This window comes from Flavivirga amylovorans, assembly GCF_030540875.1.
GTDB lineage: Bacteria > Bacteroidota > Bacteroidia > Flavobacteriales > Flavobacteriaceae > Flavivirga > Flavivirga amylovorans.
Map to the genome: position 1 here is coordinate 216926 of NZ_JAUOEM010000002.1, position 57671 is coordinate 274596.

Annotated in this window: 48 protein-coding genes (1 of these 48 cut by a window edge); 32 read left to right on the forward strand and 16 right to left on the reverse strand. The window is 32.6% G+C overall.

What is annotated here, in order from left to right; translation table 11 throughout:
- Together Q4Q39_RS06135 and Q4Q39_RS06140 are read left to right on the forward strand one after the other, a co-directional pair.
- On the forward strand, nt 1-1090 hold a 1090-nt coding region (locus tag Q4Q39_RS06135), incomplete at its 5' end, for a T9SS type B sorting domain-containing protein (RefSeq protein WP_303281529.1).
- 4 nt (nt 1091-1094) lie between these two features.
- The gene (locus tag Q4Q39_RS06140; RefSeq protein WP_303281530.1) at nt 1095-2027 is read left to right on the forward strand and encodes a PorP/SprF family type IX secretion system membrane protein; all 933 of its coding nucleotides are present in this window, start codon (nt 1095-1097) and stop codon (nt 2025-2027) included.
- Nucleotides 2028-2465: 438 nt separating this feature from the next.
- On the opposite strand, the gene Q4Q39_RS06145 is transcribed toward Q4Q39_RS06140, so the two are convergent.
- From Q4Q39_RS06145 to purN, 4 genes are all read right to left on the reverse strand, one after another.
- Nucleotides 2466-4364, reverse strand: coding sequence for an amidophosphoribosyltransferase (locus Q4Q39_RS06145; protein WP_303281531.1), 1899 nt, complete (start codon nt 4362-4364; stop codon nt 2466-2468).
- Between the two features lie 154 nt (nt 4365-4518).
- Nucleotides 4519-5454, reverse strand: coding sequence for a PfkB family carbohydrate kinase (locus Q4Q39_RS06150; RefSeq protein ID WP_303281532.1), 936 nt, complete (start codon nt 5452-5454; stop codon nt 4519-4521).
- A 114-nt stretch (nt 5455-5568) separates the two neighbouring features.
- Nucleotides 5569-6210 carry a ribonuclease H1 domain-containing protein gene (locus Q4Q39_RS06155; protein WP_303281533.1) on the reverse strand — a complete coding sequence of 214 codons (642 nt, stop codon included), beginning with the start codon at nt 6208-6210 and terminating at the stop codon, nt 5569-5571.
- 42 nt (nt 6211-6252) lie between these two features.
- The gene (gene purN / locus Q4Q39_RS06160; RefSeq protein ID WP_303281534.1) at nt 6253-6825 is read right to left on the reverse strand and encodes a phosphoribosylglycinamide formyltransferase; all 573 of its coding nucleotides are present in this window, start codon (nt 6823-6825) and stop codon (nt 6253-6255) included.
- Between the two features lie 185 nt (nt 6826-7010).
- Between purN and Q4Q39_RS06165 the strand changes: the two genes are divergently transcribed.
- The 5 genes from Q4Q39_RS06165 to pyk all read left to right on the forward strand — a co-directional run bounded on the left by Q4Q39_RS06165 (nt 7011) and on the right by pyk (nt 11394).
- Nucleotides 7011-7244 (forward strand): acyl carrier protein, encoded by a 234-nt coding sequence (locus Q4Q39_RS06165; protein WP_008269813.1) that lies wholly within the window; start codon nt 7011-7013, stop codon nt 7242-7244.
- A 12-nt stretch (nt 7245-7256) separates the two neighbouring features.
- Nucleotides 7257-8507, forward strand: a complete 1251-nt coding sequence (fabF, locus tag Q4Q39_RS06170; protein WP_303281535.1) for a beta-ketoacyl-ACP synthase II — start codon at nt 7257-7259, stop codon at nt 8505-8507.
- Nucleotides 8508-8605: 98 nt separating this feature from the next.
- Nucleotides 8606-9346 carry a ribonuclease III gene (gene rnc / locus Q4Q39_RS06175; RefSeq protein WP_303281536.1) on the forward strand — a complete coding sequence of 247 codons (741 nt, stop codon included), beginning with the start codon at nt 8606-8608 and terminating at the stop codon, nt 9344-9346.
- A gap of 120 nt (nt 9347-9466) precedes the next feature.
- Nucleotides 9467-9952 (forward strand): IPExxxVDY family protein, encoded by a 486-nt coding sequence (locus Q4Q39_RS06180; protein ID WP_303281537.1) that lies wholly within the window; start codon nt 9467-9469, stop codon nt 9950-9952.
- A complete protein-coding gene (gene pyk / locus Q4Q39_RS06185; RefSeq protein ID WP_303281538.1) occupies nt 9952-11394 on the forward strand; it encodes a pyruvate kinase in 1443 nt (480 codons plus the stop codon). The genes Q4Q39_RS06180 and pyk overlap by 1 nt, the downstream gene beginning before the upstream one ends.
- Nucleotides 11395-11503: 109 nt before the next feature.
- Here the strand turns inward: pyk and dinB are convergent, their stop codons facing one another.
- A complete protein-coding gene (gene dinB / locus Q4Q39_RS06190; protein WP_303281539.1) occupies nt 11504-12601 on the reverse strand; it encodes a DNA polymerase IV in 1098 nt (365 codons plus the stop codon).
- Between the two features lie 93 nt (nt 12602-12694).
- On the opposite strand from dinB, the gene Q4Q39_RS06195 reads away from it, so the two are divergent.
- The 3 genes from Q4Q39_RS06195 to Q4Q39_RS06205 all read left to right on the forward strand — a co-directional run bounded on the left by Q4Q39_RS06195 (nt 12695) and on the right by Q4Q39_RS06205 (nt 14598).
- Nucleotides 12695-13165 (forward strand): CYTH domain-containing protein, encoded by a 471-nt coding sequence (locus tag Q4Q39_RS06195; RefSeq protein WP_303281540.1) that lies wholly within the window; start codon nt 12695-12697, stop codon nt 13163-13165.
- Nucleotides 13166-13182: 17 nt separating this feature from the next.
- Nucleotides 13183-13728, forward strand: a complete 546-nt coding sequence (locus Q4Q39_RS06200; RefSeq protein WP_303281541.1) for a YciI family protein — start codon at nt 13183-13185, stop codon at nt 13726-13728.
- 78 nt (nt 13729-13806) lie between these two features.
- Nucleotides 13807-14598 (forward strand): endonuclease/exonuclease/phosphatase family protein, encoded by a 792-nt coding sequence (locus Q4Q39_RS06205; RefSeq protein WP_303281542.1) that lies wholly within the window; start codon nt 13807-13809, stop codon nt 14596-14598.
- Here the strand turns inward: Q4Q39_RS06205 and pbpC are convergent, their stop codons facing one another.
- The 6 genes from pbpC to Q4Q39_RS06235 form a co-directional block, all read right to left on the reverse strand.
- Nucleotides 14599-16950, reverse strand: coding sequence for a penicillin-binding protein 1C (gene pbpC, locus Q4Q39_RS06210; RefSeq protein ID WP_303281543.1), 2352 nt, complete (start codon nt 16948-16950; stop codon nt 14599-14601). It lies immediately after the preceding gene.
- 194 nt (nt 16951-17144) lie between these two features.
- Nucleotides 17145-17507, reverse strand: coding sequence for an endonuclease domain-containing protein (locus tag Q4Q39_RS06215; protein WP_303281544.1), 363 nt, complete (start codon nt 17505-17507; stop codon nt 17145-17147).
- 114 nt (nt 17508-17621) lie between these two features.
- Complete coding sequence (locus Q4Q39_RS06220) at nt 17622-17951, reverse strand: antibiotic biosynthesis monooxygenase family protein (protein WP_303281545.1); 330 nt, start codon at nt 17949-17951, stop codon at nt 17622-17624.
- Nucleotides 17952-17960: 9 nt separating this feature from the next.
- A complete protein-coding gene (locus Q4Q39_RS06225) occupies nt 17961-18692 on the reverse strand; it encodes a YqjF family protein (RefSeq protein ID WP_303281546.1) in 732 nt (243 codons plus the stop codon).
- A gap of 108 nt (nt 18693-18800) precedes the next feature.
- Complete coding sequence (locus Q4Q39_RS06230) at nt 18801-24365, reverse strand: alpha-2-macroglobulin family protein (RefSeq protein ID WP_303281547.1); 5565 nt, start codon at nt 24363-24365, stop codon at nt 18801-18803.
- 130 nt (nt 24366-24495) lie between these two features.
- On the reverse strand, nt 24496-25554 hold the full coding sequence (locus tag Q4Q39_RS06235; protein WP_303281549.1) for an isoaspartyl peptidase/L-asparaginase family protein: 1059 nt from the start codon (nt 25552-25554) through the stop codon (nt 24496-24498).
- Nucleotides 25555-25837: 283 nt separating this feature from the next.
- Here Q4Q39_RS06235 and Q4Q39_RS06240 point away from each other — a divergent pair, with 283 nt between their 5' ends.
- The 4 genes from Q4Q39_RS06240 (at nt 25838) to Q4Q39_RS06255 (ending at nt 30792) form a co-directional block, all read left to right on the forward strand.
- Nucleotides 25838-26323: a CAP domain-containing protein gene (locus tag Q4Q39_RS06240; protein WP_303281550.1), complete on the forward strand. Its 486-nt coding sequence runs from the start codon at nt 25838-25840 to the stop codon at nt 26321-26323.
- A 148-nt stretch (nt 26324-26471) separates the two neighbouring features.
- The gene (gene amaB / locus Q4Q39_RS06245) at nt 26472-28025 is read left to right on the forward strand and encodes an L-piperidine-6-carboxylate dehydrogenase (RefSeq protein WP_303281551.1); all 1554 of its coding nucleotides are present in this window, start codon (nt 26472-26474) and stop codon (nt 28023-28025) included.
- Nucleotides 28026-28219: 194 nt separating this feature from the next.
- On the forward strand, nt 28220-29599 hold the full coding sequence (locus tag Q4Q39_RS06250; protein ID WP_303281552.1) for a DUF1800 domain-containing protein: 1380 nt from the start codon (nt 28220-28222) through the stop codon (nt 29597-29599).
- A 2-nt stretch (nt 29600-29601) separates the two neighbouring features.
- Complete coding sequence (locus tag Q4Q39_RS06255) at nt 29602-30792, forward strand: DUF1501 domain-containing protein (protein ID WP_303281553.1); 1191 nt, start codon at nt 29602-29604, stop codon at nt 30790-30792.
- A gap of 219 nt (nt 30793-31011) precedes the next feature.
- On the opposite strand, the gene Q4Q39_RS06260 is transcribed toward Q4Q39_RS06255, so the two are convergent.
- Genes Q4Q39_RS06260 through Q4Q39_RS06270 form a run of 3 tightly spaced genes read right to left on the reverse strand, consistent with a single transcriptional unit; the run spans nt 31012 to nt 33986 of the window.
- Nucleotides 31012-32145 (reverse strand): ATP-binding protein, encoded by a 1134-nt coding sequence (locus Q4Q39_RS06260; RefSeq protein ID WP_303282031.1) that lies wholly within the window; start codon nt 32143-32145, stop codon nt 31012-31014.
- A gap of 42 nt (nt 32146-32187) precedes the next feature.
- Nucleotides 32188-33231 carry a hypothetical protein gene (locus tag Q4Q39_RS06265; protein WP_303281554.1) on the reverse strand — a complete coding sequence of 348 codons (1044 nt, stop codon included), beginning with the start codon at nt 33229-33231 and terminating at the stop codon, nt 32188-32190.
- A gap of 2 nt (nt 33232-33233) precedes the next feature.
- Entirely contained in the window at nt 33234-33986 is a 753-nt protein-coding gene (locus Q4Q39_RS06270) for an SDR family NAD(P)-dependent oxidoreductase (RefSeq protein ID WP_303281555.1), read from the reverse strand.
- A gap of 224 nt (nt 33987-34210) precedes the next feature.
- Between Q4Q39_RS06270 and Q4Q39_RS06275 the strand changes: the two genes are divergently transcribed.
- The 16 genes from Q4Q39_RS06275 to Q4Q39_RS06350 all read left to right on the forward strand — a co-directional run bounded on the left by Q4Q39_RS06275 (nt 34211) and on the right by Q4Q39_RS06350 (nt 51406).
- A complete protein-coding gene (locus Q4Q39_RS06275; protein ID WP_303281556.1) occupies nt 34211-35302 on the forward strand; it encodes a DUF4382 domain-containing protein in 1092 nt (363 codons plus the stop codon).
- Nucleotides 35303-35490: 188 nt separating this feature from the next.
- The gene (locus Q4Q39_RS06280; protein ID WP_303281557.1) at nt 35491-36492 is read left to right on the forward strand and encodes an AAA family ATPase; all 1002 of its coding nucleotides are present in this window, start codon (nt 35491-35493) and stop codon (nt 36490-36492) included.
- Nucleotides 36493-36607: 115 nt separating this feature from the next.
- On the forward strand, nt 36608-37474 hold the full coding sequence (locus Q4Q39_RS06285) for a DUF58 domain-containing protein (RefSeq protein ID WP_303281558.1): 867 nt from the start codon (nt 36608-36610) through the stop codon (nt 37472-37474).
- A 46-nt stretch (nt 37475-37520) separates the two neighbouring features.
- Complete coding sequence (locus Q4Q39_RS06290) at nt 37521-39200, forward strand: BatD family protein (protein ID WP_303281559.1); 1680 nt, start codon at nt 37521-37523, stop codon at nt 39198-39200.
- Nucleotides 39200-40204, forward strand: a complete 1005-nt coding sequence (locus Q4Q39_RS06295) for a vWA domain-containing protein (protein WP_303281560.1) — start codon at nt 39200-39202, stop codon at nt 40202-40204. Before Q4Q39_RS06290 ends, Q4Q39_RS06295 begins: the two co-directional genes overlap by 1 nt.
- A gap of 49 nt (nt 40205-40253) precedes the next feature.
- Complete coding sequence (locus Q4Q39_RS06300; protein ID WP_303281561.1) at nt 40254-41291, forward strand: vWA domain-containing protein; 1038 nt, start codon at nt 40254-40256, stop codon at nt 41289-41291.
- A gap of 100 nt (nt 41292-41391) precedes the next feature.
- Complete coding sequence (locus Q4Q39_RS06305) at nt 41392-42234, forward strand: tetratricopeptide repeat protein (RefSeq protein WP_303281562.1); 843 nt, start codon at nt 41392-41394, stop codon at nt 42232-42234.
- Nucleotides 42235-42288: 54 nt separating this feature from the next.
- The gene (locus Q4Q39_RS06310) at nt 42289-42666 is read left to right on the forward strand and encodes a four helix bundle protein (protein WP_303281563.1); all 378 of its coding nucleotides are present in this window, start codon (nt 42289-42291) and stop codon (nt 42664-42666) included.
- 19 nt (nt 42667-42685) lie between these two features.
- A complete protein-coding gene (locus Q4Q39_RS06315; protein ID WP_303281564.1) occupies nt 42686-44461 on the forward strand; it encodes a BatD family protein in 1776 nt (591 codons plus the stop codon).
- Nucleotide 44462: 1 nt separating this feature from the next.
- Entirely contained in the window at nt 44463-45221 is a 759-nt protein-coding gene (locus Q4Q39_RS06320) for an SH3 domain-containing protein (protein ID WP_303281565.1), read from the forward strand.
- A gap of 53 nt (nt 45222-45274) precedes the next feature.
- Nucleotides 45275-45577 (forward strand): hypothetical protein, encoded by a 303-nt coding sequence (locus Q4Q39_RS06325; protein WP_303281566.1) that lies wholly within the window; start codon nt 45275-45277, stop codon nt 45575-45577.
- 85 nt (nt 45578-45662) lie between these two features.
- Nucleotides 45663-47243 carry a SulP family inorganic anion transporter gene (locus Q4Q39_RS06330; protein ID WP_303281567.1) on the forward strand — a complete coding sequence of 527 codons (1581 nt, stop codon included), beginning with the start codon at nt 45663-45665 and terminating at the stop codon, nt 47241-47243.
- An 11-nt stretch (nt 47244-47254) separates the two neighbouring features.
- Complete coding sequence (locus Q4Q39_RS06335) at nt 47255-48064, forward strand: universal stress protein (protein WP_303281569.1); 810 nt, start codon at nt 47255-47257, stop codon at nt 48062-48064.
- A gap of 53 nt (nt 48065-48117) precedes the next feature.
- Entirely contained in the window at nt 48118-48747 is a 630-nt protein-coding gene (locus tag Q4Q39_RS06340) for a carbonic anhydrase family protein (RefSeq protein ID WP_303281570.1), read from the forward strand.
- A 16-nt stretch (nt 48748-48763) separates the two neighbouring features.
- On the forward strand, nt 48764-49447 hold the full coding sequence (locus Q4Q39_RS06345; protein WP_303281571.1) for a DUF2490 domain-containing protein: 684 nt from the start codon (nt 48764-48766) through the stop codon (nt 49445-49447).
- 96 nt (nt 49448-49543) lie between these two features.
- Nucleotides 49544-51406 (forward strand): SulP family inorganic anion transporter, encoded by a 1863-nt coding sequence (locus Q4Q39_RS06350; protein WP_303281572.1) that lies wholly within the window; start codon nt 49544-49546, stop codon nt 51404-51406.
- A gap of 177 nt (nt 51407-51583) precedes the next feature.
- Here the strand turns inward: Q4Q39_RS06350 and Q4Q39_RS06355 are convergent, their stop codons facing one another.
- Nucleotides 51584-52672: an HmuY family protein gene (locus Q4Q39_RS06355; protein ID WP_303281573.1), complete on the reverse strand. Its 1089-nt coding sequence runs from the start codon at nt 52670-52672 to the stop codon at nt 51584-51586.
- An 11-nt stretch (nt 52673-52683) separates the two neighbouring features.
- Nucleotides 52684-54816, reverse strand: a complete 2133-nt coding sequence (locus Q4Q39_RS06360; protein ID WP_303281574.1) for a TonB-dependent receptor plug domain-containing protein — start codon at nt 54814-54816, stop codon at nt 52684-52686.
- Nucleotides 54817-54920: 104 nt separating this feature from the next.
- On the opposite strand from Q4Q39_RS06360, the gene Q4Q39_RS06365 reads away from it, so the two are divergent.
- Nucleotides 54921-55826, forward strand: coding sequence for a DUF6607 family protein (locus Q4Q39_RS06365; RefSeq protein WP_303281575.1), 906 nt, complete (start codon nt 54921-54923; stop codon nt 55824-55826).
- Between the two features lie 30 nt (nt 55827-55856).
- Nucleotides 55857-57671, forward strand: the 5' portion of a protein-coding gene (locus Q4Q39_RS06370) for a TonB-dependent receptor (protein ID WP_303281576.1). 612 nt of this gene lie beyond the right edge of the window; 1815 of the gene's 2427 nt are visible here — the first part of the coding sequence; the start codon lies at nt 55857-55859; its stop codon lies beyond the right edge, outside the window.

A 57671-nucleotide genomic window follows, 5' to 3' on the forward strand; every position in this document is an offset into this window, starting at 1 on the left:
TTCAGATGCTACCGGATATAGGATCCATGTTGGAACGACATCAGGAGGCGTGGATATTTTAGATAGTGAAGATGTTAGCGGAACGACCTATAGTTTTACATCTAACTTATCAAATGATACAAGGTATTATGTAACCATCATTCCTTATAATGCTGTAGGTTCTGCAACGGGCTGTACAGAGGAAAGTTTTAGAACAGTTGATCCACCTACAGTTATTCCTAGCTGCACAACCTTATCGAGTCCTTTGCATGGAGCGACAAATGTTGCAGTAACAACAGATCTTAGCTGGAATGCTGTTTCAGATGCTACCGGATATAGGATCCATGTTGGAACGACATCAGGAGGCGTGGATATTTTAGATAGTGAAGATGTTAGCGGAACGACCTATAGTTTTACATCTAACTTATCAAATGATACAAGATATTATGTAACCATTATTCCTTATAATTCAGCTGGAGATGTAACAGGTTGTTCAGAAGAATCGTTCACAACAGAGACAATAGTGGCAGTACCAAATTGTACTGTATTAACAAATCCATTAAATGGTGACAGTAATATTGCATTAAGCACAAGTCTTATTTGGGATGCTGTTACAGGTGCTACAGGATACAGAATAAATGCAGGAACATCATCAGGTGCTACAAATATATTAAATGCTGAAGATGTAGGTAATGTTACGATGTTTGATTTATCGGATTTGCCTGAAGGAGAGACGATTTATGTAACTATAACACCTTATAATGCTGTTGGGGATGCTATAAGTTGTACAGAAGAATCGTTTACTACTGAACCTTTGATAGAATCAAAATATGGTGTTTCACCCAATGGTGACGGAATTAATGATTTTTGGGAGATAAAAGGAATAGAAAATAGCCCACAGAATACTGTAAACATCTATAATAGGTGGGGAGATTTAGTTTTTTCAATTTCAAATTATAACAACACCACTAATGTGTTTAGAGGAGACGCTAATAGCCTCACTAAGTTAGGAGCAAACTCGTTGCCGAATGGAACCTATTTCTTTGATATTAAAATATCTGGAAACCATAATCTGAAAAAGCTAAAAGGATTTTTAGTATTAAAACGTTAATATAATGGATAGAAAAAATAACTTTTCCGCTTATGCGGCTGTCTTATTATTTTATATTTTAAAAACGAGTATTTGTTTTGGTCAGCAAACACCAACGTTTTCTGAATACAATTACAATCCCTTTATTATAAATTCTGCATACGCGGGTTTAACTCCAGATACAGAGCTTTCCATAAGTAATTCGGGTTATTTTAATCAATTTGAAGGAAGTCCAAGAAGCTTTTCATTTAGTGGACATGGCGCATTAAGTAGAGGTAAAATGGGTGTGGGAGCTGGTATTATTAGAGATGAAATAGGAGTAACTACTTCGACTAATTTTTTTGGAGCCTATTCTTATAAAATATTCTTTGATTTAAAAAATGGTCGTCCTTATTGGCAACATTATACAGCAGGAGTACTTTCTTTTGGAATCACAGCTGGTCTACAACAATATCAAGATAATTTATTGGAGTTAGGAATTACAAATGACCCCCTTTTTTCTGAAAACATCAACGCAACTATCCCAACAGTAGGGCTTAGTTTTTTGTTTAATTATGCGACGTTTTATTTAGGAGTTTCAACTCCAAATGTTATAGGGGAATCTCTAGCTTCAAATAATAATTTAAATCTTGTAAATCCTTATTATGGCTATTTTGGATATCGTTTTTTTAATAATCCTTATCAAGAAATAATGATAAAGCCAAATGTACTTTTAAAATATGAAGAAGGAGCTCCATTGCAAGCTGATATAAATGTAGCCCTAAGTTTTAAAAATAAATTTGAAATAGGAACAGGCTATAGAACAAAATCTTCTCTAATTTTTTTAGCAGGGGTTTATTTATTTAAAAATGCACGATTTATTTATAATTATAATGCAGCAAATAATGATTCACCACTAGGGAATGCGCATGGCTTTATTTTAAGTTACCAGTTTGGAAATGGATATAGAATCGATTAGAAAAATATTAGAATATAGTAAAAATGAAAAAGGTGAACGAATGTTCACCTTTTTGCCCCAAATCTACCATGAACTTAACCTACTTATGTTATGGTGAGTCAAATATATGAAGCTTGTTAAGTTTAATAAAATATTTTAGTTAAACTACTCATATATTGGCTTAAACGGTTGTATTAAAGCTATTTTGATATAAAACGGAATAATAAATAATTTTTTGAGATAGATTTATTGAAAAGAAACAAAATTGCATAAAAAAAGGCGAACAGTTGTTCACCTTTTTTTGCCCCAAATCTACCATGAACTTAACCTACTTATGTTATGGTGAGACCAAGTTATATGTATTTTAGGTATTCTGATTATTTTTTAGACGAACGGCACATTTTTTGGATTAAGTGTGTTTTTTTACAGATTAAGTGGAAAATTTTGACAAATCCTAAATTAATAAGCACGCTCATTATTTCCTTCATAAAAGTTTATAAATGCCCTATTTACAACTCTGTTTCCACCTACAGTAGGATAGTTTCCTGTAAAGTACCAATCACCTAAATGATCTGGACATGCTTTATGTAAATTTTCGACAGGTTGAAAGATTATTTTAACTTCAGCATTAATACTTTGATCACTTAATAACTCGGATATTTTATCTGATATTTCTTCATCAGTAAAAGGGTCATAAATCTCTTTTACAAAATTTTGAACATGTTTATCATCTAAGTCTGTTTGATTCATACATTTATTGTATACGTCTTCCACAATATGATATTTATTTGCATCTTTTAATAAGCCTAAAGCAGCTCTAAAAGCGACTAGACTTTCAAGGTTAGCCATATCTATACCATAGCAATCTGGGTATCGAATTTGTGGTGCAGAAGATACTACAATGATTTTTTTAGGATTTAGGCGATCAAGCATTTTTAAAATACTCATTTTTAATGTCGTACCTCTAACAATACTGTCATCAATAATAACCAAATTGTCTTCAGGTTTTATAACCCCATAAGTAACATCGTAAACGTGAGCGACTAAATCATCACGGCTACTATCTTCGGTAATAAATGTTCTTAGTTTAACATCTTTTATAGCAATTTTTTCAATTCGTGCTCGCTCCGATAAGATTTCGGTTACTTTTTCGGCAGATAAAGAACGTTGCCCGTTTAAGATCGTATGGGTCTTTTTTTTATTTATATAAGCTTCAGCAGTTTCTATCATTCCAAAAAATGATGTTTCTGCTGTATTAGGTATATATGAGAAGACCGTATTCTTAGTGTCGTTATCTATGGCTTTAAGAACTTTTGGCATTAATAGTTTACCAAGCATTTTTCGTTCTTGATAGATTTCAGCATCGCTACCTCGAGAAAAATAAATACGTTCAAAAGAACAAGATTTTCTTTCTAAAGGTTCAAGTATTTGCTTAAAGCGTACTTCTCCAGATTTTTTAATAATAATGGCTTTTCCTGGATCTAACTCTTTTACGTCTTCAAAGTTCACGTTAAATACGGTTTGAATAACTGGGCGTTCTGATGCTACAACAACTATTTCATCGTCTTTATAGTAGTATGCTGGACGAATACCTGCAGGATCTCTTAAAACAAAAGAATCACCATGACCAATAAGACCAGCCATAGCATAACCACCGTCCCAATTTTTTGCCGCACGTCTTAATATTTTAGCAACTTTAAGTCGCTCGGCAATAAGAGGAGAAGCGTCTCTTTTATTATATCCTTCTTTTTTTAAATCTTTATAAATTTTACTTACCGCATCGTCTAAAAAATGACCAATTTTCTCCATAATAGTTATGGTATCGGTATATTCTTTTGGGTGCTGACCTAACTGAATAAGATTGGCAAAGAGTTCTTTAACATTAGTCATGTTAAAATTTCCAGCCATTATTAAATTTCTGTGCATCCAATTATTTTGCCTTAAAAATGGATGTACACTTTCTACACTATTTTTTCCAAAAGTACCATAACGAACGTGTCCTAATAATACCTCTCCTATATAAGGAATGTGTTGTTTTTGTAAAGCAACATTATTAGCGTACTCAGGGTGTGCTGTTAACTCGTTATTAATTCTGTCGTTTATTTTTCCAAAAATATCTTGAATAGGTTGTTGCGCCACAGAACGTACTCTGCTTATATAGCGTTCACCCGGTTTTGTATCTAATTTAATACTTGCAAAACCAGCACCGTCCTGACCACGATTATGCTGCTTCTCCATCATAAGATACATTTTGTTTACACCATAAAATGCACTTCCGTATTTTTCTTTATAATATTCTAGTGGTTTTAAAAGTCTAATAACTGCTATTCCACATTCATGTTTTAAGGCATCACTCATATGTAAAATTTTTCGCTTTCGCGGAAATAATAAATTATTAATTAAAAACGCGCTCTATGTCAGAGCGCGTTCGTATTATGTTAATTATTTTATGTGTAATTAATATGTGTTTCTTAAAAATCATATTTAATCGTCTAATTCTCATTAGGGATTGCTACAAATTATCGTTTAAGACGATTTCAAATTGTGTTAACTGTTTAAATTGTAATAAACGTTTATAAACTTCCTCACTTGATAAATCTTGCATACGCTCTGTTCCAAATTTTTCTACACAAAACGATGCTAAAGTAGAGCCGTAAATAACCGCATTCTTCATGTTTTCAAAAGAAGTGTCTCCTGTTTTTGCAAGATATCCTGCAAAGCCTCCGGCAAAAGTATCACCTGCTCCTGTTGGATCAAAAACTTCTTCTAAAGGTAATGCTGGTGCATAAAACACATTGTCATCATGAAATAATAACGCGCCGTGTTCCCCTTTTTTAATAACAACATATTTAGGTCCCATATCATGAATCTTTCTTGCAGCTACAACTAAGGAATATTCCCCTGTTAACTGTCTAGCTTCCTCATCATTTATGGTAATAACATCTACATTTTTAATAACGTTAAGTAAATCTTCCAAAGCACAATCCATCCAGAAATTCATAGTGTCTAAAACTACTAATTTAGGTTTTGTTGCCATTTGGTCAAGAACACTTTGTTGTACTAAAGGATGTAAATTTCCTAGCATAACAATTTCAGCATCTCGGTGACTTTCTGGAACTACAGGGTTAAAATCTGCAAGTGTATTTAATTCTGTAACCAAAGTGTCTCGAGAATTCATATCGTTATGGTAGCGACCGCTCCAAAAAAACGTTTTTCCTTCCTTAACTATTTCAATACCTGAAATATCTATGTTTTTGTTTGATAATAAATCTAAGTAATCTTGTGGGAAGTCATCGCCAGCAATAGATACAATAGATGAGTCTACATTAAATTGTGAAGCCGATAAACCAATGTAAGTTGCGGCACCGCCCAGAATTTTATCGGTTTTACCGAAGGGCGTTTCAATAGCATCAAATGCTACTGTGCCAACTATTACTAATTTACTCATAAAAGAGACCTGATAATTTTCTGCAAAGATAAGTCTTTTAAGTACTAATTCAAGAATATTTTTTTTGAATGTAAATACATCTGTTAGTGATGAAGATACGGATTGATAGACAGCTTATTTTCTTCCAAAATCAGCAGGGATTTCTCCCCATGCTTTTGTTTCCCATTTTACAATAACAGTCTTGTAGGTATTATTTTTTAACCAATCAATAGCCCTGTCGGTTAATTCAAAAAGCGCTTTATTTTTATTATTTCGCTCTAGCTTAGTATTGCATTTTTTCTTTTTCACCCAACTAATAGCTGTTTTGGAATCGGTATATAGTATACGATCACTATTGTTTTTTTTAAGCAGAGCCAAACCATGTACAATAGCCAAAAACTCACCTATATTGTTTGTTCCTTCTTGAAAAGGGCCTTGTATAAAGAGTTGTTTTTTCGTTTTAGTGTCAACACCACGGTACTCCATTTTTCCAGGGTTCCCACTTGAAGCTGCATCAACCGAAATAGAATTATAATTGGGCTGGCCTATTTTTTTTAATTGTTCTTTTGAAAGTTCACTTTTAAATTTTGAAGATTTCCCAATATAATCTTTATAGTTACCTTTTAAAGCTTTTTTAGCAGCTTCAAATGTTGAAAACGATTTATATTGTGCGCCTTGAAAATCTTTTATTTGTGCCTTACAATCGTTCCAAGATTCAAAAACACCAGTGTGATGTCCTTTCCAAACAGTATAATATTTTTTTTTCTTCTTTGACATTTTTTGTCATTCCCGTGAAGGGAATCTTTATAAATAAAAGTTCTAAATTTCTTTAAGAAGTAGTTTTTCAACCACTTTAGGGAAATGTTCCATTTCTAGTTTATGAATTTTTTCAGCGATATTTTCGGCTGTATCAGAAGTGCTAACATCACATTTAGCCTGAAAAATAATAGCCCCTTCATCATAATGTTCGTTTACATAATGTATGGTAATACCTGTTTCTACTTCATTATTAGTAACAACAGCTTCATGCACATTCATACCATACATGCCTTTGCCTCCATATTTTGGTAATAAAGCAGGATGTACATTAATTACTTTATTAGGAAAGACTTTTAAGATAGATTCGGGAAATTTCCATAAGAATCCAGCGAGGATAATTAAATCTGGTTGAGATGCTTGTAATATATTTAATACGTCATCTGTTTTTGTAAACGCGATTCTATTAAAAGACATGGCACTTACTTTTAAATTTTTAGCACGGTCTAAAACTTTGGCATGAGGATTGTTGGTAAGGATCTGAATAACAGATGCATTATCGCTGTTGTGAAAAAACTTAACTAGATTTTCAGCATTAGTACCACTTCCGGACGCAAAAATTACAATACGGTTCATTTTACAGTTTATAATGTTAGAATTATTCAACAAAAAAAAGAATAATTATTAACAATTTGAAGGTGAAATATAAATAGTTAAAACTTATTTTAGTAAATTACAAACACATTTTTATATGAAAGATGTGTTTTAAAAATAAAGTTTTTTATTTTTGCCAACTAATTAAAATTTAAAATTAAAATATTATGTCAGACATTGCATCAAGAGTAAAAGCGATTATCGTAGACAAATTGGGAGTTGATGAGAACGAAGTTGTAACAGAAGCAAGCTTCACAAACGATTTAGGAGCGGACTCATTGGATACTGTTGAATTAATAATGGAATTCGAAAAAGAATTCGATATCCAAATACCAGACGATCAAGCTGAAAACATTGCTACAGTAGGTCAAGCTATTTCTTATATAGAAGAAGCAAAATAAGCATTACACTTTATGGAACTAAAGCGAGTTGTAGTCACAGGATTGGGGGCTTTAACACCTATAGGTAATACCAAAGAAGAATTTTGGGAAGGACTTATTAGTGGTAAAAGTGGTGCTGCGCCTATAACATATTATGATACCGAGAAGTTTAAAACAAAGTTCGCTTGCGAATTAAAAGGTTTTAACGCAACTGATTTTCTAGATAGAAAAGAGGCTCGTAAGATGGATAAGTTTGCGCAGTATGCTATGGTAGCTTCAGATGAAGCTATTGCAGATGCTAAATTAGATCTTGATGAGGTAAATAAGTTGCGAGTAGGTGTTATATGGGGTGCAGGAATTGGAGGCTTAGAAACCTTTCAGCAAGAAGTTTTAAACTTTGCTGAAGGTGATGGAACTCCAAGGTTTAATCCATTCTTTATTCCAAAAATGATCGCAGACATTGCGCCAGCCAATATTTCCATAAAACATGGATTTATGGGACCAAATTATACAACGGTTTCTGCATGTGCCTCTTCTGCAAACGCTATGTTTGATGCTTTAAACTCGATTCGTTTAGGGTATTGTGATGTAGTTGTTACTGGAGGAAGTGAAGCAGCAGTTACTATTGCTGGGATGGGTGGTTTTAATGCCATGCATGCATTATCTACTAGAAATGAAAGTCCGGAAACAGCTTCAAGACCATTTGACGGAACCAGAGATGGTTTTGTTTTAGGGGAAGGAGCAGGCGCTTTGATTTTAGAAGAGTACGAGCATGCAAAAGCAAGAGGAGCAAAGATTTATGCTGAAGTTGCAGGAGGCGGATTGTCTTCTGATGCACATCACATGACAGCTCCACATCCAGAAGGTATCGGTGTTGTTGAGGTGATGAAAAATTGTTTAGAAAATGCCAACCTTAAGCCAGAAGATGTAGATCACATAAATACACATGGAACATCTACACCTTTAGGTGATGTGGCCGAACTTAAAGCTATTTCTAAAGTTTTTGGAAACCATGCTAAGAGTATAAATATTAATTCAACAAAATCAATGACAGGGCATTTATTGGGTGCTGCTGGAGCTATTGAAGCGATTTCGGTTATATTGGCCATGGAACACGGAGTTGTTCCCCCAACAATTAACCATACTACAGTAGATGAAAGAATTGATCCTGAATTAAATCTAACTTTAAATAAGGCTCAAAAACGCGAAGTTAAAGTAGCTATGAGTAATACATTTGGATTTGGTGGACACAACGCTTGTGTAGTATTCAAAAAAATTGATTGAATTCCGAATGAAATAAGCCATAAGATACATTAAATTTTATAGTAAAATGAAACATGGTTTATTACATCTGACATTAAAATAATAGTATTAATTATCAGATGAAAAGCATTCGCAACATATTAAATTCCCGTTTTAAACGCAACGGGAATTTTTTTATGCAATTAACTAAAATTCTTGGCTTTAAACCTAAGCACATTAAATTCTATAAAACGGCTTTTACACACCGATCCATGAATATAAGGGATAGTAAAGGGAATGCTATTAATTATGAGCGGTTAGAGTTTTTGGGAGATGCTACATTAAGTGCCGTAATTGCGTCACACTTATACCTAGAAGTACCAAGTGGAGATGAAGGCTATCTAACTAAGATGCGTTCTAAGATTGTAAGTAGGGAGCATTTAAATGAGCTAGGTAAAGACTTAAATTTAATAGACTTAGTCGAGAGTAAGATTCCTCCAGGGCAATTTGGAGACAATATTCATGGTAATATCTTTGAAGCTTTAATTGGCGCTATTTTTCTTGACAAAGGCTATAAGTTTTGTGAAAAGTTTATATATAAGTGCGTTATTATTCCTTATGTAGATATAGAAACTTTAGAAGGTAAAGTTATTAGTTACAAAAGTTTGCTTATAGAATGGTGCCAAAAAGAAAAGAAAACATTTGGCTATAATGTGTATGAAGATACAGGTAATGACGAGGTTCGACATTTTTCAGTAAAACTATCTATAGACGAAAAAATTGTTGCAAAAGCACGAGCAACATCCAAGAAAAAAGCGGAAGAAAAAGCTTCAAAACGTGCTTTTTTTGCATTTCAAAGTAAGATGTCTAAGATGATTTAAGAGATTTTAGACAAAAGGACTAAACTATAACGTTTTCGTTTACTTTGTTATTAAGATATAAGTTAAACGTATTCCGATTGACTGTTTTTAATACTATATTTACCGTGATTAATATAAGTTATGGCTGTACACAAACTTATTCTTGATGATGTTTTTGAAGAAGATTTATATACTTTAATTGCAATTCATTGTACACTTGAAGATTATCGTTTAGTATATCTTTTAAATAAGTATTTAGGAATAAGTCTTATTAGAAACCCATTAGATTTAGATTATCAAAATGGAAAATCCACGTACTCTTTTTTTGAATGGGAAGATGATAAACAACAGACAATCTGGAATTTAGTGTCTAATGTATGCAAAACAGAAGATTATAGACAAAGGAATGGTGAATCATTATTTGATTCTGAAGAAAAGATAACGAGGATAGCATATTTAATACCAGAATATAAAATGGTTAATTATTTTTTAAAAATAGATAATGAAGTCAATTTTAGCAAACAGAAATATATTCTAAATAATGTATTAAAAGTGCCTCAAATAGCTACAGCTTATAGTATTGATATTAATCAATTGAAATCTAAGGACAATTTAATTTTTAACTAATGTCAACAACAAAGAAAACGAAAATAGTAGCAACATTAGGACCTGCTACAAGTACAAAAGAAGTTTTAAAGGGAATGCTTGAAGAAGGTGTTAACGTATTTAGAATAAACTTTTCTCATGCCGATTACAGCGATGTTACAGAGCGTATCACAATGATACGAGAGTTGAATGAAGAACATGGTTTTACTGCTGCTATTTTAGCAGATTTACAAGGACCTAAACTTCGTGTTGGTGTTATGAAGGAGGAAGTCGTTGTTCATCCTGGTGATGAAATTGTATTTGCAACTGGCGAACGTTTTGAAGGAACAAAGGAACGTGTTTATATGACCTACGAAAGGTTTCCTCAAGATGCAAAACCAGGAGAGCGTATTCTTTTAGATGATGGAAAATTAATTTTTGAAGTTGTTTCAACTAACAAAGAAAACGAAGTTGTTGCTCGTGTGATTCAAGGAGGTCCCCTTAAATCTAAAAAAGGAGTTAATCTTCCTAATACAAATATTTCGCAACCAGCTTTAACCGAAAAAGATGTTGAAGATGCTATTTTTGCTGTTAGTCAAGATGTAGATTGGATTGCTTTATCATTTGTGCGTCATGCAGAAGATTTAATGCAACTGCGCGATTTAATAAATAAACATAGTGAGCATAAAATACCAATTATAGCTAAAATAGAAAAGCCGGAAGCTGTAGAAAATATCGATAAAATTGTAGCACATTGTGACGGTCTTATGGTAGCCCGTGGTGATTTAGGAGTAGAGGTTCCTGCAGAGGAAGTACCTCTTATTCAAAAGCAATTGGTGTTACGTGCTAAAAAGGCGAGAATTCCTGTAATTATAGCAACTCAGATGATGGAGACTATGATTTCCAGTTTAACACCAACAAGAGCAGAGGTGAACGATGTTGCAAATTCAGTTATGGACGGTGCGGATGCTGTGATGTTATCTGGTGAGACATCTGTGGGTAGCTATCCTGTGCAGGTTATTAAACAAATGTCTGATATACTTAAAAGTGTAGAAGACTCAAGTTTGATTAAAGTACCACAATTACCTCCACATATTCGTACAAATCGTTATATAACAAAATCTATTTGTTATCATGCCGCTAATATGGCAAACGAAATTAATGCAAAAGCCATTTCAACATTAACAAATAGTGGGTATACAGCATTTCAAATTTCAGCATGGAGACCATCATGTCATATTTTAGTTTTTACATCTAATAAACGTATATTAACACGTCTTAGTTTACTTTGGGGGGTTCGTGCTTTTTACTACGATAAATTTGTAAGTACAGATGAAACTATTGAAGATGTTAATGCTATTGCATGTAAAAGAGGTTATTTAGAGGAAGGTGATATGCTTATTAGTTTAGCAGCAATGCCAATTAAAGACAAAGGTATGGTGAATACATTACGTGTTACAGAAATAGAGACTTGTAATTTTTAATAATTCATTTAAGCGTTATTCTTATTAGGGGTGACGCTTTTTTTATAGTATCTAAAATAAGGAAAATTGGTCCGGAGAGAAATTGAAGGGTTTCAATACATTTGACCGATTAAAACTTAAATTTTAATTGAACACTTACGCTTTTTTGCTCTGGTTTTTTCTTCGCTTCTGTATTTAAATTAGACATTGATATACCCAATAAGCGTACGGAATTGTTTAATTTTTCTTGATATAACAAATCCTTTGCGGTTTCTAAAATAACACTCTTATCGCTTATAAAATACTGCAATGTTTTACTCCTTGTCTGTAATGTGAAATCACTATATTTTATTTTTAATGTAACTGTTTTTCCAGCTACTTTACTTTTGTCTAAACGTCGTGAAACTTCGTCAGCAATATGCTCAAGTTTTTCAAGCATAAATATTTCACTCGATAAATTTTCGCTAAAAGTCCGTTCGGCAGCCAACGATTTTCGTATCCTATTAGGTTTTACCTCGCTATTATGAATGCCTCTAACTATATGGTAATAATAGCGTCCAGACTTTCCAAAATTTTTATCAAGATACTCAAGTGATTTTCCTTTTAAATCCAATCCCGTAAAAATACCTTTTTGATACATTTTTTCGGCAGTCACTCTACCTACACCATAAAACTTCCTAATATCTAATTGTTCCAAGAATTCAATAACTTCTTCTGGATTTACTGTTTTTTGCCCATTAGGCTTATTGTAATCACTTGCCACTTTAGCTATGAATTTATTAATAGAGATTCCAGCAGAAGCCGTTAAACCAACTTCCTTAAAAATGCGTTCACGAATTTCTTCAGCAATTAAAGAAGCACTTGGATTCCCTTTTTTATTTTCAGTAACATCTAAATAAGCCTCATCAAGTGAAAGTGGTTCTACCAAATCGGTATAATCATAAAAGATAAGCCTAACTTTTTTAGAAATTTCGCTGTATCTATCAAAACGCGGTCTTACAAAAATCAAATCCGTACATAATTTAGAAGCCAGATTACCAGCCATGGCACTTTTTACTCCAAATTTTCTAGCCTCATAACTAGCAGCGCTAACAACACCTCGTTTGCCACCACCGCCAACAGCAAGGGGTTTCCCTTTAAGATCAGGATTGTCCATTTGCTCAACGGATGCATAAAACGCATCCATATCTACATGAATGATTTTTCTTATTGTTAAATCGCCAGACATACTGTAAATTTATGAATTCCTGCGGAGGCAGGAATCTCAATTTATGAGATTTCAATAAAATTAAGTAAGATACCCACTTTCGTAGGCATTATTATGATAGAAATAGAACGTAAATTTTTAGTGACATCAAGAGCTTATAGAGATGAAGCATTTAAGAGTACTAGAATTATTCAAGGGTTTTTAAACACTCATAAAAAACGTACGGTTCGTGTTAGATTGAAAGGAGATATAGGTTATATAACGGTAAAAGGTCAATCAACACAAGATGGTCTATCACGATTTGAATGGGAGAAAGATATATCTAAAAACGAAGCAGAATCACTGTTAAATATTTGTGAATCAGGAGTTATTGATAAAATTCGCTATGAAGTAAAGATTAAAAATCATATTTTTGAAATAGATGAGTTCTTTGGAGATAATGAAGGATTAGTTGTTGCAGAAGTTGAATTAGGAAGTGAAAATGAAATCTATGAAATGCCTCATTGGTTAGGACAAGAAGTTACAGGACATATAAAATATTATAACTCCCAGTTAAGCAAACATCCATATAAAACATGGCAATAATTTAAAAAGACCTAATTATGAAACATTTAATATTACCAGTATTTTTAGTATGTGTTCTTTTTTCGTGTAAAGAAGGAGCAAAGGCATCTATGTCGGACATTAAAGAAGGTACTTCAGAAGTTAAAGAAGAACAAGTAGATTCAATAATAGAAGTTGTAGAAGAACCTATTAAGAAAACAACTAAGCAAATTAAAGAAGAGCTCATAGCAAAAGGTTTTAAGGTTTTTGATTTTGTTGATAATAAAACGCAAGACACCATTATAATGCAGCAATATTTCATGGCGTTTTTAAAAACAGGGCCTATAAGAGGACAAAACGAAGAAGAAACAGCCTTGTTACAGGAAGAGCATTTAGCACATTTAACAAAGATGTACGATCTAGGATATGCAGATATTTCTGGTCCTTTTGGAGACGACGGAGATATTCGCGGGGTAACAGTTTATAATGTCCCCACGTTAAAAATGGCAGATAGTTTAGCAAACTCTGATCCTATGGTAAAAGCAGGGCGCTTAGAAATTGAAATACACCCGTGGTGGGCAGGAAAAGGATTTCCTTTGCGATAGATGTTAAGACTTTTAAAGCTCCTATTTCATATCATTAATGTTGTAATAATTATAGCGTTATTGATCATTCATTTTTTTGTGAAAGAAAGTAGTTACGAGGCATCTTTATATTTTTATACGTTTCCTTTACCAATAATTATTCTTATCATTTTAATACTTTCTATTTTTATCAAAAAAAGGAAGTATAACATAATATTAGTAGGGGTTTTATTAGCTATCTGGTTAGGAAGAAGCTTTAGAATTCATTTTGCAGAAGATATTAAAGAAACAGACTTAGAGGTTGTTTTTTGGAATGCTTCACATGACAGGAATTTTGAAGAAGCTTTTAATGTCAATAAAGGTATTCCAGATGTGCTTGTTTTGGTTGAACACGGTGAATTTATAGTAAAAGAGTTTCAGCAAAAGTATCCTGATTATACTTTTTACAGGTCTATTAGAGGAATCAGTATTTTTTCAAGAACATCGTTAAAAATTATAAATGAAACAACATCAAATTATAAATCCAACTTTATAAATTTTGAAACTCAAGGAATCAATTTCTATGTTTTTGATGTGTCGGCAAGCATGGATGTACCTCGTGAGTGGGAGTTAGGATTTGTAAACGCATTAATTCAAGAAACAAATAATACGGTGATTCTAGGAGACTTTAATGTGCCTTATGAATCTAAATATTTCGATGCTATTAAAACGAATTTTAATCATACTTTCTCAGAAAAGGGAAATGGCTTTAGGGAAACTTGGTTTTGGAATATTCCTTTACTGTCTTTAGATCATATTTGGGTTTCTAAAGATTTAAAAGTCCTTAAAACAGAAAAGATAGCTACTTTTAAAAGTGATCATAGCATGATTAAAACCTTTATAAGAAAGTAATTATTCTGAAATTGTAATTCTTCGTTTCGCCTCGTTCCCAAATTTGTCTACAACAGTAATTATATGGGGGCCTTGTTTAGGCATAATTGCCATATCATGGATGTCCTTAGTACTTCCAATAAAAGTGTCGTTTAGGTACCAAAACAAAGTGCTTTCGGGTTTAGAATGTGCTATTTTTAAAATAAGATCATTGGTGTTTCCATCAAAATCTTTGGGTAAGAAAATAGCATTATTCTCTTTTGGATAAATAAATTCCATTGAGGCGGTATTTTCTCCTAAACAATCACTTCTGAATTTAGGAAGTGGTTTGTAAAATGGGTTTTTGGTTTTGTAATAGTGAGCCATTAAAGGCGGTAAAACAAACCAGGGTTTATGAATGATATTGTTTAAATCTTCACAAGATGCACTCACTTGAAAGGATTCGTTATTATCTACATGAATTAATACGTGATAGGGGCATGGCTTTGTTTTTAAGCCACTTACCTGAATAAATTTTTGCTCAATATTTTTGCAATTTTGAGATGCTCTATGTCCGCTTTGTTTACAAATATCGATCTCTTGCATTTCATCAAAAGGTTTTGAAAACCAATTACTATTTGGTAATAAATCGAACACATCAAATAAAATAGGAGCTGCTGTTTGTACACCAACTAAACCCGGTCGTCCTTCTCCATCCGCATTACCAACCCAAACCCCAACAACATAATCTTTAGTAGTACCAATAGCCCAGGCATCCCGAAACCCAAAACTAGTACCAGTTTTCCATGCAACCTGTTTAGAACCATCAAAAAATTCCCAACTTTCATCACTTTCAGGTCTGTTTACTTCTTTTAAACTTTCATAGGTCAAATAAATAGATGCCGCATCAAAAAGGGTTTTACCACTAGTCTTATCTCCAAAATCAATATTGTTTGAAGCTAAAAAAGTAGGTTCGCAAAACTCATTTGTAAAATACTTACTGGAAGTTTCCGTAAAATGATTTAAGGTTGAAGAGAGCGCCGCATAACTTTTACATAAATCCCAAAGGTTACTTTCTGCACCTCCCAAGATAAGAGATAGACCATAATGATTGGCGTTATACTTTAAGTCTTTTAATTGTAAAGTTTTTAAATAATGGTGGAACCTATCTAAACCGAATTCCTGAAGCATTCTAACAGCTGGAACATTTAACGAACGTGATAAAGCTCTACTAGCAGGAACTGCACCATCGTAGGTTTTGTTATAATTCTCTGGATTGTAACTACCAAATTGAGTAGGAACGTCTGCAACCAAGGTATTAGGCAATAAATCCCCAGCATCTAACATAGCGGCATATAAAAAAGGTTTTAAAATGCTACCTGTACTTCTTGGTTTATTTATAATGTCAACATCTTTTTGATGCCTTTTATCAGTGGGTGTATTGCCCACATAAGCTAAAACCTGTCTAGTCTTTACATCTAAAACCAACACGGCTGCATTATAAATTTCATTCTGGCTTAATTGATTATAATGGTTTTTTATAATATAGTTTACGCGTTGTTGAAGTTTAGAGTCAATAGTTGTTTTTATACGCTTACCATGATTGGTTTGGGATACTCTTTGTAATAGATGAGGTGCTATTTGTGGTAGTGGATATGGTTTTTGAGGTAAGCCTTCTGCAATTGATAGTTTATAGGTTAAAGAATCAATCAAGGCGTTTTCTAAAAGTTTTTTTAAAAGACGATCACGTTTTTTTAATAATTGACCCTGGTTTTTCCCTGGGTAAATTAAACTAGGGGCATTAGGCAATACGGCTAGCGCGGCGCTTTCCGCCCAAGATAATTGATTAGCATTTCTATTAAAATAACGCCATGATGCAGCATCTAATCCAACAACATTCCCTCCAAAAGGAGCATGACTACTATAATAGGATAATATGTTGTTTTTGGATTCTCGTAACTCTAATCGAGTTGCCAAAATAATTTCTTTAAGCTTTTCGAAATAGGTTCTTGATTGCCCTTTTCTCGACAATCGAATGACTTGTTGTGTAATGGTGCTTCCGCCTCGTTTTACAGAACCAGATTTTAGATTGTCTCTTAATGCTTTATAGATGGATATGGGGTTGAAACCGGGATGTTTATAAAAATATTCATCTTCAAATTGAACGATACAGATTTTAAATTTTTCAGGGATACTATCGTTTTGAGGAAATCGCCATTGGCCATCTTTGGCAATTTGGGCACCTAGCAATTCATTATTTGAACTAGTAATAACGGTTGTTGTAGGGTCTTTAAAAAGTTGATTTGGCAGACAGAAATAATAAGCAATTAATAATACAGCTAATATTGCGGATTTAATTTTATGGCGTTTTATATAGTTTTTTATTCTGTTCATTTGGTTTTTGACCCTTCCGTCTTTGATTTCTTTATTGAAATCAAATCCACCTTTCCTTTATAAGGGAAGGAGTTAAGTGTAACTTCATTTTAAATTTCATTTAATTGATCCATATTAATTCCTGTTTGATTCTCCCCCTTTTTAAGGAGGAGTGGATCCTATTTCAAAATATTGAAATAGAAGACGAGGAGGTTTTAACCTTTAAAATGATTACTTATTTCCTCTAATACATTAGCAATATTTTCAAAAACTAATTTGTTTTCGAAACGAAGTACTTCAAAGCCTAATTCGTTTAAATCTTTAGTTCTTTCACAATCATAATTTTGTTGAGCAGAATCAAGATGATAAGCTCCGTCTAATTCTATAATTAGTTTTTCTGATGCGCAATAAAAATCAACAATATAGTTTTTAATACTATGCTGTCTTCTAAATTTTCTTCCTTCTAGTTTCTTTTTTTGTAAAAATGTCCATAATGCTGCTTCTGCTGAAGTTGAATTTTTCCGTAATGCTTTTCTGTATTCTTCAAGATACTTGTGGTTATGGATTTTGTTGCTCATATTTATGATTTTACCCTTTCGTCTTTGATTTCGATTTTAAATTTTAGTTTCATTGTTTATTGTATACTCTTATTTAACCCTCCTCCTTAAAAAGGAGGAGTGGATTCAGATTTCTTAAAAATCTGAAGACGAGGAGGTTTGAAACTCATACTCACGTTCCACTTTGCATATTTTCACATTGTACCAACTATACCATTCAGCTCTTCCTTTTTGCTGTGCTTTCAGATGATCACTTTGCTGTTTCCAATTTTTTATAGCCTCTATATTTTTCCAATAACTTACAGTTATGCCGACGTCGTTTCTAGCACTGTCTATTCCTAAATAGCCGTCTTGTTGTTTTGCTAAGGCTTCCATTTTATTAGCCATTTCGGAATAGCCTTCAATATTCTCATCATGTGTTGATGTAAAAATGACTGCATAATAAGGTTCAAAATCTTTGTTCATATTTTTTAATTAAAAGTCGCTTAGTGATAGTTTTCTTTTGTCCCAGGTTAATACTTGTACACCACAGGAATAATGAGCCTTATCAGGTTTGTTATTTATTAAATGATTAAACTTAGGGTAGCTTAAATCTAGCTTTTTAATTATAATTGATTGCATAGGCCATTCAATATGATGTACGTCGTATTCAATAATATGTTTTTTATGGTTCTGAAAAACAGCATATCGTTCGGTTAGCCATAAATCGATTTCATCTTTTTCAATAGAATCATTTTCTGTACCGTATTCAATATAAAACGAGTCTTTAAATGGTTTGTTTTTTGATGTATAGGTGGTGTCATTTCTACTCATCTTTGAATATTGATAAGGGAATTTTGACATCATTTTTAAAACCTTACAAGAAGATCGTTTGCTACCTTCCATACTTAAAAAATAAACACTTGGTTTGCCTTTACAAGTAATATATACTCTAATATTGATTTCAAAAAAATCTGAAATATATGGTACTTTGGGGAGGTTTCTAATACCTATATTATTCATATTAAAAGCGACTAGGCTTACCCAGGTTTTACCATTAATAATATCTAGTTTTATACCTTTTGGAAGAAAAGGAGTTATTAATTCAGGATTTACTTCCCAATGTAAAAAAACAGCTTTATTCCATTCTTGATAATACCTCCAAGGATGTTCTGGGTGCGCAAACGAGCGATGTTTTTTTTGTTTTAATATACCTTTTGTATTCATAAAACTTATTAATAAAGCCCAATTAAATCTTCCGTTTTTGATTCCTAAAAGAAATCAAATCCACCTTCCCTTATTTCCAAGGGAAGGTGTTTTAAGGGTTTAAAGTAATTACTTCTTAACAGTAATCCATTTTCCTTTAGTTCTTACCAAATACTCATTATCATACATGGCTTCTGCTTGAACACCTGGTAAATAATAAGTGCCTAAATACGATGCGTTTAGCATAACATTAAATATTTTGGTACTCTGTCTTCCTTTTCGTTGTAAATCGAAATAGAAATTAACGCGATCGTCTCTAATATCTGTAAACCTGGCTTGACTGGTTGCCGTGCTTCCAAAATCTGTAAAACGGGTATTTACAATGTCCCAACCTGATGGAAATATTTGTGTTAATGCCACATCATTTATAGCTTCATTTTTAAGATTGCTAACTTTTACAGTTGCTACAAAATCCTGACCTTGTTGTAGTTCTGAGATATTAATTGTATGTCCTCTCAAGTCTTTATATTGTATTGAAACACTTAATCCGCGTTGTTCTGTTAATTCCTGGCCAAGCGGTAATTTTCCGGAGTTTAAAACACGTACATAAACAATATTGTCTTTATTATTAGTAAAGGATAATGTGTTTTCTCCATCAACAATGTTTAATTCGCGTTGTGCAATGGCACTTTTAGTGTTTATGGTTTCTGCTTTTCCGTTTATAGTGTAGTTTACATGAAGTGCTTTACCGCCATTAGCAGTTACCATTTTTGCAATAGCTAATAAACTGTAGGCTGTTGTTTGGGTACTCATCCAACGATTACTCGATAAATCTTTGGCAATATACTGGGACAGTTCTCGTCTTTTTGAGTTTTTAGTAAGCACCATCGTTTCTAAAGCCATGGCACGATTTCTATCAACAGAGCCGTAAGTATAATAGTTGTAACGAACAGGCTTAAAGTTGATATTTGCTGATTTAGAAATAGATTCGCTGGCCTCTTTTTGACCTGCCAATGCATATGCTGCTGCCAGTCGCCATTTGGCTTCGTTTGATATTTCGCTAAACTCACGTAATCTATTCATTGCAGCTAAATCTGCTTGTCCTGCTAACGCTAGAGTATACAACCTATAAGCTTGTGCTAAGTCTGAATTATAAGACCTATAACTCGGTCTCCACTCTCTTGCTATTTGTTGTTGGTATTTAACCCAATTACTTTTAAAGGTAAGCGGTAAAACAAAACCTTTCTTTTCAGCTTCAAGCATAAAATGGCCTGCATAACTGGTTCCCCAATCATTCGTATCGTTTTCTCCCATCCAATAGCTTAAACCGCCGTTTGGTTTTTGAAAATGACCCAAACGTTTGATGCCGTTTTCAATATTACTCTTGATTTTTTGCTTTTTATCATGTGTTAAATCGAAAATATCATTTAAAAATAACTGCGGAAATACGCTCGATGTCGTTTGCTCTACGCATCCATGTGGGTATTGAATTAGGTACTGTAGCCTACGTGAGAAATCCATTGGAGGCATCGTAGAGAATTCCAGGGTTGCTGAATTAGTTCCATAAACTCCAAATGTTGAGAATGCTATAGATTCTGATGCATTTGCTTCTAAAGTTTGATCTATTGGTTTTGATGTAATTGGATTTGGATTTATCACATCTAACTCAACTTTAAAAGTCGATTTTTCACCATTCCCAGAGGCGATCACTTCTACAGTGTTAACCCCTTTTGCTTTGCTAACATCCAGTTCAAAATAGACCATTTTTTCATCTGGATTCGCAAAAGTGAGCGTTTTTGATTTGTGGCCAACAACAGAAATTCCATTACTGAGTCTCAAGCTAATGTTTACGTTTTTTACTTTGGATTCCATTGCGAAAACAGTAACTGGAAGCATAACTTTTTCACCTGGGCTTAATTTTCGCGGAAGCGATGCTAATACCATTAAAGGTTTTTTTACTGTAACCGTTTTGTCTGTACTTCCATAAGCTTCGTTTGTATTGTTTCCGGCTACCACCATAGTTCTTACGGATCCGATGTAATTAGGCATTTTTATTTTATGCGTTTTACGATCACCAGCATTTAAAGTAAAAGGTCCTAAATAAGTAACTACAGGTTTAAAGCGGTTTGCTTTTTTGTTCTTTCCACCAGCAGCACTTCCATCACCACCTATTGCAAATACTTGATCGATACTGCCAGAATAAGCGCCGATAACATCATCAAAAATATCCCATGTTTTTACTCCCAATGCTTCGCGAGCATAAAAAGAGTTCCAAGCGTTTGGTGTTTTAAAACGTGTTAAATCCAATAGACCTTCTTCAACCATGGCAATGGTATAAGTCATGGCTTTATTGTTTTTTTCTGAAACAGTGATCTCAAATTCTTGCTCTGGACGCAATTTGTCGGGCATTTTTAATTCAGGCTCTAATTTAGTTTTTGGGTCTTCAACTAACATAGGGATGACTCCAAATAGTCGAATTGGTAAATCGTTAGCCGAAATAGCATGTGGTTGTAATAATGAAATATTGATAAACACATTAGGAGCCATTTCAGACGTTACAGGGATATTAACTATGGTTTCACCTGGTTTTGTTTTTACCCATTTATGTTCTAGCACTTCTGTACCATTTTCAATGCTTACTAATGCACGTCCTTCGCTACCCGATTGAAATGTTACCTTAGCCGTTTCTCCAACATTGTACTTCTCTTTATCTGCCGAAAAAACAAGCATTTTTGCAGCATCTTTATTACTTGAAGATGAATTTTGCCACCAATTTTTATAAAAATAGGCTGTTCTTCCTGTAGCATGACCACTAACAGGATCTTTAATTCTTATAAGATAACGACCACGTTCGTCATCTGGAATATTGATGTTTAATGTTGCTTTCCCGTTAGCGTTGGTGCTTATTTTAGAGTTTAAATACGGTCTGTGATAGCTACTGGATACATAGCTTGATAAATTGTCGTAAGAGGAGTTCCACCACCAACGCCATTCAATTTTATAAACCTTTACTTCTAGGTTATTTCGTTGTATTGGATTTCCTTTGGCGTCGACTACGACTAAGTCAAAGCTTTGATTTTCGTCTGTAAAATAAGAACCGTAAGCATTGCCTTTTGGAGAACGTAACCCAACAAAAGACTCGTAAGGCGCATATTGTTTTGTAAAAGCATCTAATGAGAAATCACCACCATTTTCGAAAGCACGTACTAAAAATTGAACGTTTAACATGCCTGGGGCATTTTTACCAACAGCTATTTTATTAGTAATTTTAGCTCGTCCTTCTTCATTTACTTTCCCTTCAAAAACATTAATCTCTTCAGTATTAAATTGACGAGTAGGATCATTAAACGTATAGCCTTTATATTTTTTAAAGCCAGCATGCGAGCTACTAAATTTTGCTTTTATTTCAGCCTTTAGGTTTTTTCCGGGAGCACCATGAAGCCACTTTATATCTAGATTTCCTTTTAAAGGTGCTGTACTGGTAAGCACATCATTTTCAAAATCAACTTTAATTTTTAATCGGTTAGGTTTAACAGTTTCAATTTTTAAGCCTTTATGAAACGTAGCGCCTCCAACAGAGACCTTGGCATTGTAATGTCCTGTTTTATCTTCTGAAGACGTAGGCACTGTAAATTTGAAAAAATTATTAATGTTATCTGTGGTGACTTCTTTAAAGACTAATTTTCCATTAGGATCAGTAACTTCAAGTTTTACAGGGTGCTGTTTAGGAAGATTATTCGCTTTGTCATTTAACATGAATGTTAAGTGCAGCGTATCACCAGGTCGCCAAACTCCACGCTCACCGTAAATATAACCTTTAAGTCCTCGTTGTAATCTGTTTCCAGAAACATCAAACTTACTTAGCGATAAAGAATTGCCATCGTGAAGTTTTATGTAACTAACATTATTTCCTTTTGAAACAATCGCAAAAGCTGCATGTTTTTCAGCATCAATAATGGTTAAACCTTCTTTATCTGTAGTTTTTTCTTCTAGTTTTTGTTGCTGGAAGTTATAAAGTGATACGGTTGCGTTTGCTTCTGGATTGGTATTTAAAATATTTGTAACCGCAAAGTAATATGAATTGTTGGTGCCTCGTTTCGCAATCACGCCTAGATTTGAAGCGATAAGATTTTGAGATGTAATACGGTTTTCGTTATAATAGGCACTATGACAAGGGTTTTCTCGCTCCCTCCAGTTGTACGAATAGTTTCGGTATCTGTAATTTAGGTTATTCCAGTAGGCTTCTTCTTTTAATTCCTCATCGTCAATAGTTTCTTCGCCATAATCTTCTTCATAGTATTCATCTTCGTAATAATCATCTCCGTTTTCAACATTATTCACATTAGCAACAGCATCGCAATCATAGAGTGAATAGCTTTTGTTAAAACTAACTTCTACACGGTAAATAGCACCTGGATCTGCTTTGAAAAATTTTGAAAGATCAATACTGTAAGCTTTCCATTTCCCTGTATTTTCTGCTTCCGATACTAACGGAATGGTCTTTTTTGCAATACGACGCCCTACTTTTCTAATTTCATGACTATTATTACTATTCATGTTATTGTCTTGTAAAAATTGAAGAATATTATCTTCAAAAATTTTAATAACTCTAACATCAACAGCACTTAAATTAACGGCTTCAAAATTAAATTTTAGTTGCTCCGAATTTGGTAAAATACTACCATTGCTAATTAAACGTACTTGCGGTTTTAATTCTTCAAAAGCAATAATTTCAGAAAAAGGGTTTTTAAGTTTTACGCCATCTGTGTTTTTAATGCCTTGGAAAATATCTACCTGAATATTGCCCACCAATTTAGTGCCTGGATATACTTTTAGTACATTACCATCAACCACATATTTTGGGTTTTTTGCATTTTGAATTGATACTAAACCATCAAAGTTTTGTTGTTTTTTTAACGGGTCTGAAAAGTTGATCAATAAATGTTGCTCAGGTGATTGAATAACATCCGTTTTAGTAATGGTGAAGTTGTTTACTCCCGGAATAATTATTTTGTTTTCCCCTTTATTACCAGCCTTAATAGATTTTCCATTCCAGGAAACGGTAATATCACTATCATCTGTTAAACGATTTATACTATCTATTTTAAAATCGAAAACCTTACTTTTTTCATTTGTTTCGTTAAATACAATGTTTAAGTTACTTCCGTTTTGGGAAGCTTTTACTAATTGTTTCGCATGGTCTAGACTAATAACATCAGCCGATTTAATAACACCTTCTAAGTACTGCCAATTTTTACTATAAGATTGAAGATTATTAGTAACAATACTAAAGCTTGGTGTAATGGTTTTAAATTGAAACGTGTATGCTTTAAAGTCTTTAGGGATATCCTTATAAATATCGTTAAGTTTAATTGTGACTGCGTATTCGGTATCTGGTTGAAGTGGTTTGTCTGGAGTAAATAATAAAGCATGCTTGTTGGCTACCATCAATTTACCTTGCACATGTGGTTTTATAGAAATAATAGGATCTGTAATCTCTTGGCCCATTTCCCAACCTTCAACATCTTCAGTTAGACTTATTTCAATGGGGCTCATCACTGATGTTAACCCAGAAGAAGTGAAACTTATATAATCTTTGAATTTAAAAAGGTTATCAGTTTCAACAACTTTTTCTTTACAGGATATAGCTAACACAATAAGGAGTATGAGAGCAAATGATTTTTTTAATAGCATAAGTGATGGTTTTAAATGAAAAAATAAAAATAGCTTGAAAAAAGAAAGTGTAGGCTGTTTCTTGTTAAACTAGTTACGTTCAAATTTTGTTCTTTAGATTTTGAGTTGTTGTTAAATTATTCTTAAAAGCTTAATCGTTATAAATACCAATTGATAATTCGCCTTTGTCATTCATTGTTGCTCGATACATGCCAGTTGTATTAAACTCTGTAACCATATTACCGTTTTTATCAACAGCAATAATGCCTCCTGTACCTCCTAAATTTGATAGCTTGTTTTGGATAACCTCTTTGGAGGCTTCTTGCAAAGATAAATTTTTATACGCCATAAGGGCAGAAATATCGTGCGCTACCATAGCACGAATAAAATACTCTCCCCAACCAGTGCCGGATACCGCGCAGGTATTGTTGTTTGCATAAGTACCTGCTCCAATAATAGGCGAATCTCCAATACGTCCCCAGCGTTTATTTGTCATGCCTCCAGTCGATGTGCCTGCAGCCAAGTTTCCATTTTTATCGAGTGCGACACAGCCTACAGTTCCAAATTTAGAGTTTTTAATATCATCATCGTAAAAGCAGGCCGTTTTTTCATCATGATCTAATTCAATTTTTTCCGATTCTTTTATTTTTTCAAGGGACTTGTGTCGTCTTTCAGTATAAAAATAATCAGGAGGAACAAGTTGTAGACCTTGCTCTTTAGCAAAAGTATTGGCACCATTTCCAGATAGCATAACATGAGGTGAATGATCCATGATAGTTCTTGCTAAATCTATAGGGTTTTTAACAATAGTTGTTCCTGTAGACGCTCCGGCATTTAATGTTTTTCCGTCCATGATAGAAGCATCATGTTCGTTGGTGCCTGCATTAGTGAAAACAGCTCCTTTTCCAGCATTAAATAAAGGCGAATTTTCCATAACATTAATTGTTTTTTGTACAGCGTCCAAACTAGACCCACCATTTTTTAAGATGTTGTACCCAATTTTTATGGCTTCCTCTAAGGTTGCTTTATAAGCAACTTCTTTTTCTGGAGACATATTTTTTCTTAAAATAGTGCCGGCACCTCCGTGAATTATTATCGAGAACTCTCGTTTAACTTTATTTTGGTGGTGTGTTTCTGTGTGTGATTTCGATTCATTTTTACAGGAGGTAAATATCAGTAAAACAGCAATTAAAAAAGTAAGTTTTTTCATGGTGAGTAGTAATGATTAAGCGGAATAAAGTTAGTGGTTTTATTGAGAACTTTATCCTAAACCTTTTATATGATTTTCTATAATATCATCATTTAATTCTCATATTTTGGTTTTCACACACACAAAACTAAACACATCGTTTTATTTTTACACCCCTGAATTCCGTGAAATCTACTTTTAATAATTATGTTGTAATATGTTAATACCCATATATGGGTATAGTAGCAAATAAACCATAAAGAGAAAAAGAACGTATATTTGAATATCCCAAATCAAATAATTCATGAAAAACTTTTTATTAAAAACTGGACTTGCAATAGCATTTTTAACCATTTTAACTTGTAATATAGGATGTTCTAAAGACGATTCGGCTGCCGATATTGAAAAGGAAATGAGTATTAATATAGTTAATGAAATACTACAATTAGTTAATAAACATAGACTTAGTATAGGAAAACAAATTTTAGAAACTAATACGTTAGCGGAAGATTTAGCCGAAGAGCATAATACATTCATGATTATTCAAGGAGACATTAGTCATGAAAACTTTGATCATCGAGCAGATAGATTGTTTGACGAGGAAAATGCGAAAGGTGTTGGAGAAAATGTAGCAGCCAAACAAAAATCTGCACATGATGTTATGACTGCCTGGTTAGAAAGTAAAGGGCACAGAGAGAATATAGAAGGTAATTATACACATATTGGTATTAGTGCTATCAAAAATGCGAAAGGGCAGTATTATTACACGCAACTTTTTCTAAAAAAGTGATTTTAAAATTTTGTGATTTCTTCATAGTGCATAGTAATAGATAAATACAATACAGGCAGTGCTTTTACCATTGTTTATTTTGCATTTAAAATACTTTTTATTGCTATATTCGCAAATAATAACACAATAAATAATAATTCAATAATTAATGCAAGCAATAGCAACTGATTTTGGTATAGATAAAGCACTTAAAGTATTAGGTGTAGAAGGTGTTAACGAAGGGACTTCAACGGGTTCAAATAGTTTTTCTAGTGGTAATATTATAGAGTCTTTTTCTCCAGTCGATGGTCAGTTGATTGGGAAAGTAAAAACGACTACTAAAGAAGATTATGAGAAGGTGATGGAAAGTGCAACAAGTGCTTTTAAAACTTGGAGAACGATGCCAGCACCACAACGTGGAGAGATTGTACGTCAGTTTGGTGAAAAACTAAGAGAAAAGAAAGAAGCTTTAGGGAAATTAGTTTCCTATGAAATGGGTAAATCTTATCAGGAAGGATTGGGAGAAGTCCAAGAAATGATTGATATCTGTGATTTTGCAGTTGGATTATCTCGTCAGCTTCATGGTTTAACAATGCATTCGGAACGTCCTGGGCACAGAATGTATGAGCAGTACCATCCATTAGGTGTGGTTGGAATTATTTCTGCATTCAATTTTCCAGTGGCAGTTTGGGCATGGAATACGGCCTTGGCTTGGATTTGTGGAGACGTATGTGTTTGGAAACCTTCTGAGAAAACGCCTATCTGTGGTGTAGCTTGCCAGAATATTGCAGCCGAGGTTTTCAAAGAAAATAATCTGCCAGAAGGAATTTGTAATTTAATTAATGGTGATTATAAAGTAGGAGAGTTCATGACGAAGGATACTCGTGTTCCATTAGTTTCTGCAACGGGCTCTACTAGAATGGGTAAAATTGTAGCGCAAGAAGTGGCTGCACGTTTAGGTAAAAGTTTATTAGAACTTGGTGGTAACAATGCGATTATTGTAACACCAGATGCGGATATTAAAATGACGGTTATAGGAGCTGTTTTTGGAGCAGTAGGAACTGCAGGACAACGTTGTACTTCAACACGTCGTTTAATTATTCATGATAGTATATATGATCAAGTTAAGAATGCGGTTGTAGATGCTTATAAGCAATTACGTATTGGAAACCCATTGGATGAAAACAATCATGTAGGCCCTTTAATTGATACGGATGCTGTTAAAATGTATGAAAGTGCATTAACCAAAGTTATTGAAGAAGGTGGGAATATTGTTGTTGAAGGTGGCGTGCTTTCTGGTGAAGGTTATGAAAGTGGTTGTTATGTAAAACCAGCCATTGCTGAAGCAAAACCTAATTTTGAAATTGTACAACATGAAACTTTTGCTCCTGTTTTATATTTACTTAAATATTCAGGAGGTGTTGAAAATGCTATAGATATTCAAAATGAAGTAGCTCAAGGGTTAAGTTCTGCTATTATGACCAATAATTTAAGAGAAGCAGAGCGATTCTTATCTGTAAATGGCTCAGATTGTGGTATAGCTAATGTAAACATAGGAACTTCTGGCGCCGAAATCGGTGGTGCTTTTGGAGGAGAAAAAGAAACTGGGGGTGGCCGCGAATCTGGTTCTGATGCTTGGAAAATTTATATGAGACGTCAAACCAATACTATAAATTATACAACAGAGTTGCCTTTAGCCCAGGGAATTAAATTTGATTTATAAATCGAAAATAAAATATAAAATGATTAAAAGCCGTTTCAATTTGAAACGGCTTTTTTGTATCTTGGTTTTAAGATCTATTTCTTGTTTGAAATATCCATAATGAAGACAAGTAGATACATCAAGGATTAAACCTTTTTAATTAATTCAAGTCAAAGCAATTGTAAAACACTCATAATCCTTCAAATTCAATTTATATGAAGACTAAACATGTTCAACATTTATATTGGCGTATTGGTTTTGGAATTTTACCAACAGAACTTGAAAAGCTTTCTAAGAAAAATAAAAAGGCTGTAGTTAATGGCCTTATTAATGCTTCAAAAACAATAACACCTTTAAAGCTTGATACTTCCGAACTTGATGATTTACTAAGTGGATCTTATGAAAAAACTAGAGAAAACATCAAAAAAGTTCAAACGATAAGTCGACAAAAAACCAAAGAATTGAATGTGGCTTGGGTAGATAGGCTTGCAGGTACAAAAGAATTGTTACGAGAAAAAATGACCCTGTTTTGGGCGAATCATTTTGTATGCGAAGACAATAATTATGTATATAGTCAACAATTTCATAATACTTTGAGGACTCATGCTTTAGGAAACTTTAAAGATTTTGTTATGGCCATTTCTAAAGAAGCGGCTATGACGAAATACTTAAATACCAAGCAAAATCGTAAACAAAAACCTAATGAGAATTTTGCACGTGAGCTTATGGAACTATTCACGTTAGGTGTTGGACATTATACTGAAGATGATATAAAAGAAAGTGCCAGAGCATTTACAGGTTATAGCCACAATTTACAAGGGGGATTTGTTTTTAGAAAGCGCCAACATGATGAAAGTATCAAAACCTTTTTTGGTAGGTCAGGAAATTTCAATGGTGATGATATTGTTAATATTATTCTAGAAAACAAACAATGTGCAAAGTTTATATGTAGAAAAATGTATCGTTATTTTGTTAATGACATTATAGATGAAAACCACGTTAATGAGATGGCAGATGTGTTTTATGCTGATTATAACATAGAGAATATTATGCGTTATATGATGCTTTCAGATTGGTTTTATGATGAAAAAAATATAGGAACGAAAATAAAATCTCCTATCGAATTTTTAGTAGGTATAAAAAAGATTGTTCCTGTAAACTTTAAAAACCCGAAACAGCTATTATACATTCAAAAATTATTAGGTCAAATATTACTAAACCCACCAAATGTAGCAGGCTGGAAAGGTGGCAGAAATTGGATTGATAGCAATACCATAGTTATGCGTTTAAAATTACCATCACTAATTTTGAATAACGCTTATATTTCTAAGGCTAAAAAAGGAACGTCTGATATCGTTGCGGAAACTAAAAAGCAGATGTTTAAAAAGAAGTTTGAAAAACGTTTTAAAACAGAAAGTAATTGGAGCTATTTTAATGATCAGTTTAAAAATGTAGATATCAGTAATTTAGAAAACTACATGCTTGCATGTACTATGGGTGAAACTGCTAGCGTATATTTAGAATCGCTAAGTAAAGTGTCGAAACAGGAGCATTGTGTGCAACTGATGTCATTACCAGAATATCAAATGTGTTAATTATGGACAGAAGAAAATTTTTAAAAAAATCATCTTTAGCGAGTAGCTTATTTTTTGTTCCAAGTTTTGTAAAGGCTTTTGAGGAAGTAACGAGTAGCTACTTAGGTTATAAAAGATTGGTAATTATACAATTATCTGGAGGAAACGATGGCTTAAATACTGTGATTCCGTTTAGAAATGATTTGTACTATAAAGAACGCCCTACTTTGGCAATTCCAAAAAAAAGTATTATAAAGCTTAACGAAGATATTGGATTGCACCCAAGTCTAACACCTTTAAAGCGTTTATATGATGAAGGTTATCTGTCCATCATTAATAATGTAGGGTATCCAAACCCTGTTAGGTCGCATTTTAGATCTATGGATATTTGGCAAACGGCCACAGATTCAGATAAATATATGCAAAGTGGATGGTTAGGACGATATTTAGATCACTACGGAAAACATCCGCACAGTGCTATTGAAATTGATGAAAGCTTATCATTAGCTATGAAAGGTGAAGTTATAAACGCTATAGCAACGCAAAACCCTAAATCTTTCTATAACTTATCAAAAGATCCATATTTTAAAAATATCCATAACCATCAAAATGATGCGCATTTAAGTGAACATAATTTAGGTTATTTATACAAGTCTATGATTGCTGCAGAGTCTTCTGCTAAATATATTTATGAAACTTCTAAAACAATTTCGACTAGTAAAGAATACCCAAATAACTCTTTTGGAAAACAGTTAAAAACTACAGCTCAATTTATCAATTCAGGCATAAATACTAAAGTGTTTTATGGGTCGCTAAATGGTTTTGATACGCATGTAAACCAATTAAATGCCCAAAAACGATTATTAAAGAATTATGCTGATTGTATGGGGACTTTTGTACAAGATTTAAAAGATAACGGAACATTTAAAGATACCTTGATTTTAACCTTTTCGGAATTTGGACGTCGTGTTAAACAAAATGCAAGTATAGGTACAGATCATGGTACTGCTAATAATGTATTTATTATTGGAGAGCATTTGAAGAAACAAGGTCTTTATAATAATATGGCTAGTTTAAGTGATTTAGATGATAATGGCGATTTAAAATTTGAAATAGACTTTAGAACTATTTATGCAACAGTTTTGAATAAATGGTTAGAAGTAGATGATGAAAAAATCTTAAATAAATCGTTCAAACAACTAGATTTTATTTAATGTTTTGGTAAAAGTGATTCAGCTGTAGGATTGAAAATCATTTTTGATTTGAAACTGCTTTTTATGCTTTAAAAAAATAGCATAAAAGAAAAAACCTTGCTCCAACTCCAAATTTATCGGGTAAAACAAGGTTATTCTAAAAAGATTAATAGCGGTGCAAAAATAACGCTTTTTCTTGCATTTCAAAATTTGCAGGTCAAGATTATTAACAAATGTTAATTAACTGTATTTAACCTTTCTTAAAATTCGTAATGATTCTTTGTGAAGATTATAAAGCTCTATGCTATGAGCTTTTAAATAAGGTTTAGCTTCATTAAGTTTATTTATGGCTTCCTGAAATGAATTAAGAAAACAGATAAGGTAAGTTCCGGGTAGATTTTTTAAATCTATTTCTTCTCTTTTTGTGAGTGTGAGTCCCTTTTTTAGTTTCTCTAAAATGGCATTATTGGCATTGTAAATATGATGCAATGCTTTTTTGTCAAATTGAGGAGGTTCGAATAATAATGTTGTTTCAATATTATAGCTTGCATTATCTTCGAAACGAATGGTAGTTTCTTCTAATTGATAGTACTTGTTTGTGTTTTGTAGTCCCAGATCTACATATTCAATAATTTTAAAGCTTTCATCATCAAATGAAATAGAGACTTCATCCAAAGCAGAAAAGAATAACCGCACTTGTTCGTTAATTAATTCAATATCTACTCTTGAAAAGAAAACTTCATCCTTTACGGTCTTTTTTTGACCAGCCCAACAGACTACAAAGTACTCTTTAAATACTTTATATTGCGCATTATAATCTTTACGGGTGTTCATGAAATCAAAAACACCATTAAGAGTATGTTCTATATTGTTTTGAGCGTTATTCTCAATAGCCTCAACAATTTTAGAATTAACATCTTTTATTTCTATGTCAAATACTTTAGGCATACTCATACTGCCGTCTCTAAAAAAAACAGAGCCTCCGTAGTATTTCCAGATGTTTTTTCGAAGCGATGTCATTTTACCCGTAGGTCTAATAGTTACTAAACCAACTACTTTATCATCGGGGAGGTGTGGAAATGGAATGTTTTCATATTGTACTATGGGAGGATTGCTCAAGTAAGCATTGATGAGGTTTTGTATTTTGCTATCATCAAAAAAATCGACACCTATAATATTATTGTCTTCATCTTCAACGCCAATAACTATGTAGGAATTATTTTTTGGGTTGCTGTTAGAAAGCGCACAAATATGCTTTAAAAACTTAGCTTTTCCTTCTTTATGACTAATATCTATTTTTCGCTTTTTATCATAAAAACTGTTCTCATCGTTATGAGCTAAGAGATGTTTTATGAGAAGGCGTTTGTTGATCATATCTGTCATTCCTGCGAAGGCAGGAATCTTATGAGTTTTAGTTTAAAATTCTATTGGAATGAAAAATTGATCTTTGTATTTGATCGATTCAAATTGTACTCTATGATTTTGATACCACTGAATTAGCCCTTTCATTTTTTCAATGACGTTCTCAGAATTAGAAGGATCTTGAACATATACCTTGGTTAATTTAGGCATTGCATCTAGCATTAACTTATCAACTTTTCTGTTGAAAAACGGAAATGAATAACCAATGACAATTAAAATTTCAGTTTCTCTAATGGATTCTTTTAAACTTTTGTTAAAATAGGAATCAATATTAAAATTTTCCCATGCAAAAGACATGTTTGGATTATAGTCGTTTTTAGAAGAACGTTTGTTTATATCTAAAAACACTTCTACAAGAGAAGATTCGATACTATCAAATTCATTTAAAATCTCGAATAGTTCTTTGTTTTTATCTATAAATCCAGTGGTTCCATTGATTTTAAAAACACTAAATTCAGTTTCGTTTTTTATTATATTACTACCTTTAGAAAACAGGTTTAATATATGTTTAGAGTTATTTATTGTTGTATTGACAAAACGATTAAAAGCTATTTCTAATTGAGAATCATAATTCCAAGAAAGAATTTTTAAATTTTCAGGAAGTTTTGATAAATCATCTAAAATTGAAGCAAAAAAGCTGTCATAACGTTTATCAAATTTTTTGGTTTGTAAATAGAGGAAAAAACAAGACAATATGATTTTAAGCTTTTTTAGGTTTTTATTATCTTTTTGTAAGTAAAGTTTTTTAGCAAAAGTATCTATACTTGTATGGTTTTCAGCTCCAGTTTTCAGCCAAATAATATCATTATAAAATTTTTTGACATTTTGAGAAATATTTTCGTTTGCTTGATGTTTAGAGAGATACCGATTAATAATACTATCTCTAAATACAATAGAATGATTGGGTGAACTAGAAGTCAAAATACTTGGATTGAATTCTTCTGCAAAATCGTTTAGAGCATTAGGGATTTTATCTACAATTGGTAGTGCTCCAATACTTGCTCCCGCACCTAATAAGTAAGTTATGTTTTTACTCATAATTACACGTTCTTTTTCACAATCGTACTACTAGCTTGCGCAGTAGGAAACACCAATAAATCTGCAATATTTACATGAGGAGGTCTAGAAATCGCAAAGTAAATAATCTCTGCAATATCGTTAGCTTGTAATGCTTTAAAACCTTTATAAACCGAGTCGGCAACTTCATCCCCTTTAAAGCGAACTTGAGAAAACTCAGTTTCTACCAATCCAGGACTTATGGCACCTACTTTTATTCCAAATGGATTTAAGTCTATGCGCATACCTTCCGTAATTGCTAAAACAGCATGCTTGCTAGCACAATACACATTTCCTTTAGGATAAACTTCTTTACCTGCCGAAGAACCAATGTTAATAATATGTCCAGATTGGCGGGCAGTCATTTGTGGAATAATAGCTTTGCTTACGTAAAGTAATCCCTTTACGTTAATATCCATCATGGCATCCCAGTCATCAATACTTCCTTCGTTTATAGGGTCTAAACCATGCGCATTACCAGCATTATTTATTAAAATATCAATATTTTGAAAAGCATTAGGAAGTGATTCAATAGCTTGAAGTGTTTTCGTTTTGTCACGAACATCGAAGTTTAAAATATGCACATTGGTTAACCGTTCCAATGCTTTTTGGATGGTGTTTAGACGATTTAAACGCCTCCCACATAAAACTAAATGAATACCGTGTTTTGCAAATTCATAAGCAGTAGCTTCTCCGATACCGCTTGTTGCTCCGGTAATTAGGGCTGTTTTTTTCATTTCCTTAATTATAATTAAAAAACAATTTTTTATGCTTTTTACAGGTTATATACCTTTTTTAGCAATTCACGTATAAAAATACTTAAAACTGGTTTAATATCGTATTATTGAGTTTAAATTATAATTAATCCCTAGACTATAAGTTTGTTGCAAGTGGAAAGATGTTTTTTAATGACATCTAAATTCATTGGAATAACTAGTAGCTTAAAAATTAGAATGATAATATGAGAACTTTAAATAAACTAAAGTTATCACTCTTTTCCTTGATATTAATATTCATTTTTGGATGCCATAGTTCGGAATCAAATAATACAAACTTATTAGCTCCGACTATTTCCATTAAATTGGTAGATAAGTCTGGAGATTTTGAAGAAGTGAATGTTGAAGTTGTAGATGTTTTGATTAAAATGGATAATGATTGGATATCACTTAATTCAAATCAAAAAGTGATAAACTTATTAGATCTTACTGGCGGTGTTCATGAAATTTTAGTGGATAAGTTTCCTATTCCTCCTGGAACTTTAAAGCAAATAAGATTAGTATTAGGAGAAAATAACACGATTGTTATTAAAAATGATTTTAATGAAGGTGTGGCGCATGATTTGAAAACACCAAGTGCACAACAATCTGGTTTAAAATTAAAAGTAGATGCGTTAATAGAAGAAGGCTTTACTTATGATTTTGTTTTAGATTTTGATGTTGATAAATCGGTTATAATTGCCGGAAAATCTGGGAATATTAACTTAAAACCAGTAATGAGGGTAACGACAGAAGTGAGTTCTGGGATTATAGAAGGATCTGTACTTCCTGTTGATGAATCTGCTGTAGCATCTGTTGTAGACACCAAAGGAACATCTGAAACTGAAGATGATGAAGTTATTTCTGCGTACACTAATTATAACGGGGATTTTGCGCTCTGGGGAGTTCCTACTGGAACCTATGAGGTTGTACTAACTCCTGTAGATTCAAATTCTAAATACAAGGTAACAACTGTTTCTGATGTAGAAGTAGTTAATGGTGACATTACTGTTATTAAACCTGCTATAGAATTAGCATTAAAAGAAGGGACTATTACAGGGGAAATACTTAATAAAAATGTTGTGGTGACGGCTTCTATTGTAGTGAACGGTATTGATATTCAGGTTAATACAAATCAAGAAGGTGTGTTTCTTCTTGAAAATATTCCAATCGGAGTTTACAAAATTACATTAACACCTGCAGATGGATCGGGACTTGTGAAAGTCGAGTTAAATAATGAAGAAGTAAAAGAAGATCAAATAAATGATTTAGGAGATATTACTTTACCAGAAGTGTAAATATTTATTCCATTAAGTATAAATATTAAGGGCGGTTTCGAAAGAAATTGCCCTTTTTGTTTTAACCAATTATTAACTGAGATTATTAAATATTTTAACCTATCCTTAACAGGATTAAAAGAAAAATTTTAACAATTTGCATTGCTCAAATAAGCTTATTATATTCGGGCTTTAAAAAAATAAAGAAGATGCAAGAAACAGGTACAATTGATATTAAGACAATTAACGAGAAAATTGAAAAGGAAAGTGCTTTTGTTGATTTACTGATGCTAGAAATGAATAAAGTAATTGTAGGCCAAAAACATATGGTTGAACGATTGCTTATTGGATTGTTAGGACGGGGACATATTTTACTTGAAGGTGTTCCTGGATTAGCAAAAACATTGGCAATAAATACTCTGGCACAAGCGGTAGACGGAAGCTTTAGCAGAATACAGTTTACTCCCGATTTATTGCCCGCCGATGTTACGGGAACATTGATTTATAACATGAAGGTTAATGACTTTTCTATAAAGAAAGGACCTATATTCGCTAATTTTGTATTAGCCGATGAGATTAACAGAGCACCTGCTAAAGTACAATCGGCTTTACTAGAAGCGATGCAGGAAAAGCAAGTAACTATTGGCGATGAAACCTTTGTATTAGATAAGCCATTTTTAGTAATGGCAACACAAAATCCAGTAGAGCAAGAAGGAACTTATCCGTTACCAGAAGCTCAGGTTGACCGTTTTATGCTAAAAACGGTTATTGATTATCCGAAAATTGACGAAGAGCAAATGATTATGAGGGCTAATTTGAAAGGCGCTTGGGATAAGGTAAATCCTGTTGTTACAGTATCCCAAATACTAAAAGCTCAAGAAGTGGTTCGCGAAGTGTACATGGATGAGAAAATTGAAAAGTATATTCTAGATATTATATTTGCAACGCGATACCCAGAAAAATATAAACTTGCAGATTTAAAACCTCTTATTTCTTTTGGAGCATCGCCACGTGGAAGTATTAATTTAGCAACCGCAGCTAAATGTTATGCTTTTATTAAACGTCGAGGCTATGTAATCCCAGAAGATGTTCGTGCAGTTGTTTATGATGTATTAAGACATAGAATAGGTATTACTTATGAAGCTGAAGCCGAAAATGTAACTTCAGTAGACATCATTAACAAAATTGTAAACGAGATAGAAGTACCATAAATAATGAGTCTTCAGTATTCAGTAACAGTTAGCAGTTGTTCACTCATAACTGAATACAAAAAGATACAATCAACGGTTTACTGAAAACTGCGACTGAAAACTGTTTACTTAATAGATGGATACTAAAGAATTACTAAAAAAAGTACGAAAAATAGAGATTAAGACACGTCGTTTGTCTGATCATATATTCGGAGGCGAATATCATTCGACCTTTAAAGGGAGAGGTATGACTTTTAGTGAAGTACGCCAATATCAATTTGGTGACGACGTTCGTAATATAGATTGGAACGTAACGGCACGCTACAGCGAACCTTTCGTAAAAGTTTTTGAAGAAGAACGAGAACTTACCATGATGCTTATGGTAGATGTATCTGGTTCTGAATTGTTCGGAACAGAGCAGCAATTTAAAAACGAAGTCGTTACAGAAATTGCAGCGACCTTGGCTTTTTCAGCAACTCAAAACAATGATAAAATTGGACTTATCTTGTTTTCTGATAACGTCGAACTATATATTCCACCTAAAAAAGGACGATCGCATGTACTTCGTATTATTCGTGAACTTATAGAATTTAAACCAGCTAGTAGACAAACGAATTTGGTAGAAGCATTGAAATTTATGCAAAATGTCATGAAGAAAAAAGCCATTGTATTTGTGTTGTCTGATTTTATTGCGGATGATTATCATCAAACCATGAAGATTGTTTCTGGGAAACATGATGTTACTGGTATACGAGTTTACGATAAACATGAAGAAAGCATACCAAACTTAGGAATGGTTCAAATGCAAGATGAAGAAACTGGAGAATTGATGTTAGTAAATACATCATCAAAAAAAGTAAGGCTAAATTATAGTAAATTCTATAATGAAAAAGTAGCTTACTATAAAGAGAGCTTTACAAAATCTGGAGCAGGAGCAATTGATTGTCGTGTTGATGAAAGCTATGTGAAAAAGCTATTGGGATATTTTAAAAGAAGAGGATAAATGTAAATGTAATGTTTGGTTGAGCTCAGTCGAAACCTACTCGAAAATGAAAAAAAGTTATTTAAATATTAAGGAATCAAGAATCAAGAATCAAGAATCAAAACGGTCTTATCTTTTTGTTAGGTACACCTTGTCTTGCGTCTTTGTTTTCATATCTTTTTTCTCTTTTGCTCAAGTTACTTCAGCAATCGATTCTACATCTATAAAAATAGGTGAGCAAATTACATATCATATTCAAGTAGAAACAGATACTACGAGTTTGGTTGTTTTTCCAGAAGGGCAAACATTTCAGCCTTTAGAAATGATTGAATCTTATGACGTTGATACTTTAAAAAAGAGTGATAAATATAGCTTGATTAAAAAATACGGTTTAACACAATTTGATTCAGGAGCCTATACCATTCCCAGACAAAAAATAATTATTGGGGATAAAACTTTTTTTACTGATTCTTTAAAAGTTGAGGTGAATAATATTGTCGTAGATACTACAAAACAAGGGTTGTATGATATTAAGCCTATTATTGAAGTTAAAAAACCTTCAAGTAATTGGTGGAAATATGTATTAATAACACTTTTAATAATTGGAATTGTAGCCTTTTTATTGTTTTGGTTCATTTGGAGAAAAAAGCCATTAACAGAAGAAGAAGAAATTGCGTTACTTCCACCATATGACAGAGCCAAGTTAGCCCTTAAAAAGTTAGATGAAAGTCACTATTTAGAGCATTCAGAAATAAAAGAATATTACTCAGAATTAACAGGGATCATTAGAAAATATTTAGATGAAAAAGTATATGATCATTCTTTAGAAAGTACGACCGACGAACTTGTTAACAGGCTACGATTACTTAAAGAAGGGAATCAAATTGATTTAAGTCAGGAAACAATTAAAAATATTGAAAGTATTTTAAAACGAGCCGATTTAGTAAAATTTGCAAAGTCAGCACCAGATATCGCATTAGCTGAATTAGATAGAGATACCATTGATAGTGAGATTGATCATGTAAAAGAAGTGTTACCTGAGCCAACAGAAGAGGAGAAGCTTTTAGATGAAAAATATAGAGAAGAATTAGAGCGTAAAAAAACTCGAAAAAAGATCATTATTACGGTGGCTATAAGTGTCTTTTTATTAATAGCCACTTTTGTAGGCTTTTCAATAAAATATGGTTTCAATTATGTAAAGGATACCATTATTGGTCATGAGAGTATTGAGCTTTTAGAAGGAGATTGGGTAACTAGTGAGTATGGATTTCCACCTATAACCATATCCACACCAAAAGTGTTAAAAAGAATGGATCCTAGTATCCCAGATGAAATGGCGCAAATGGTTGAGGTTACTATGTTTGGCTATGGAAGTCTAATGGATAAGTTTAGTCTTGTAGTTGCCACTTCTAAGTACAAAAATTTAGGCGAAAATAAAATAGACCTGAAACAATCTATAGAAGGAAACTTTAAAATTATTGAAGAAACTGGCGCAAAGAATATCATAACAAAGAATGATGAATTTGTGACTCCTAATGGCGCTGAAGGGTTAAAAGTTCATGGTACTTTAGATATGCCAATACCAAATTCGGATACATTTGAAAAAGGTAAGTATGCTATTCTAGCATTTAATTCAGAAAATATTGTACAACAAGTACTTATTTCATGGAAAGAAAATGATGTGTATGCAGATCAAATAGTTGAGCGAATTTTAAATTCAATAGAACTTAAAAAAGCAGAAGAATAATGTTTGAGGGAATCGAATTTTTAAATAAAGAATTTTTCTGGTTGCTATTAGCGCTTCCATTAGTTATTCTATGGTATATATTTAAGAACAAAAAACAAACAGCAGAACTTAAAATATCAAGCTTAAAAGGCTTTAAGATTACCAATTCTTGGCTACCAAAATTAAAGCATATATTATTTGTTTTTCGTTTACTAGCACTGGCTTTATTAATAACGGCATTAGCAAGACCTAGAACAGTTGATGTTTCAACAAAAACAAAAACAACAAGAGGAATAGACATTGTTATGGCCATAGATGTTTCTGCAAGTATGTTGGCTAAAGATTTATCGCCAAATAGATTAGAAGCTTTAAAAAAAGTAGCAGCAGAGTTTATTAAAGGCAGACCAAACGATAGAATTGGTTTGGTAGAATACGCAGGAGAAAGTTACACGAAAACACCAATTACAAGTGATAAAGCTATAGTTATACGCTCTTTAAAAAGTATAAAATATAATAATATTATTGAAGGAGGAACCGCTATAGGGATGGGTTTGGCAACCGCAGTAAACCGATTAAAAGATAGTAAAGCAACAAGTAAAGTCATTATTTTATTGACCGATGGTGTTAATAATTCAGGGTTTATAGACCCTAAAATTGCTAGCGAATTAGCAGTTGAATATGATATAAAAACCTATACAATTGGTCTAGGAACTAATGGAATGGCATTGTCTCCAGTCGGTATTTTACCCAATGGAACATTTCAATACGGTCGTATTCAAGTAGAGATTGATGAAGAATTACTTAAAGAAATAGCCAATGTTACTGGAGGTAAATATTTTAGAGCCACCAATAACAGAAAGTTAGAAGAAATTTATGATGAAATTAATAAGCTGGAAAAAACAGAAATAGAAGAGTTTAAGTTTTATAATTACGAAGAGAAGTATCGCTCATTAGTATTTTTTGCAGGACTATTACTCCTTATAGAAATACTGTTGCGTTTTACAGTTTTTAGAAATTTCAATTAGTATGAGTGAATTTGTTGCAAAATGAATTCACAACGAACAAATAGACACAATGTATCAATTAGAAGAGAAAATATGGTTTTGGGTATTAGGTGTTATTCCTGTAATAATCCTGCTCTTTTTGGTGCTTCAATTTTGGAAATATAAAGCACAAAGTAAATTTGCTGATAAAAAATCACTTAAAAAACTAAGCCCAAATACATCGCTATTTAAATCCATTTTAAAATTAGTTGTTTTAAGTCTGGCCTTTGCGTGTTTAGCAATAGCATTAGTAAATCCCAAAATAGGTACAAAATTAGAAACGGTAAAGCGAGAAGGCGTAGATATTGTTTTTGCGGTCGATGTTTCTAAAAGTATGTTGGCAGAAGATATTGCGCCAAACAGATTAGAAAAATCAAAACAACTCGTTACACAAATCATCAATAATCTGGCAAGCGATCGCATAGGTATCATAGCTTATGCAGGAAAGGCATTCCCGCAATTGCCTATAACAACAGATTATGCATCGGCTAAAATGTTTTTACAAAGCATGAATACGGACATGCTTTCATCACAAGGTACAGCCATAAACGAAGCTATTAAATTGGCAAAAACGTATTTTGATGATGAAGAACAAACCAATCGGGTACTTGTTATTATTTCGGATGGTGAAGATCATAGTGAAGAAGCGGCTGCCATTGCAGAAGAAGCTAATGAAGAAGGCATTCGAATATTTACCATAGGTGTGGGAGATATAAAAGGAGGGCCTATTCCAGAAAAACGAAATGGCATTGTTTTAAATTATAAAAAGGACAGTCAAGGAGAAACAGTTATAACACGTTTAAATGAAGAAACTCTTATAGCCATTGCAGAAGAAGCCAATGGAGCTTATATAAATGGAAAAAATACAAATGATGTTGTAGAGACTATTCGTGAAATTTTAAACAGCATGGATAAAACAGAATTTGAAGCCAAACAATTTGCCGATTTTAAAGATCAATTTCAATGGTTCTTAGGTTTTGGTATTTTCTTTTTGCTTTTAGATGTTTTCTTATTGGAGCGTAAAACAGCATGGTTAAAGAAGTTGAATCTATTTAATGAAAATCTGTAACTTTCGAGTCAAACCGAAAGTTAGGCGATTTGATTTAAAACTTTTATAAAATTTTTAACGAACAAAAGTATTAAGGTTTTATATCTTAGAAATAAAAAAAATGAAACGTATAACATTAATTCTATTAACATGTATAGTCTCAATATCTTTTGCACAAGAAGATAAAGAGCAACTGTTAGCGCTTAAAAAGGCCAATGGCTTTGTTTATGAAGGTAATAGTTTAATAAATGATGACGATTTTGTTTCTGGAGAAATGGCATATAGACAAGCGATTTCCAAACAACCAAATACGGTAGCTGGGATTTATAATCTAGGTAATGCGTATTATAAAAAAGGCAATTTTGAAGAAGCACTTTACCGTCATGAACAAGCGGCAAAAGCCACCTCTTCGAAATCAGAAAAACATAAAGCATATCATAATATTGGCAATATATTAATGCAAAATAAAAAATGTAAGGAAGCTGTTGAAGCTTTTAAAAATGCTTTGAGAAATGATCCTACAGATAATGAAACCCGTTATAATTTAGGTGTGGCCAAGATTTGTGCAGAAGAACAAAAGGATCAAGAAGATCAAAATAAAGACGATAAGAACAAAGACGAGAATAAGGACGATAAGGATAAGAAAGAGAACAAAGACAAAAAAGATAAAGAGGGCGACGATAAAGAAGAGGACAAGAAAGATAAAGGCGACGAGGAGAAAAAAGAGGGTGACGACGAAAAGGATGATAAAGGAAAGCCCAAAGACGAAAAAGAAGATAAAGGAAAAGGAGATGAAGATAAGAAGAAAGAACAGCAAAAGCCTAAGCCTCAACCCGGGCAAATGTCGCCACAGCAAATAAAGAATTTACTGGAAGCGATGAATAATCAAGAACAAAAGGTTCAAGAAAAAATGAATGCAGTAAAAGAAAAAGGTGCAAAAATCAAAACTGAAAAAGATTGGTAAAACTAAAGAAATCTGATTAACGATTGGTGAGTTTTGAATTAAATAGAAGTATTAATGAAAACAAATGACCTTGAAGACAGAATAATTGATTTCACAGTTTTTATAATTAACATAATAGAAAAGGTGAAGAATAATTATGCTGGTAATTATTATGGAAATCAATTAATACGTTCTTCTGGTTCTCCAGCCCTTAATTATGGAGAAGCTAGAAGCGCTGAGTCGCACAAAGATTTTGTTCACAAAATGGGAATATGTTTAAAAGAGCTTAGAGAATCATATAATTGTTTAAGAATAATAAATAAGGCTAACTTATTTGAGGGAAATCAAGATAAAATGGATAAAGCTTTAGATGAAAACAACCAACTAATATCCATTTTTGTTACTAGTATTAAAACGTCGAAAAGCAATAATTCAAACATCAAAAATCGCTAATCGTTGTTCGTTAATCATCATGAAAATTATCAAACACATATCAATAATATTATTACTACTTACAACAAGTATAGCTTCAGCACAAGTTAAATTTGAAGCGAAAGTAAGTAAACAAAAATTAGGTATAAACGAGCGTTTGCGTATTGACTTTGAAATGAATAAAGATGGAGATAACTTTAATCCTCCAAATTTTTCAAATTTCACAGTAGTAGGCGGGCCAAATCAATCTGTAAGTAACTCCTGGATTAATGGTGTGAGAACTTATAAGAAGACCTATAGTTATTTTTTAGCACCAAAAAAGCGAGGTAATTTTACTATTAGACAAGCAACTATTTCCATTGGCGGTGAAACCTATAAGACATTACCATTAAATATTCAGGTTACTGCGGCAGTAGACAAACCAAAAGATCCGAATGATGCAAATTTTATCGCTTCAGAAAACATTCATTTAGTAGCAGAAGTTTCAAAAACAAATCCCTATTTAAATGAAGCCATTACGGTTGTTTATAAGCTATATGTGTCGCCTTCTATAGCAGTCGATAATTGGAATGAGATGGATAGCCCAAGATATAATGATTTTTGGAGCCAGAATATAAATACCCAAGGACAAAAAGTTCAAAACGGTACCTATAATGGTAAAGATTATCGTTTTTTGATTTTACGAAAAGCAGTATTATATCCTCAAAAAACAGGCAAGCTAAATATAGAGCCGTTAACGTTAGATATCTCTTTACGCGTACCTTCTAATAGGCGAGATATTTTCGGAAGCCTTTTAATGACTCGAGTTAATAAAACGGTCTCTGCAGGTAATAAAACAATTCATGTTAAGCCTTTGCCAGATGCTGGTAAGCCTGTAGATTTTGCAGGAGCTGTTGGTGATTTTAAACTTGATGTCTTAGCCTCAAAAAGAGTATTAGACGCCTCGGAATCATTCCAAATAAAAGTGGCTGTTAAAGGAAATGGGAATCTAAAGCTTTTTAAGTTGCCTAAAATATCATTGCCAAGCTCTTTAGAAGTTTATGAGCCAGAGCATAAAGAGCAAATAAAAACAAATCTATCTGGGATGAGAGGAAGTATTTCAGATAGTTATACCGTTGTACCGCAATACAAAGGTAAGTATCCAATACCTAGTATTTCCTTTTCATATTTCGATTTAAAAACAGAAACTTATAAGCGATTATCATCTGACGAAATTATAATTGATGTTTTAAATGGACCATCAAATACTACTAGCGGAGCTTCCAACGGAAACCTTACAAATAATACTAAGCAACGCGTAGTTTTAAATAACGATCAATTTGCATTTATCAAAACAAAGACAGATTTTGTTAGTACCAAATCAACTTATTTCTTTAAAACAAACTTGTTTTGGAGTTTGTTATTATTCCCTTTTTTACTAATTCCTTTAGCTATAATTGTTCGTAAGAAAAAAGCAAGTAGAGATTCTGATGTATATGGCAATAGAATTAGAAAAGCAGATAGATTGGCAAAGAAGTATTTGAGCAATGCTAAAAAATCACTTGGTAAAAAAGAAGCCTTTTATATAGCCTTAGAAAAAGCATTGCACAATTATCTAAAGGCCAGATTGCACATAGAAACTAATGACTTAAGTAAAGATAAAATTAATAGCTCGCTAAAGGAAAAGCAAGTTGATGAAGGGGTAATAAAAGATTTTATTGCTATTGTAGAAAACTGTGAGTTAGCAAGATATACACCAATAGATATTGTTACTATGCAAGATGATTATGAAAAGGCAGCAAAAACAATTTCTTTAATAGATAAACAAGCACGTTAAGATGAAAAAAGTTTTTTGCATAGTATCGTTTTTGTTAGGCCTAGTCGCTTTTTCCCAAAATCAAACACTATTTGAAAAAGCCAATGCCTTGTATAATGAAGGTAAATATGCCGAAGCGATAGATAATTATAATGCTATTTTAGAGACACAGAATCATTCAGCCGATGTGTACTTTAATTTGGCAAACGCACATTATAAACTAAACAATATTGCACCCAGTATTTACTTTTATGAAAAGGCATTACAATTAGCGCCTGATGATGATGATATTAAAAACAACTTGTCATTTGCTCAAAACATGACCATTGATGCTATTGATGTTATTCCAGAAGCTGGACTTTCTAAACTCATAAAAAGTATGACCAATATGATGAGTTTTGATAATTGGGCAAGAACGGCTGTAGGTCTAGTGTTTTGTTTTGTCATTTTAGTGCTCGTTTATTACTTTGCTTATTCAACGTTAAGGAAACGTTTAGCGTTTATGGGAAGTTTAGCCTCATTAGTTTTATTATGTGTGTCGCTTGCATTTGCATTTCATAAATACAACTTAGATAAAAAAGATAACCCTGCCATTGTTTTTGTACAAGAAAGTAAAGTGAAAAGCGATCCAAATCCTAAAAGTGAAGAGTCTTTTAGATTGCATGAAGGCACTAAAATACAGGTGTTAGAGTCGTATAATAATTGGAAAAAAATTAAGCTTTCTGATGGCAAAATGGGTTGGGTAAATTCAGAAGATATTAAGTTGTTGAACGATATTTAACTTTTCCCTAACAAAAAAAAGTATATATTTGTTTTTCATGTTTTTTTAATAAAATGTTTAGAAATATAGTTTCTGTATGCTTGTCAATAATCTTTTTGGTGTTTTTATCAGCACCAACGGTTATTACTATAGTAGACGATTCTATTGATGTCTCTTTCTTTTTTGCTTCATCTGAAGAAGAAGAAAAAGGCGGTAAAAAAGATAAAGATGTAGAGATTTTGGTTTTTGATCTTAATATGAGTGAATTAGATTTTGTTTCAAACGAATCGGAAAATGATTTAGAGTATTATTTCAAAAACTATCCTAAACCTCATTTAAACCTTATCTCCCCCCCTCCACAATTGCACATATTATAATGTAAGTTTTGTTGGCTTTTTAAGCTATTTTATCTAATTAATCACTCTTTGATTTTTCAATGAAGGAGAAAAAATTTATTGTAATATGTTTAAAACTATTAAGAATGACTTACCAGCGAGTATAGTCGTATTTTTTGTTGCACTACCATTATGTTTAGGTATTGCATTAGCAAGTGGAGCTCCCCTTTTTTCAGGATTGATAGCAGGAATTATAGGAGGGGTAGTTGTAGGCGCTTTAAGTGGCTCAAAAATTGGAGTTAGTGGACCGGCTGCGGGTTTAGCAGCAATTGTTTTAACAGCTATAGGAACCTTAGGAGGGTATCAAAACTTTTTAGTAGCTGTTGTGTTAGGAGGCGCTATTCAACTGTTATTCGGCGTTTTAAAAGCAGGGATTATTGGATACTATTTTCCGTCTTCAGTAATTAAGGGCATGTTAACAGGTATTGGTATTATCATTATTTTAAAGCAAATACCTCATTTTTTTGGCTATGATGCCAATCCCGAAGGTGATTTATTTTTCTTTGAAGTAGACAGTAAAGGAACTTTTTCAGAACTAATAGGTACTATAAACCATATAAAGCTAGGCTCTGCTTTAATTGGCATAATAGGATTAGCCATTTTAATACTTTGGGATAAAGTACTATCTAAAAAAGGTAAAATATTTCAATTGATACAAGGACCACTTGTAGCTGTTGTGGTTGGAATTATTTTTTATGTTATTACATTATCAAATGAAGTTTTAGCAATAACACCATCACATTTAGTTAGTGTCCCAGTTCCTGAAGATGCTTCGTCATTTTTTGGTCAATTCAGTTTTCCTAATTTTAGCGTTATTACTAAACCAGAAGTATGGATTGTTGCATTTACAATTGCCTTGGTAGCAAGTTTAGAAACCTTGCTGTGTGTAGAAGCAACTGATAAGTTAGATCCTAACAAAAATGTAACACCTACTAATAGAGAATTGTTAGCTCAAGGTACAGGTAATATTCTTTCTGGGCTAGTTGGAGGGTTACCGATAACACAAGTAATAGTTAGGAGTTCAGCAAATATTCAATCAGGTGGCGTATCAAAAATGTCAGCAATTATTCATGGGTTTTTCTTAATAATCTCAGTTATTTTAATTCCTAAGCTGTTAAACATGATTCCGTTATCTGTATTAGCCGCTGTACTATTAGTAGTTGGATATAAGTTAGCAAAGCCTTCTTTGTTTAAAAAAATGTTTGATTTAGGATGGAAACAATTTATACCGTTTACTGTAACAGTTTTGGGAATTGTCTTTATCGACCTTTTATATGGAATAGGACTTGGATTAGGAGTTGGTATTATCGTTATCCTTATTAAAAGTTATCAAAACTCACATTTTCTACATATTGAAGATAAGAGTAATGGAAAGCATAAAATAAAAATGACATTTGCCGAAGAGGTTACGTTTTTTAATAAAGGAGCTATTCTTAAAGAATTAGATAGTTTACCAAGAGACACCTATTTAGAGTTAGATGTTAGGAAAACAAGATATTTAGATAATGATATTATTGAGATTTTAGAAGATTTTGCATTTAAAGCAAATGAAAGAAACATTGATATTAAATTGATTTCAGAGCGTGGTATGGTTGAAAACCCGTCAAGCTTTATTGAGTTTTTTAAATTGAGACCCAAAGCAACTTAAACCTAAAAATCATGAAAAAAAAATATAAAATATTAGTCCTTTCAGATTTAAAAAAATCGACAAATGCTACATTAAAAAGCACAGTCAGTTTAGCTAAAATGATAAATGGAGACATAGAATTTTTCCATGTTAAAAAGCCCAGCGACATTGTAGAAAAAGAAAGTCAATTATCAGCTATGCGTACTATAAATAAGGAGCATTTTGCAATTGAAAAGGAAATACAAACTTTAATAACATCTATTTCTAAAGATTACGGAGTAAACATAAATTATTCATTTACCTATGGAAATGTAAAGGATGAAATGCGTAAATACATCAAACTTAATAAACCCGACATCATTGTTTTAGGTAAAAGAAAACCTAAACCACTTAATTTTATAAGTTATGGCATTACAAATTTTATTCTTAAAGAACATAATGGTGTAATCATGTTGGCAGATAATGATAATATATTAGAACCAAATAATGACATATCGCTTGGTGTACTAAACGGAGTTGAAGAATCATTTAATCTAGAATTTATTGAGGACTTGATGAATCATAGTCAAAAGCCCTTAAAATCTTTTAAAATTGTTAAAGGCGATTCAAATACAAACTCAAAAGCAGATACAGATATTAGCAAAAAAATGGTTGAATATGTATTTGAAACGAGTGACAATATTATTGATAACCTTTCTAATTATGTATCAAAAAATAATATTAACTTATTATGCGTAAATAGAGAAAAGAAAAATACCGTAAAAAACGAAAACACATCAGCATCTGATATTAAAACTTTTATGGGGAAGCTTAATGTTTCATTTCTAGTTACAAGAGGATAAAGACTATTAGCACAATAATAATTTTATGAAAAATGAATTTTAATTAAAAAATTATGAAAGCACATACAAAAGAAACACAAGCAGCAATGACACCTCAAAAGTCATTGGAATATTTAAAAGCGGGAAACCAAAGGTTTCAGGATAATTTAAAAGTGGATAGAGATTTATTGGATCAGGTTAAAGATACGAGCAATGGGCAATATCCATTTGCGACTGTTTTAAGTTGTATAGACTCTAGAGTATCTTCAGAATTAATTTTTGATCAAGGTATAGGTGATATCTTTAGTGCTAGAGTCGCAGGGAATTTTGTAAATGAAGATATTTTAGGAAGCATGGAATTTGCTTGTAAATTAGCAGGTACCAAGCTCGTAGTTGTATTAGGGCATACCAGTTGCGGCGCTGTAAAAGGTGCTTGTGATAATGCTAAAATGGGCAATTTAACCAAACTTATCGAAAAAATTACACCAGCAGTCAATGCCGTTTCAGAACCTAAGGATGCAAGTTTACGAAATTCAAAAAACATAGAATTTGTAGACAATGTTTCTAAGAAAAATGTCGAGTTAACTATTGAAAGAATTATGAAAGAAAGCGATGTATTAGCAGATATGCAAAATAATGGCGAGATTATGATAGTTGGAGCTATGTACGATATTCATTCAGGTGCCGTGACATTCTATGAGTAAACAGCTTAGCTTATAGATGGGAAAGAATACTATGAAAATAAAAACAAGTCTGGTAGCATTAGTTATGGCATTAATGTCTCCCTTATTTATGCAAAGTCAAGACAGTGATTTTGGAAATTGGCTAATATATATAGGTAATAAAAAACTTAATAAGAAGTGGAACATCCATAACGAGATTCAATACAGAAACTATGATGCTATCGGAGACCTTGAACAATTGCTTTTAAGAACAGGTTTGGGGTATACCTTTAATGAAAGTAAGAATAACGTATTATTAGGTTATGGCTATATCCTTTCGGAGAATTACGTAGGAAATACAGATGATAAAGTCTCTGTTAATGAACACAGAGTTTTTCAGCAGTTTACATCAAAACAAAACATAGGTCGCGTAAAATTAAATCACCGGTATAGATTTGAACAACGTTTTGTTGAAGATGATTTTAAATTACGTTTTCGCTATTTTTTAGCGTTAAATATTCCTTTTTGTAATAAGGAGGATCAAAATAGTAACTATTATTTTTCTGCATACAATGAAATATTTTTAAATACAGAAACAGCAATTTTCGATAGAAATAGGCTATATGCAGGTATTGGTTATAATATCAATAAGAATATAAGACTCGAAGCTGGCTACATGAATCAATTTTTCGAAACCAGTAGCAGAGATCAATTGAATATTATCACTTTCGTTACATTTTAAGTTAACTTTAATTAAAAAAACCAATACTTTTGAGAGTTGGTTTTTTTTTTGAACCAAGATGAATTAACTTGGAACTTCTAAATAGTTACTTAAAATATGAAAAATCTTTTTTCAAATATAAAAGGAGATGCTTTTGGTGGTATTACTGCTGGTATAGTTGCATTACCCTTAGCGCTTGCTTTTGGAGTGTCTTCTGGGTTAGGACCTACAGCAGGATTATATGGGGCTATTTTTATTAGTTTTTTTGCTGCTCTTTTTGGAGGAACTAATACACAGATTTCTGGGCCAACAGCACCAATGACGGCAGTTAGTATGCTTGTTATAGCAGGTATCATTGCAACAAACGATGGCGATGTTAATAAGGCACTACCAGTAATTCTTACTGTATTTTTGTTAACAGGATTAATGCAAGTTGGATTAGGTATTTTAGGTTTAGGAAAGTATATAAGGTACATTCCTTACCCTGTAGTTTCAGGTTTTATGACGGCCATAGGCGTTATTATATTACTAACTCAAATTTTACCTTCTATAGGGTATTACCCAAAGGAAGATATGGAGTTTGTAAACACATTTAAGGCACAAGCAGAAAATGTTATTCTTAGGAATATTATCGAAGAAGAAAAAAGCGAAGGTATTTTAGTACTAGAAAATTTTAAAGAAACAATATCCAGATCTGAAGCTATTTCGCAAGAGGATATTTTACGAGAGTCCCAAACATTAGCTAAAAATGAAAGTAAAAAAGCTTTCGGAATATTAAAAATTCTACCAAGAGCATTACAAAATATTAATTGGTTAGAATTAATGCTAGCTTTAGGAACCATTTTTATTATTTATGGCTTTAAACGTATTACTAAAGCTGTACCAAGTACATTAGTCGCTTTAATAGTGATGTCTGGAATTGCATTTGGTTTTGGATTAAACTACAGACCCATTGAAGAAATTCCGAGCGGATTACCGATTCCAAATTTAGAAATTTTTACAAATTTTAAATTAAGTAGTATAACCCCTTATGTTTTTACTGCATTAACATTGGCTTTATTGGGAGCGATAGATTCATTGTTAACGAGTGTTGTTGCCGATAATATGACAAAAACGAAACACAAACCAAACAAGGAATTAGTAGGCCAAGGTATAGGTAATAGTATTGCCGCAATTTTTGGAGGTATCCCTGGAGCAGGAGCAACCATTAGAACCGTAGTAAATATTACCTCTGGTGGTAAAACAAAATTATCAGGGATGATTGCTGGTGTTTTATTGTTAATAATATTGCTAGCCTTAGGGCCTGTAGCATCAAAAATTCCTGCGGCAGTCCTGGCCGGTATCTTAATAACAGTTGGTATTGGCGTTATGGATTACAAAGGCTTAAAAGCCATTCCAAGTTTACCAAGAGATATAAAACTAGGGCCACTAAAACTAAGTTCAGAAGTATTGATAATGCTTGTTGTTTTGTTACTTTCTACTTTTTGGGACCTAATTTATGCTGTTGGTATCGGACTTGTAATAGCGTCTTTAATGTTTATGAAGAAAATAGGGGATTTAACAGCAGAACGTTCAGATGTAAAACCACTAAAAGAAGAAGCTTGGGCAGATGAAGCTGGGTTTCCTGAAAATTTAAAAGAAGAAGTCTTTATAAAACACTTAAAAGGCCCTTTGTTTTTTGGATCAACAAGCGATTTTCAGCAATTAACAGCACAAATTCCCGATACAGCTAAAACAGTTATTATAAGATTAGGACGTATGCAGTATATGGACCAATCCGGGCTATATGCTATGGAAGATATGTTACAAGAATTAAGTAAAAAAGGAATTGCAGTCTTATTTGTTGGGTTGTTAAGACAGCCGAAATATATGATGGAACGAATTGATATCATTCCTGATTTAATTCCTAGAGAGCATATATTTGATAGTTTTAAGGAATGTATTGGTTGGATTAAAGAGAATGTGCATGAAAATGATTAGAATTACGGGTTTCAAAAGTATTTAAAAGATATTATGGAGACCGATCATGAGTCATCCTAAAATAAATTAACAGTTTTTAAATAACAAAAAACCATTGAAACTAGCTTCAATGGTTTTTTTGTTACGTAAAAATCAGGCATTTTATAACGTTGTTTTTAGTGGCCTGTTTTAATCATTTTATTGCAGCAAACTATAAACAAACTCAGGGTATCCACGTACTCCATCTTCATTTGTTAAAGCTAAAAATTGTAGCTTGTAAAGGTTTCCGTCAGTATCATTTACAACATAAAAAACAGTTGTTTTTAAAGAAGGTAAGCTTCCTGGTCCCCCACCATTTCTCCAACTACTTCCAATACTACGTTGGTCTGAAGTAAAATTACTTTCAACAATATCTGCTAATGTAAAATCAGCATAAGTTAATGTGTTATCAATCTCAGTATCTATCATGTATACTTTTGCATCAGCTTTAGCATTGTTAACTACAAAATCGGAATAACCATAAGAACCAAACCCTTCAATTTCGTTTGTAAAAACGGTAAAGTTTAAATCCCAATTTTCCTTTTCTGGTTCTACATTAATTTTATCTTTAGTATCGAAGCTGAAAAAAGTATAATTATAATCAGAATTTTTAGATATAGTTATTTCTTGGTGCGTTGTAGCATCCAAATCTGCATATTGTAGAACATAATCACTGCCATTTTTTAGAACTCGAATTTTTTTCCATCCTCTTGAAATACCTGAAATAGCTACACTTCCTGTAGATGGGGTTTCTGTTCCTACCTTATAACCTAAATTCAATAAGTAAACGTTGTTATTAGCATCTGTATTAGAAATTTCGTCAATAGCTGTATTGGTAATTGTACCATCTGGAGCATCTACATAAGCTTTGTTTGCATCATCAAAAGTACCAACAGCTACTTGAGGCTGTAAATCTTGTACTTCTGTAGAAGTTGAATTTATGGCATCTATATCTGTTGCAGATAGTTTAGCAGTAGCCATATAGATAGATCCGTTAATTATAACTCTAAAGTTTGTCCCTGAGTAAAACCCCAGATCCCACGAATCTCGTTGTACAGTTGAAGAGGTATTACTACTTAAATCAATATAGACTTGATTTTGTTGGTTAGGGCCTCCAACACTTGGAGATACTGATGCACCTTCAATTATAACTTTGATAGGCTCGGTTGGTCCATCGTCATTAGTACTACAACTAGTAAAAGCTAGAACAGTAGTACATAGAATAAGGGTTAAAAATTTGTTTAACATAATTAGTGATTTTAAAATTTAAGATTATATAATAGTTTTAAGTAATATGAACGGCCATAGCCCAATAAAAGCCCACTATTATTTAAAGAATGAATAGCCCCATTTCCAGAGCTACTAACATTTACATTAGTAACATCTAGTAGGTTTCTAGCTCCAACTGTGGCTTGAATTGCGTTATCGAAAAAAGATTTTTTTATAGAAGTATCTAACCAGTTATAGGCATCAGTAGTCGTTTTAGAAAACAAAGAATTTCCATTAGCATCCGTTCCTACAGCACTATAGTTTTGTTGTTTTCCGTTGTGTTTTAAAAGAACTGTTACTGCTGTTTGCCATTTTTTAATTTGATACGTGCCACTGGTATTAATTTGTACAGCATAAAGAAAGTCATCTTCAGAGTTTAATTCATCATTAGCTATTTGAGAAATACCTTGTAGTGTAGCCCCTAAATTAAACGTCCAATTATCAGTTTTCAAACTGTTTTCTGAAGTAATTCCCCATAATTTGTAAGCGTCAATGTTTATGTATTGAAACTGTAAAGGTGTATTGTTAACAATAGCTAGATCAATTTTATCCTGTAAATCGATATAGCTGATCTTTAGGGTATTTATAAGTGAAGTATTTTTAAACCAATTGCGTTTTTTAAAGTTTACAAAAGCAGTGAAACCATTTTCTGGATTCAGATTTTCATTACCTCTTACATCATGATTACTATCTACGAAATAATAGTAAAGTTCTTCAAAATTTGGTGTTCGGTAGGAGGTACCAATGTTTCCTCGTAGCTCAAAACCATGTTTCATCAAATAGCGTGCGCTTATTGAACCTAAAAATTTTGATTGAAATTGTGAATTATATTCATAACGCAAGCCGGGGCGTAATAGAATTTTATCAGAAAGATTGATTTCTGAAGAACCAAATAAGGCATAATTATTTTGAGACTGTTCTTTGTCTTGTTGTGTAATAGCTCCCGAAGCTTGTGTGTCAAATCCTTTTATTAGGCGAGTTTCATAGCCCAGCTGAAAGTTATAAAAGTTATTTTTAACCAGATTATTGATGTTTCCTTTTGAAAAAAACACCTTGCTAGACTGATACACTTCGTCAGTCTCATTGCTCCTCTCTTCAGTAACGATGAAGTAATTAAATTCGTTTAAATGACGCTTTTGTTGCTGATAAGAAACAGAAGCATTGTAATTCACTCCAGAATTTAACTTACCGTTTACGCTCAAATTATTAACGAATCTATTGGTTGTAAAAATTCTATCAGTTGCAGATGGGTTACTTGTTTGTGATTGTGTATCTATATTAGCTCTAACTGCTGCATCGTGATAATTTATAATTTCATTGAAGTAATCAAACTTATAAAATAGTTTAAAGTTCTCTTTACTATAGTTTAGTAATGCGTTAGTGTTTATTTGTGTTTTAGGCAACCAATCGTAGCCCCTTAAACCATCATTTTGATAATGGTTTTTTCCTTGTCTATCATTATAAAACCCAGCAAATTGATTTCTGTTAACACCAGCCCTAGCAAACCAATTTTTTTTGAAATTATGACCAATGTTTAGGGCTTGTATATGTCTACCTTTGTTAAACCAAGCATACTCATCACTTACCGTTTCTTCTTGTATAACTGTTTGAATTTTCCATTCACTACTAATTGTCTTTTTGGTTATAATATTAATAACGCCAGAAACAGCATTGGCTCCATATTCAACCCCCATAGCACCTTCAACGATCTCGATACGTTCTACATCATCAAGATTTATTTGTGTTAAATCTATATTGTTTCCAAGTCCGCTATCGCTTACTAGCGGAATATTATCGACCAGAATATTGAAGTATTGAGCGTCTAAACCAAAAAAAGAAATAGTTGATTTTCCAGTTTGCGCATTCGGAATGATAGTTAAGTTTAAATTGAAATTTAATAGGTCCGCTAAATTATTAGCTGCCTGATTTTCAATTTGCTCTCTTTTTATTACAATAACGTTATGAACCGATTTCTTTATAGATTGCGGATTATATTGTCCAGTAACAACAACCTCTTCTAAACTATTAACTTTTACTGAATCTTGTTTTACTTCTTGAGAAAATATCAGGCAAGAAAAAAAAATTGAAAAATAAATGCCGAAATAGTTTTTATTTAGAATCATTCTTAATTAAATTTGCTGCAAATATATATCTTATTTTAATTCAGTCTAAATAAGAATAGATTAAATTTTAATTTTTTTCAATTAATAAAATCAAACCATTAAAAATGAGACAATTATCGATTTTTTCACTATTAATTCTAGCTTTTTCAATGCATGGAAATGCTCAAAGCAAGAAAAAACAAGATGCAGAAGCCATTAAAAAAATGTGTGGATGCTATGAAGTGACTTTCAATTTTGCAGAAACCTTTAACTATAGTGAAGACTCACTTTACAAGCCATCTAAAACAAAGAGGGATAAAGGTCTGGAGTGGGCACAATTGGTTGAAGATGATAAAAACAAAATAGCTATTCAGCATATTCTTCAAGTGGGAGATTCTTCTAAACCACATATTGTAAAACATTGGAGACAAGATTGGCTTTATGAGAATACTGATTTTTATATGTTTAATGGGGATAACACTTGGAAATATGTTTCTAAGCCAAAATCTGAAGTTAAAGAGCAATGGACTCAAAAAGTATATCAGGTTGACGACAGTCCAAGATATGAAGGTACAGCAACTTGGGTGCATGTAGATGGTAAGAGTTATTGGGAAAACATAACGGATGCACCATTACCAAGACGTGAATATACTAAACGAAGTGATTACAATGTAACCGTTAGAGGCAACCGCCATGAGATTACTAAAAATGGCTGGGTACACGACCAGGATAATGCTAAAGTAATTCGTGAAGATGGAAAATCAGATGTGATTTTGGCAAAAGAAAAAGGTTATAATACGTATGTGCAAGTTGATGACAGTAGGTGTAAGGCTGCTGCAACTTGGTGGAAGGAAAATCAAGGAAAATGGGCTTTAGTACGTGCCAAATGGTCTGATGTTTATAATAGAAATCAAAACTTAGCATTAGAACCAAAAGTTGAAAATAAACAGCTTTATAAATATTTGTTTTCTGATGATTACAATAAAGCTGATGACATAAATAAAGTGATAGAATCTTTTGTAAAAAAATAACCAAAAAATTAGAGAACCAAGAAATTAAAGATGAAAAAAATACTATCAATATTACTACTTAGTTGTGGTATTATACACTTTGCTTACAGTCAGGCAACACTTAAAGGAATTGTGAAAAGTAATACGAATGAAGCTATTCCATATGCAAGTATATCTATCAACGGTGCTAAACTAGGAACCAATGCATCAACCGATGGTACTTTTACGATTAATAATGTGCCTTTTTCCACGTATAAAATTATTATAAGTGCTGTAGGTTATAAAAAAACCATACAAGAAATTAATGTAAATGGTGATCTTTTGGATATCATATTCATACTAGAAGAAGGTGATGAATTAGACGAAATTGAACTTTTTGGTTCAAGAAATAAAAGGGCAGAAAAACTTGAAACACTTACAAGGTTACCTCTTGCTCCCAATGAACAATTGCAAAGTATTTCTATTCTATCGAACAAGCTTATTGAACAACAAAATGCTTTAACACTTAGTGATGTTACCAAAAATGTTGCCGGTGTTTACACCTTTGCTACTTACGGAAATATTAGAGAAAGCATGTCTTTAAGAGGGTATAGAGGCATTCCATTACTTAAAAATGGTGTTAGAATTAATTCTGATTTTAGAGGCATAGGCGTTATTACAGATATGGCAGGTGTCGATAATATCCAGGTACTAAAAGGAGTATCAGCTATTAGTCAAGGTTTGGGAGGTGATTTAGGTTCCGCGGGAGGTGTTATTAATATCGTTACAAAAACACCTAAATTTTACGATGGTGGTGAAATAAGTTTAAGAGCCGGTAGTTTTGGTATGGTACGACCTGTATTTGATTTTTATGGGCCTTTAGATAAAAAGAAAACAGTGGCTTTTAGAGTGGCAGGTTCTTACGATAGAGCAGATAGTTATAGAGTAAAAGTAAATTCAGAACGTTTTTACATCAACCCTTCAATTGCCTGGAAACCTAACGATAAAACCAAGATCTTTTTTGAAATGGATTATATGGATGATAGTAGAACTCCAGATCAAGGCACTATTAATTTAGGCGATTATGCGACCAATAATATTTTGAAATTACCAGACAATAAATTTTTAGGCTTTGAATCGGATAGAGCGAATAGTGTCAATACAACCTATGCGGTAAGATTCGAAAGAGAAATTAATGATCATCTAAAAATTAAAGGTGGGTACTTTGCTTCAGATTTAGAAACCTATAGCGAAACATCTTATGCATTTGAAGGTGGTGGAAGAACTGGTTTGCCAGAACTTGCAAGTACGCAACGATATAGAGAATACTATGCAGATGGAAGAAAAGATAAAAATAGTGTACTGCAAATAGATTTAGTAGGCAAAGATGTAAAAACAGGAGCTTTAAAACACACATTTCAAGTTGGGATAGATTATAGAAATACAAATTTCGATAACACGGCATATATAACCACATATCCAAATACTGATGCCTATATAGATATTATTGATGTTAATCAGCCTATAAATAATATATTGCCAGAAGGTGTTTCTGTTGCTCCAAATCCTGCCAGGGCATCAGGGTCTCAAACAAAATCTTATGGGTTTACAATTCAAGATAAAGTTTCAATAACCTCATGGGCAGATGTGTTTTTAGGTATTCGCTATACCTCTTTAGAGCGCACCAAAGGAAACTTTATTGGAAGAAGCTTAACAGGAGCAAAAAGAGATGACGCGTTTAATCCTTTAATGGGATTCAATATAAAACCTATAGAAAATATTATAGTCTTCGGATCGTATGCCAGCAGTTCAAATCCTATGACCTCATTTTATAGAGATATTGATGGTAATGAATTAGGAACAGAACGTTGGGATCAATTTGAAACA

What these genes read in the sequence shown, in the direction of transcription:
- Q4Q39_RS06220 (WP_303281545.1), bottom strand. Translation starts at nt 17,951, where the DNA reads ATGAACAAAGATTTTGAACCTTATTATGCAGTCATTTTTACATCAACA.
- Q4Q39_RS06250 (WP_303281552.1), top strand. Translation starts at nt 28,220, where the DNA reads ATGAAGACTAAACATGTTCAACATTTATATTGGCGTATTGGTTTTGGA.
- Q4Q39_RS06320 (WP_303281565.1), top strand. Translation starts at nt 44,463, where the DNA reads ATGAAAAAAGTTTTTTGCATAGTATCGTTTTTGTTAGGCCTAGTCGCT.
- Q4Q39_RS06355 (WP_303281573.1), bottom strand. Translation starts at nt 52,672, where the DNA reads ATGTTAAACAAATTTTTAACCCTTATTCTATGTACTACTGTTCTAGCT.
- Q4Q39_RS06360 (WP_303281574.1), bottom strand. Translation starts at nt 54,816, where the DNA reads ATGATTCTAAATAAAAACTATTTCGGCATTTATTTTTCAATTTTTTTT.
- Q4Q39_RS06150 (WP_303281532.1), bottom strand. Translation starts at nt 5,454, where the DNA reads ATGAGTAAATTAGTAATAGTTGGCACAGTAGCATTTGATGCTATTGAA.
- Q4Q39_RS06275 (WP_303281556.1), top strand. Translation starts at nt 34,211, where the DNA reads ATGAGAACTTTAAATAAACTAAAGTTATCACTCTTTTCCTTGATATTA.
- Q4Q39_RS06140 (WP_303281530.1), top strand. Translation starts at nt 1,095, where the DNA reads ATGGATAGAAAAAATAACTTTTCCGCTTATGCGGCTGTCTTATTATTT.
- Q4Q39_RS06195 (WP_303281540.1), top strand. Translation starts at nt 12,695, where the DNA reads ATGATAGAAATAGAACGTAAATTTTTAGTGACATCAAGAGCTTATAGA.
- Q4Q39_RS06145 (WP_303281531.1), bottom strand. Translation starts at nt 4,364, where the DNA reads ATGAGTGATGCCTTAAAACATGAATGTGGAATAGCAGTTATTAGACTT.
- amaB (WP_303281551.1), top strand. Translation starts at nt 26,472, where the DNA reads ATGCAAGCAATAGCAACTGATTTTGGTATAGATAAAGCACTTAAAGTA.
- Q4Q39_RS06225 (WP_303281546.1), bottom strand. Translation starts at nt 18,692, where the DNA reads ATGAATACAAAAGGTATATTAAAACAAAAAAAACATCGCTCGTTTGCG.
- Q4Q39_RS06235 (WP_303281549.1), bottom strand. Translation starts at nt 25,554, where the DNA reads ATGAAAAAACTTACTTTTTTAATTGCTGTTTTACTGATATTTACCTCC.
- Q4Q39_RS06340 (WP_303281570.1), top strand. Translation starts at nt 48,118, where the DNA reads ATGAAAGCACATACAAAAGAAACACAAGCAGCAATGACACCTCAAAAG.
- Q4Q39_RS06345 (WP_303281571.1), top strand. Translation starts at nt 48,764, where the DNA reads ATGGGAAAGAATACTATGAAAATAAAAACAAGTCTGGTAGCATTAGTT.
- Q4Q39_RS06280 (WP_303281557.1), top strand. Translation starts at nt 35,491, where the DNA reads ATGCAAGAAACAGGTACAATTGATATTAAGACAATTAACGAGAAAATT.
- Q4Q39_RS06165 (WP_008269813.1), top strand. Translation starts at nt 7,011, where the DNA reads ATGTCAGACATTGCATCAAGAGTAAAAGCGATTATCGTAGACAAATTG.
- fabF (WP_303281535.1), top strand. Translation starts at nt 7,257, where the DNA reads ATGGAACTAAAGCGAGTTGTAGTCACAGGATTGGGGGCTTTAACACCT.
- Q4Q39_RS06335 (WP_303281569.1), top strand. Translation starts at nt 47,255, where the DNA reads ATGAAAAAAAAATATAAAATATTAGTCCTTTCAGATTTAAAAAAATCG.
- Q4Q39_RS06215 (WP_303281544.1), bottom strand. Translation starts at nt 17,507, where the DNA reads ATGAGCAACAAAATCCATAACCACAAGTATCTTGAAGAATACAGAAAA.
- Q4Q39_RS06310 (WP_303281563.1), top strand. Translation starts at nt 42,289, where the DNA reads ATGAAAACAAATGACCTTGAAGACAGAATAATTGATTTCACAGTTTTT.
- Q4Q39_RS06230 (WP_303281547.1), bottom strand. Translation starts at nt 24,365, where the DNA reads ATGCTATTAAAAAAATCATTTGCTCTCATACTCCTTATTGTGTTAGCT.
- Q4Q39_RS06315 (WP_303281564.1), top strand. Translation starts at nt 42,686, where the DNA reads ATGAAAATTATCAAACACATATCAATAATATTATTACTACTTACAACA.
- Q4Q39_RS06265 (WP_303281554.1), bottom strand. Translation starts at nt 33,231, where the DNA reads ATGAGTAAAAACATAACTTACTTATTAGGTGCGGGAGCAAGTATTGGA.
- Q4Q39_RS06350 (WP_303281572.1), top strand. Translation starts at nt 49,544, where the DNA reads ATGAAAAATCTTTTTTCAAATATAAAAGGAGATGCTTTTGGTGGTATT.
- Q4Q39_RS06290 (WP_303281559.1), top strand. Translation starts at nt 37,521, where the DNA reads ATGAAAAAAAGTTATTTAAATATTAAGGAATCAAGAATCAAGAATCAA.
- Q4Q39_RS06180 (WP_303281537.1), top strand. Translation starts at nt 9,467, where the DNA reads ATGGCTGTACACAAACTTATTCTTGATGATGTTTTTGAAGAAGATTTA.
- Q4Q39_RS06255 (WP_303281553.1), top strand. Translation starts at nt 29,602, where the DNA reads ATGGACAGAAGAAAATTTTTAAAAAAATCATCTTTAGCGAGTAGCTTA.
- Q4Q39_RS06155 (WP_303281533.1), bottom strand. Translation starts at nt 6,210, where the DNA reads ATGTCAAAGAAGAAAAAAAAATATTATACTGTTTGGAAAGGACATCAC.
- rnc (WP_303281536.1), top strand. Translation starts at nt 8,606, where the DNA reads ATGAAAAGCATTCGCAACATATTAAATTCCCGTTTTAAACGCAACGGG.
- Q4Q39_RS06270 (WP_303281555.1), bottom strand. Translation starts at nt 33,986, where the DNA reads ATGAAAAAAACAGCCCTAATTACCGGAGCAACAAGCGGTATCGGAGAA.
- purN (WP_303281534.1), bottom strand. Translation starts at nt 6,825, where the DNA reads ATGAACCGTATTGTAATTTTTGCGTCCGGAAGTGGTACTAATGCTGAA.
- Q4Q39_RS06260 (WP_303282031.1), bottom strand. Translation starts at nt 32,145, where the DNA reads ATGATCAACAAACGCCTTCTCATAAAACATCTCTTAGCTCATAACGAT.
- Q4Q39_RS06300 (WP_303281561.1), top strand. Translation starts at nt 40,254, where the DNA reads ATGTATCAATTAGAAGAGAAAATATGGTTTTGGGTATTAGGTGTTATT.
- pyk (WP_303281538.1), top strand. Translation starts at nt 9,952, where the DNA reads ATGTCAACAACAAAGAAAACGAAAATAGTAGCAACATTAGGACCTGCT.
- Q4Q39_RS06330 (WP_303281567.1), top strand. Translation starts at nt 45,663, where the DNA reads ATGTTTAAAACTATTAAGAATGACTTACCAGCGAGTATAGTCGTATTT.
- pbpC (WP_303281543.1), bottom strand. Translation starts at nt 16,950, where the DNA reads ATGAACAGAATAAAAAACTATATAAAACGCCATAAAATTAAATCCGCA.
- Q4Q39_RS06325 (WP_303281566.1), top strand. Translation starts at nt 45,275, where the DNA reads ATGTTTAGAAATATAGTTTCTGTATGCTTGTCAATAATCTTTTTGGTG.
- Q4Q39_RS06200 (WP_303281541.1), top strand. Translation starts at nt 13,183, where the DNA reads ATGAAACATTTAATATTACCAGTATTTTTAGTATGTGTTCTTTTTTCG.
- Q4Q39_RS06305 (WP_303281562.1), top strand. Translation starts at nt 41,392, where the DNA reads ATGAAACGTATAACATTAATTCTATTAACATGTATAGTCTCAATATCT.
- Q4Q39_RS06295 (WP_303281560.1), top strand. Translation starts at nt 39,200, where the DNA reads ATGTTTGAGGGAATCGAATTTTTAAATAAAGAATTTTTCTGGTTGCTA.
- Q4Q39_RS06240 (WP_303281550.1), top strand. Translation starts at nt 25,838, where the DNA reads ATGAAAAACTTTTTATTAAAAACTGGACTTGCAATAGCATTTTTAACC.
- Q4Q39_RS06285 (WP_303281558.1), top strand. Translation starts at nt 36,608, where the DNA reads ATGGATACTAAAGAATTACTAAAAAAAGTACGAAAAATAGAGATTAAG.
- Q4Q39_RS06365 (WP_303281575.1), top strand. Translation starts at nt 54,921, where the DNA reads ATGAGACAATTATCGATTTTTTCACTATTAATTCTAGCTTTTTCAATG.
- dinB (WP_303281539.1), bottom strand. Translation starts at nt 12,601, where the DNA reads ATGTCTGGCGATTTAACAATAAGAAAAATCATTCATGTAGATATGGAT.